The following is a 56,627-nucleotide window of genomic DNA, read 5'->3' on the forward strand; positions in this document are numbered from 1 at the left end:
CGGCGAGAGCAAGCTGCGTATAGCATCGGGACATGCCAAAATCTCCAAAGTGAAGCCGTTGAAATCATTGGCATGTCGCACTTGGAAATAGAATGTACCCCCGCGGTTTCGAAGATGGCATAATGCTGTGCTTGTTGGACCATGGGTCTCGCCTCCCGCGACAGTGGAGCTTGTCAGCCGATAGGATCGGCCTCACCCCAAAAATCGTGCCTGCCGGCCAGGAATTCAACCCGTTTCTCGCGCGTGGCGAATTGCGGTCAGCCGCGCGCCTGGCGAGGCTCGGCGTCTTCCTGCGCCGGCTTTGCCAGATCCGGCCGCAGCTTGGCGAAGACGGCGTCGAAGCCAGCGGCGATCTTTTGCGGCTCGTAACGCCGCGCGGCCTCAAGGGCTGCGCGCGACAACGCGGGAATAGCCTCAGGCCTTGCCGCCATGGATGCTATCTCGGCGGCCAGCGCCTTTTCGTCGCCGGGGTCGAAGAGATAACCGTCCTTGCCCGGATCGATCGATTCCGGAATGCCGCCGGAGCGGGCGCCGATGACGGGAACGCCCTGCGCGAAGGCCTCGATCACCACGCGGCCGAAGGGCTCGCGGAAGAGCGAGGGGACGACGAGGACATCGATCTGAGGGAAGAAATCCTCCGGTTTGATCCAGCCGAGGAACTTCGTATTCTCGCCCGGAAATTTCTGCGGCAGCGACTTCGAATAATCGCTCTTGGCGCTGCCGGCGATGACGAAGCGGACGTTCTGGTCGTTGACCAGCCGGTGGGCGGCGCGGGCCAGCGTATCGAGGCCCTTCACCGGATCATGCACGCCGATGAAGCCGAAGCGCATCGGCCCTTCCGGCGCTTTGCGCGGTTCGCTGCGGGCAATGGGCGGAACGGCGCCGGGCACGCGGTGGGTGCTGGCGTTGGGGAAATAATCATGCTCGGTGTGGCGGCCGATGATGAAATCGGTCTCGCCGATCACGGCATCGACATAGCGCGAGAAGAATTTCTTGCCATAGGAGGAGACCTGGCAGGAGGAACAGGCGCGCACGCAGTTGTCGTCGCCGCGCCGCATGCTGGCCTTCCAGCAGAGCAGAAAGGCGCTGCGCAGGATATGGCAGGCCGGCACGCCTACGCTTTTGGCGGCCGTCCAAGTGGCGACGTTGATGTTTTCGATGCTGTCGGTCAGCACGATATCCGGCTTGAACCGGCGGATTTCGCGGCGCATGACGAGATAGGCGCGCGGATTGAAATTCTCCAGCGCGTGCCAGATCAGCTTCTTCCAGCCCGGTCGCGGCAGGCGGTAATTCCAGTCGATGTTCAGCGTCTTCAGGCGGTGCACGGGCACGCCGTCATAGACCTCGTGCTTGTCCTCGCCCGAGACGTTGACGACTTCGAGATCGTGGCCTGCCGCGATCAAGAGCTTGGCGACCATCATCGCCGAAATCGGGCCGCCGCCATCGATGAAGGGCGGAAAGGCCGCGCAGGCCATCAGGATACGCATGAACAGACTCCTGGCGTCGAAATTGAATGTTCTCCTTTTGTTCTTGCTTTCCTCAATTCACCTGCTACCATACCTGCGTTCCCTGGATAGACAGAGGCGGGGCGGATGCTCCGGTGGTTGGTCATGCACGAACAGAACACGCAATCGTCCTTCGATTTCGCAAGCCGCACGATGCACCCGAAATCGTCAAGATTTGGCAAAGAAACCCTGTTTTTCGCGATCCTGCCGGATCGCGAAGCGCATCAGGCCTGCCTGAAGATACAGACCCGCCTGCAGAGAGAGCACGACGGGCTTCTCTCGCCCATGGCGCCGGAGCGGCTGCACGTTTCGCTCTATGGCGTTGCCAGCGCCGAGAAGATCAAGGACGAGATGATCTTCGCGGCTTGCCAGGCAGCGTCGGCGGTCGATGCCTGCCGCTTCGATCTCAGCTTCGACCATATCGCCACGTTCAGAACCGCGTCGCGCAACGCCATCGTGCTCTCGGGTAATGGCGGTCGGGAACTGCTGCGGCAATTGCATGTCCGGATCGGCATCGAGATGCATGCGATCGGCTGCGACCCGCATGTGAAAGCCGATTTCCAGCCGCATGCGACGTTGTTTTACGCCGACGAGACGGTGGCAAAGACCGTGCTTGCCAAGCCAGTCGTCATGCCCGCGCGGGAGTTCGTGCTCTTACACAAGCGGCCGGGTGAGCAAACCTACGAGCACATCGAGCGCTGGCCGCTCCAGAACCACGGCTGACGGCTTGCCACTACAGCAGGAACACGCTTAAAGCTCCTGCAGCAATGGCAGCAGTGGAGACAGCAATGGATACGTCCGAGATCATCATTTCAGGCGATACGGCAGGGATCGAGTGGCGGCTTCCGGTGCTGCGCTTCAAGGGCAGCGATCCTGACGCGCCGAAGATCCACATCCAGGCTGCCCTGCATGCCAACGAACTGCCGGGCACAGCGCTCGTCCATTTTCTCTGCGAGATGCTGCGCAAGGCCGAGAGTGTCGGCCAGATCCGCAGCGATATCACCATCATCCCGCATGCCAATCCTGTTGGTGCGGCGCAATCGCATTTCGGCGAGCTTCAGGGCCGTTTCGACCTCGGCACCCGGACCAATTTCAACCGCGAGTTCCCGCTGATCTCGGTCAAGGAGCGCGATGGTCTCGTTGCCAATCTCAGCCGCTACGATGCGGTCGACCGCCTGAAGCGACAGCTGATGCACATGGCGCTCGGCTGCGATCTGGTGCTCGACCTGCACTGCGACGATGAATCGCTGCAATATGCCTATATAGACGACGCCTTCTGGCCCGAGGCGTCCGATCTTGCATCGGCGCTCGACATGGAAGCCGTGTTGCTCTCTGACGGCGAGAGTTCGGCCTTCGAAGAGGCGATCGGCTACGCCTGGAAACACGAAATGGCGGGTGAGAAGAGAACGCAGCTGCCGGGCAAGCTCTCGGTCACGGTCGAGCTCCGCGGCGGACGCGACGTCTACCCCGACCTGGCGAAGAAGGATGCCGAAGGGCTGTTCAAGTTCCTCGCCAAACGTGGCGCGATCGACGTGCCGGTGACGCTTTCGCCATTTGCCGGGCCCGCCGTTCCGCTCGACAATGTCGAGATGATCCGGGCGCCCGAAGCCGGCGCCGTGCTCTTCCATCGCAACCTCGGCGATCAGGTCAGCGAAGGCGATCTGCTGGCGACGATCATCACGCGGCCCGGCATGCCCGACGGCACGGTCGAGGTGCGCGCGCCGCAAGCCGGCCTGGTCCTCACGCGCTGCTCGGCGCGGCTGGTTCGCCGCCGCGCCGACCTGATGAAGATTGCCTGCAAGGCCGCCAGCAAGGCTCTGCGCAAGGCCGGAACGCTGGAGAACTGAATGGCTGTCACCATCTATGGCATCAAGAATTGCGACACGATGAAGAAGGCCCGTAGCTGGCTGGAAGAGCACGACGTCGCTTACGACTTCCACGACTACAAAGCCGTCGGGATCGATCGCGCGCATCTGGAAAAATGGATCGCCGAAGCGGGCTGGGAGACGGTGCTGAACCGTGCCGGAACGACATTCCGCAAGCTTCCCGAAGCGGCGCGCCAGGATCTCGACAGGGACAAGGCCATCGCCCTGATGATCGAGCAGCCGTCGATGATCAAGCGGCCGGTCGTGGAAGCCGACGGCAAGCTTCTGATCGGCTTCAAGCCGGACAGCTACGCCGATTTCTTCGAGTCCTGAGCCATGTCGAAAACGACCCGCGCAACCCAGGTTCTCGGCAAGGCGGGCGTGGCCTTTTCCGTTCATACCTATGATTACGACCCGAACGCGGAACGGGTCGGCCTGCAGGCGGCGGAAGCGATCGGCGAGGAGCCGCACCGGGTGCTGAAAACGCTGATGGCGGAGGTCGACGGCAAGCCGGTCTGTGTCGTGGTCCCGTCGGACCGGGAGGTCAGCATGAAGAAGCTTGCCAGCGCCTTCGGCGGCAAGGCTGCGAACATGATGAAGCCGGCGGACGCCGAGCGACTGACGGGCTATCATGTCGGCGGCATCAGCCCCTTCGGCCAGAAGAAGCTCGTTCCTACCGCCATCGAAGAGACGGCACTGACCGAGCCTCTCGTCTACATGAACGGCGGGCAGCGCGGCCTACAGGTTCGCCTTGATCCGAAGGATGCATTGAAGGCGCTGAAAGCGACATCGGCACCGCTCGTCGCTTGAGCGAGAGCGCCTTCATTTTCGCCGCAAAGGCCACTAAGTCTAAGGTTCAGTCCGTATCAGGAGGTGATCGATCATGAATTTCATTCCCCAGAGCCAGAACTCCGTGGATCCCGTCAAGCTCGAGAAGCTGGCAGAGGTGGCCGTCAAGGTCGGCCTGCAGCTGCAGGCGGGCCAGGACCTTGTTGTGACGGCACCTGTCGTCGCCCTTCCCCTCGTGCGGCTGATCACCAAGCATGCCTATATGGCCGGCGCCGGAATCGTGACCGCCTTCTATTCCGACGAGGAATCGACCCTCGCCCGCTATCAGTATGGTTCCGACGAGAGTTTCGACCGCGCGTCGGGCTGGCTCTATGAGGGCATGGCGAAGGCCTATTCCAGCGGCACGGCGCGGCTTGCGATCGCCGGCGACAATCCGATGCTGCTCTCCGAGCAGGACCCGGCCAAGGTCGGCCGCGCCAACCGGGCGAACTCCACCGCCTACAAGCCGGCATTGGAAAAGATCTCCAACTTCGACACCAACTGGAACATCGTCTCTTATCCCAATCCCTCCTGGGCAAAGCTGGTGTTTCCAAACGATCCCGAGCCCATCGCGGTTGCGAAGCTCGCGAAGGCGATCTTTGCTGCATCCCGCGTCGACCTCGACGATCCGATCGCGGCCTGGGCCGAACATAATGCCAACCTCGCCAAGCGCTCCCACTGGCTGAACGGCGAGCGCTTCGAAGCGCTGCATTTCACCGGTCCGGGCACCGATCTCAAGGTTGGCCTTGCCGATGGCCACGAGTGGCACGGCGGCGCTTCCACCGCGAAGAACGGCATTACCTGCAATCCCAATATCCCGACCGAAGAGGTCTTCACGACACCGCATGCCTTGCGCGTCGAAGGGCATGTATCGAGCACCAAGCCGTTGTCGCACCAGGGAACGTTGATCGACAATATCCGCGTTCGCTTCGAAGCTGGCCGGATCGTCGAGGCAAAGGCCTCGCGTGGCGAGGAGGTCCTGAACAAGGTACTGGATACCGATGAGGGCGCGCGCCGGCTTGGCGAGGTCGCCCTGGTGCCGCACTCATCGCCGATCTCGGCAAGCGGCATCCTGTTCTACAACACGCTGTTCGACGAGAACGCCTCCTGCCACATCGCACTTGGCCAGTGCTACTCGAAGTGCTTCCTCGATGGCGCCAAGCTCAGCCAGGAGCAGATCCAGGCACAGGGCGGCAATTCGAGCCTCATCCACATCGACTGGATGATCGGGTCCAACAAGGTCGACATCGACGGCATCAGGCAGGACGGCTCCCGCGTTCCGGTAATGCGCCAGGGTGAGTGGGCCTGACCGGCATCATCGTTCTCTGACTGAGCCAGACGCTCGCGAGCACCATTGCGAAACCGCAAAGCTGCGCGGGCGTCAGGCTCTGGCCCAATGCCAGCCACCCGAGCAGCGTCGCGACAACGGGGCTTAGAAACCCCAGCGACGCCGCCGCCGACGGCTCGATACGAGCCAATCCACGGAACCACAAGAGATAGGTTGCGGCCGCGCCGATCAGGCCGAGATAGGCCATGCCAAGGACATTGCCGAGGGTCGGGACCGGCAATGCCGGCTCCGCGAACAGCGCGATCGGCAACAACAGGATTCCGCCGGCCGTGAGCTGCCATGCGGTGAAGGTGAGGCTCGACACCGGCGGCGTCCAGCGGCGCGTCAGCACCGTTCCAAACGCCATCGAGACCGCACCGGCCAGCCCGGCGGCGATACCGACCGGATCCAAGGCTGCCTTCGGCGTCAAGACCAGCAGCGCTACGCCGAGCATGCCAATGCACCCGGCCACGACCGCAAGCGGCCGAATTGGCCTGCCAAGAAACAGGCGTGACAAGGCAATGACGATCAACGGTTGGATGGCGCCGACTGTCGCGGCGACGCCGCCGGGAAGCCTGTATGCCGAGACGAACAACATCGCCCAGAAGAACGAGAAGTTCAGCGCGCCGAGCAGGAAAGCCCTGAACCACCAAATGCCGTGCGGCAGCTTGCGGACAAGTGCCAGCAGCAGAAGACCCGCCGGCAGTGCGCGGAGCAAGGCCACGGTGAGCGGATAGCCCGCGGGCAGGAAGGTGGTCGTCACAAAATAGGTGCTTCCCCAGATCGCGGGAGCCAGTGCGGTGGCCGCGACGTCGGCAGCATAGGTCGTATTTTTCTTCATATCAAGAATCTCTACGTCAAGATATTTCAAGCTTACGCCCATTTATCTTGACGTCAAGATATTAGTCGTTAAGTGTGACGGAGCAGGAGACATTCATGGACCGCGTTGACCGAATCTTATTGCAGTGGAAGCAGGAGCGTCCCGATCTCGACACCGAAGCCATGGGGATCATGGGCCGCCTGAAGAGGCTGGCGACACACCTGGCGCGCGAGGTCGAGCAGGTGCTCCAGCAGCACAGCCTCTCCTCTTCGTCCTTCGACGTACTGGCGACGCTCCGCCGTTCAGGCGCTCCCTATCGTCTCTCGCCGGGCGATCTGCTTGGCATGACGATGGTCAGTTCCGGCACAATGACGAATCGGATCGACCAACTGGAGAAAGCAGGCTTCGTCGAACGCGTCGTCAATCCCGACGACAGGCGGAGTGTTCTGATTGCGCTAACGCCGAACGGGCTGGCCGTGGTGGAGACTGCCGTCGGCGCGCATGTCGCCAATCAACAACGCCTGACGCAGAGCCTCACCTCGCAGGACAAGGCCGAACTCGACCTGCTGCTGCGCAAGTTCCTGGCATCCTTCGAATAGTCAGAGAGCGGCCAGCGCACCTCTGACGCGCTCGAGGTGTGCGGCGCGTCTTTCTGCAGTCGCCCGGTCCATATCGTGCAGCGTCAGCATGCGGAAATTCACGCGCTTCGAGCAGAAGCTTGCAATCCCGCGCTTCAGTAGCCGGCGAACGGGATTGCCCATGTAGAAATGCACGAGCCACCATGGCGATCCCGTCGTCGTCAAAGCCCACAGCACCTTGATGTTGCCCAGTCGTGGAAGAATGCGGCCACCGGCGACGTCATGCTCGAAGGCGACGCCCGGCGCGAAGACGCGATCGAAGAAACCCTTGAGAACCGCCGGGAAATTGAACCACCATTGCGGGAAAACCAGGACCAGTCCGTCCGCCGCCCGCAGGCGCTCGACGATGCCGGAAACGCCCGAGCAATCATAGGGAACGTCGAAATAGCCGGCTCTTTCGGATTTCGACAGTCGCGGATCGAAATCCTCCCGATAGAGGTCCAGCAGATCAACGCTATGCCCGCGCGCTTCAAGCGCCTGGCGGGCAGTGGCCGCCACGGCGGAGGCGAAACTGTCTTCCAGCGGATGCGCGAGAACCAGCAATATGTGCACTGCTTGCCCCTAGAAAAGAGTGCCCTGCTTGGGTGGCTCGCCCGCCGTCGGCGCCTTCACCACGCGCTTCTTGGTGGCCGGCGCGGGTCCGCCTTCCGTCGTGATCGCGCCGATCTGGCCATCCGCGAATTCGATCGAAATTGGCATGCCGGAAGCCAGAGCCGCCGCCTGCGACACCGGGCGATTTTCATCGTCCCGGACGACCGCGTATCCGCGCTTCAACACGTTCTTGTAGGACAGGGATTGCAGCACGCGGTCCTGGGCGGCCACGTCGCCCCTCGCGCGCGTCATCTTGTGGCGGACGGCCGTATCGGCGTGGCGCGAGAGGTTTGCCAGATGGTCACGCATTCTGGCGGTTTGCGTCTTCAATCTCGCCGGCAGCGAGGCAAAGACGGCGTCGGCGCGGCTGACGCGGGACTTCGAGAAATCGATCAGACGCTCGATCCTGCGTTCCGCCCGCGTCATGCGCTCTACAAGCACTTGTCGACGCTCGGCAATGCGGTTCGACAGAACTTCGGGGCGCAGATGCGTCGCCGTCTTCTCGAAGCTTCGGCGCTTGTTGATCGTATTGAGCTCCAGGCCACGGCCGAGGCCCGCGGCGGTCTCGTCGAACCGGCGACGCGGCAGCGCCAGAAGCTGGTCCAGCGACGGCAAGGCGCGCATCAGGGCCCGAACCGATTGACGACGGTGGTCCATGTGGCGGCTCGTCGCGCCCTGTAGTCGCGCCGACAATCCGGCAATCTGCGCTTCCAATTCGGCTTTGACAGGCACGGCCATTTCGGCAGCGCCCGTCGGCGTCGGCGCGCGCCCGTCGGCGGCGTAGTCGATCAGCGTCCAGTCGGTTTCGTGCCCGACGGCTGAAATCAGCGGTATGCCGCTTTCGGCCGCTGCCCGGACGACGATCTCGTCGTTGAAACTCCAGAGATCCTCAAGGCTGCCACCGCCGCGTGCCACAATGAGCACGTCGGGACGCGGCAGTGCGCCGCCGGGCTCGAAGGCATTGAAGCCCCGGATGGCATTGGCAACCTCCTCACCCGACCCCTCGCCCTGAACCTTGACCGGCCAGACGATAACGTGGACGGCAAAGCGATCGGCGATGCGGTGAAGGATATCGCGGATGACCGCGCCGGTCGGCGACGTCACCACGCCGATTACCCGTGGCATGTAAGGCAGCCGTCGCTTGCGCGCGGGGTCGAACAGCCCCTCGGCGCCAAGCCTGCGCTTGCGCTCCTCTATGAGGGCCATCAGCGCACCGGCGCCGGCTGGCTCGAGGCTCTCGATGACGATCTGGTATTTCGACGAGCCTGGGAATGTCGTCACCTTGCCGGTGGCGATCACTTCCATCCCCTCTTCGGGTCGGAATTTCAGCCTCGAGAACACGCCCTTCCAGATGACGGCATCGATCCGCGACCGATCGTCCTTCAGCGCGAAATAGGCATGACCGGAGGAATGCGGCCCGCGGTAGCCCGATATTTCACCGCGTACCCGGACCTGATCGAATGCAGTCTCCACGGTCCGCTTGATCGAACCGGACAGCTCCGACACCGAATATTCGGTGAGATTGCTTGGCGAATCATTCTCGAAGACATTGCTCATGGCCCCGTTCTATCCGAATAGACGCGGAAGATCAGCCTCCGGAAGGGGACGTTTTTTGGCATCCTCCACGCGACATCGTCGCGAGTCCGACTTTTCGTCCTTGGATTTCAACGAATTATCGCGCCAGGCGTCGCGACCGGCTTCCCCGCGTTTTCCCCGCCCCGTTGCGGGCCGTCATGATCGCGGCATGGATGAAAGGAGTTTCCATGTCCGACCGCTTCGCTTCCCACGCACCATCCCTGACCGGCCCCGCGAGCTCCGGCTTCCCTGTCTCGCCGAGTGACAGCCTTGACCTGCCCGAGATAACTCGGGCTCTCTACATCGGCAGCGGAGGCGAATTGACGGTGGCCATGGCCTCCGGCCAGGTTTTGCGCTTCGAAGCCGTTCCCGACGGCGCGCTGCTGCCGTTGCGGGTCTCGCGGGTCTACGCGACCGACACCTCCGCCGAAGCCATCATCGGGCTGATCTAGCGCGATGGATCGAAGCTTGCGCGAGGCTGGTGTTGGGCATGTGGAAAACGGGGATAGGGACGCGCGTTAATTGTTCGGCAACACAAGCCCATCTATACTTAAGCGAATCGGGAGATAGCGAATGATCGCTTTGATTGGTGCTGGACTGGGCTTTGCGACTGCGCCGCTGCGCTCAATGTTCGCAATGGCGTTTGTCGGTTGCATGATTTGCGTTTCCTATGCTTGCGCCGCCATCTTCTCCTCATCGGTCTCCGTGCTTCACCTGATCGCAGCGATCATCTGCTACAATGTCGGCCTGCTTGTGGCCCTCGTCGGCTTGCACTCGATCGAGCTCGCGCGAAAGCAAACCCGCTTCAGCTAAGCTTCACTTCTCCGTCGGCACGTAGCGGAAGAACTGGACCGGCGCGTCCTGTGGCTTCGCGATGGGCTGGAGATAAGCAGGGACATTGCCCTTTTCCAACTGCGCATAGAGACCATCCGGCTTGATCTTGGCGAGTTCGCGCGTTTGCGGATTGCCGGCGCAAAAGGCCAGCACATTGACGCCAGCGCCGCGAAGAAAGGCTTCCGCCTCCTGCGGCTGCGCAAGCCCGATATGCATCTCGGTCAACATGCCACCCTGATTGCGATGGTACGGCGCTGACAGGATGCGGTGTTCGGTAAACCGCAGGATCGAGACCCCCATATCGGATGGCCCTGCGACGAGGCCCGAAGGAATGTCCGCGAGAGGCGAAAGGCTGCTCTTCGCCGAGCAGGACGACTGGGCCCCGCCTTGCCGTGGATTATACAGGTTGCCGTCGATCTGCGCGCCCACCAATCCGCCGCCAAGCCCCCAGACCGCCGCGACGCTCATCAGGACGGTGGAGATGTAGCAAAAGGCTGCTGCGACGTTCTCGCTGTCTCCGTTGGAGACGCGCCTGATATCGATGATCAGCAGCGCAAGCGGGAAGATGGCGAGAAGGTTCGAGAACTGCGCGCCGCGCACCTGGACGGTGGCAATCCCCCAGCTGACAGCCAGGAGTACAAGCAGGATCAGGTGAATGCGGATCCTGTCGCGGCAGGCAAGACGGGCAACGCAGACGGCGATCGCGAAGACGCCCGTCGCATAGAAAAAGCCAAGGGTAAACGGATCCTGCCGGTTGGCGCCGAAGATGGACTGTGCCTCCTGAATCTGGTTCAGCCAGAGGTTCACCAGCATCGGATCGAGATCCGCAAGGGGATTGTGCAGGCAGTTCGGCGCGATGATCAGCGCCGATAGCAGAACCGCAGCGCCGATGCCACCGAGCGCGGCAAAGCGGACGGTACGGCTGGCGCGGCTTGCCGTTGCGGCAGTCAGCAGCAGCAGCCCTCCTCCGATCGCAGCCAGGCTGTAATAACCGAGAGAGAGGTTGTCGCAGGTGACGGCCGAATAAAGCCGCGGCGGTGTCATGCCAAAGAAGAAAACGGTTATGGACAATACGAGCGAGAAGCCGAAGGACTTCGCGGCAGGAGCGAAGACCTCGCCCTCCCTTGCCCACGACACGGCAACGACGACGCAGACAGCGGCCACGAACGGTGTCGTCTCCGCGCCGATCGCGATGGCGATGGCCGCGGCAATGCCGGCGATCATGAAACTCAGCGGTCGATAGTCCTCGTCCAGAAGCATGGCCGCCATGATCGCCACCAGCGCAAACTGGGCGTTGTGGTGGTCGATCGCGCCGGGGACGAAGCGGTTGCTGGTTACCAGAAGCAAGACACTCAGTCCGAGAACCACATGCATACCCGCGATGCCGCCGATGCGGCGGCCGGCGAGGCCCATCGCCCACAGGCTGGGAACGACAAGCGCAAATGGCCAGACCGTCAGCGATATCGCCTCGGCCCGCTCCTGCGGCAGGAAGAGGCCAAAGAACTTGATCAAAGCCGCGATCGGCAGATCGATGAGGCGCGACCAATGCATCAGCGTCCCGTTGCCAAGCCCCATGCGGTACTGCATGAGATCAAACCAGCCCTGGCCGTTCAGAAAGTCGCGCACCTCGACCAGACGCATGCCGTCGTCGTTGTCGGCACCGACGTAATCCTTTGCGCCTGGCAGCTTGAGAGCGGCAAGAGCGACCAGCAGAATGACGCTGTAGAGAAAGACGGACGGCCAGAGCCGCGCCGCCAATGCGCGCAGCGTCCCGGCGGAGAACTTCGATGCTGGATTGCCGGTCATCGAGGTAACATTCGTCATGGCGGATCTCGTTTTCAGTGCGCGACAGTTTAGCCATCGCGCATCAAGAAAGCGTAAAGCGTCCGAGGCCCGGCGCCTCATAGCTAGTTGTTAACGGCCAGCCGTTAGACTTGCTCGGATTTCTTCGTCACGGACCTGATCATGAGCGGATCAATGAGCGCCAATCTGAGCATCGCCGTCCTGCTTCCCTGCTACAATGAAGCGGCGACGATCGGCGCCGTCGTGCATGGCTTCAAGGCCGCCTTGCCAGGCGCGCAGATCCACGTCTACGACAACAACTCCACCGACGGCACGGCGCTGCACGCGATGCTCGCCGGCGCGACGGTGGTGCGGGAACGCCGGCAGGGCAAAGGCCATGTCGTGCGCCGCATGTTCTCCGACATCGATGCCGATATCTACATCATGGCCGATGGCGACGGGACCTATTCGCCCGATGACGCCGAAGAGCTCATTCGCACGCTGCTTACCGAACGCGCCGACATGGTGGTCGGGACCCGTCGCGGCGTGCATATGGACGCCGGCAGGCAGGGACACGCTTTCGGCAACCGGATCTTCAACGTGCTCTACCGCACGATCTTCGGCTCTGATTTCACCGACATATTTTCCGGCTACCGCGTCTTCTCCCGTCGCTTCGTCAAGAGCTTCCCGGCAGTATCGGGGGGCTTCGAGATCGAAACGGAGATGTCCGTGCATGCCTCGCGGCTGAAATTGCCGGTTAGCGAGCTGGAACTCGACTACGGCCGGAGACCGGAAGGATCACACTCCAAGCTCTCCACCTTCAAGGACGGCGCCAAGATTCTCTGGATGTTCGCGATGCTGATGAAGGAGACGCGGCCGTTTGCGTTCTTCGGGATGATCAGCAGTGCTTTCATGCTGGCAAGTCTCGGCTTCATGGTCCCGGTTCTCGCCGAGTATTTCGAAACGGGCCTTGTCAGCCGGATGCCGACCTGGGTTCTCTCCATGGCGCTGATGATGATTTCGTTCATGATGTTCACCGCCGGCGTCATTCTCGATTCCGTCGCTCGCGCCCGCGCCGAACAACTTCGTATCCATTACATGAACTTGATCGCTCCCAACCTCGGCTATAACGCGGCCGCCAGAGGCGAGATGGAGATGAAATCTCACCGGCAGCGGAAGACGGGGGCGGCATGAAGAAGCTGCTTCGCTTTGCGATCGCGGGGGGGCTCGGATTTGTCGTCGACGCCGGCATTCTGGCGTTGCTGCTGCACGCTACGCCGCTCGGCCCATTTCTTGGTCGCCTGATCGCAATTGCCGCTGCCATGACGGTGACGTGGCTGTTCAACCGAACCTTCACGTTCGATCGGTCGCCCCATTCTCTGGCTGCCGAGGGATTCCGTTACGGTTCAGTTGGCGTCACCTCGGCGCTCGTCAACTACGGATTATACTCGGCGCTGCTCCTCACATTGCCTGCGCTGCAGCCGCTTGCGGCGATGGTTTTTGCCACCGCCGCATCGATGTTTCTCAGTTTCTTTGGATACTCGCGCTTCGTCTTCCGCAGCGAGTAGGCCTCAAACCTTTTCCCATCCGTCCTTTTCGCTGGCGCGGTAGATCGCGTCGATAAACTTCTGGTTCAATTTCGAGCTCTGAAGAGAAACGACCTCCTCGTTCTCTCCCAGGGCAGCACGCGCGAACGCCTCCGCCTGGCGCTTGTACTGGCGGCTGTCCTGGAACCGGAAAATGGTCGATTCATTGTGGCTGCGATTGGACAGTTCGATCTCTTCCGCGCCCCAACGATCGGCATTGAAGGGCGACTTGACCTCGATGAAGCCGTCGGTGCCATGGAACGTCATCGACTGACGGTTGGCGAGCTGCGTCGAGATATAGAAGCTCAATTCGAACGTACCGAAATCCGCCTTCACGCTGGAATAGATATCAGTGCCAAACTCCGGATCGCGCTCGGTGACGGCCTGGACGCGCAGCGGCTCCTTGCCGGTCGAAAAGCGTGTCGTGATCGTCGGGTATACGCCGATATCGGGCAAGCCGCCGCCGCCGAGTGCGGGGATGTTGCGCATATTGCCCGGGTCGCGGTTGAAGTAGGTGAAAACACCCTGCACATGGCGAAGATTGCCGATGGCGCCTTCCGCGATCAGCGAGCGGACCTTCCGCCACACCGGCGCGTAGGTGACCATGTAGGCTTCGGCGATCAGGACCTTGTTGCGATCCGCAGCCGCGATCACGCCATCGATGTCATCCGCCTTCAGCGCAATCGGCTTCTCGCAAAGCACGTGCTTGCCGGCGTCGGCCGCCTTGATGGCCCATTCGATATGCTGGGCCGTCGGCAGCGGAATATAGACCGCGTCGATCTTGTCGGAGGCCAACATCTCCTCGTAGGAGCCGAAAGCATGCGGTACCGAGAAGCGATCGGCCATCTCCCGCGCCCTGGACAGGTCGCGGCTTGCGACAGCCGTGACGACGCAGTTTTCTGCATCCTGAATGGCGGGAACAACGAGGTCCCGGCCGATTTTTGCAGTCGACATAATACCGAAGCGCAACATGGTGTTTCTCCCTTCTGAATTTTTGCGCAACATATTGGCCGGCATCCGGCCATGCAATGGCGCGGCTGCAATTCACGGAAGATTGGTTTCCATCCGAGGCGCCCGTCGCTAAGTTACGGCGTCGGCTCTTTTTGCCGTGCCCCCGATTTCAATTCTTTCAGCCATTTAGGAGAGCGCCATGAATATGCGCCAACTTGGAAAAACCGGGCTTTCGATTTCCCCCATCGTCTTTGGCGGCAACGTCTTCGGCTGGACCGCGGACGAAAAGACGTCGTTCGAAATCCTCGACGCGTTCTTCGACGCCGGCTTCAACACCATTGATACCGCTGACGTCTATTCGGCCTGGGTGCCTGGCAACAAGGGCGGCGATTCCGAAGAGATCATCGGCAAATGGCTGAAGCAGGGCAAGGTATCGCGAGACAAGGCGATCATCATCACCAAGGTCGGGTCCGACATGGGCCAGGGTAAGACCCTCAAGGAAACCTACATCCTCAAAGCCGTCGAAGATTCGCTGCGTCGTCTGCAGACTGACTATATCGACCTCTATCTCTCGCATTGGCCGGATGAAGACACACCGTATGAAGAAACGCTCGGCGCCTTTGCAAAGCTGAAGCAGCAGGGAAAAATCCGGGCGATCGGCTGCTCGAACCTCGACGCTACCCAGCTGAAGGCATCGTTCGACGCCGCGGAAAAGGCAGGTGTGCCGCGCTATGACGTCATTCAGCCGGAATACAACCTCTATGAACGCGCGAGCTTCGAGGGGCCTCTCGCCGAACTCTGCATCAAGGAAGACATCGGCGTCATCACCTATTTCAGCCTTGCGGCGGGCTTCCTTTCCGGAAAATACCGCACCAAGGCCGATACAGAAGGACGAGCACGCGAGGGCCGGGTCGCGCAATATCTCGACGACAAGGGGCTGCGCATTCTCGCCGCGCTCGACAAGGTTGCCGCGGAAACGGGCGCGAAGCCGGCCGAGATCGCGCTGGCATGGCTGCTCCGGAAGAAGGGCGTAACCGCACCGATCGCCAGCGCCACCAGCCTTTCACAGCTCCAGAGCCTGACGAAATCGGCCGCTCTCAATCTGTCGGACGATGCGATGGCGCTGCTCGACGCCGCGGGCGCCTGAGAGGAGCAAGACCATGACCGTGACCATTCGTGACGCGCGACCCGACGACGAGGCCCGCTGGCGGCAACTTTGGGCGGGCTACCTCGCCTTCTACGAGGTCACGGTCGATGCCGATATCACCGACTCCACCTGGAGTCGGGTTTTCGACCCCGCCTCGGAGATCTCGATGCGCGTGGCGGAAGTCGACGGTCGCGTCATGGGATTTGCGCTTTACCTCACCCACGAAGGCACCTGGATCCGGGGCAAGGACTGCTACCTTGAGGACCTTTTCGTCGATGCGGAAGCGCGCGGCCGAGGCGTCGGCAAGGCATTGATGAACGATCTGATCGCGCTTTGCAAAGACAAGGGCTGGTCACGCCTCTACTGGCACACCAGCGAGCACAACAAGACGGCGCGCGCGCTCTACGACAGCTACGTGGAGAGCGATGGCCACATTCGCTACCGGATCAATTTTTGAGCGCTGGAAAACCTTCGTATAGCGCCGAATGCGTCCCCTCCCAGTTCGGCATCCCTTGCCGAGTCAGCGTACCGCGCGGACGCACGTAGCTTTGAATGATCCTTCGTGGCCGTTCGTGCCACTGGATATTGAAGGCCCATAGCTTGGGAAAGAAGCAGAGCGACGCGTAAGGGAGGTGGTCGTGGATCCACCACGCCAGCTTCTGCCAATCCTCTTCGTCGCGGTAGTGATCGACCATCCATGGGACGACGATGCAGGCGGTCGCCCCCATGCATCCGTCGGCGTCCCTGCGGTCCCAAATGTGATCCGCAGCGGTTGCGGCGTTCGAGGAACAGTTCAGCTTGTTCCGGTTGCCGAACTGGTTGACTTCCGCCGAGCGATAACCGGAACGGATATGCAGGCGTCCGAACGTCGCCTGCAGGGGCTCCAGCAGCTGCTCGCAGAGATGCCGGCCGGCTTCGACCGCCAGATCGGGATCGTCGGGTATGTTGGAAATGCGATAGAAATCAGCGATCTCCGAATGCAGGAAATCGCGCAGGAAGAAATTCTGCGACAACCGCACACGCCCGAGATCTTCCAAACCCTTCATCGAACCCGGCTTCTTCACGCTCGAACCCTCCGCCTGCGCCGCGATCTTTTCGCATGCGCGGCAAGCGCGCAACCCGATTTCCGCTCTACTGAAATGTTCTGCGCTCAACTGGCCGAAGTTGGTAGAGCATCCGACAGACGGTCATATTCATCTTTTCTCATTTAGTGATAATAGACTCCTCCTGCCAAACGCGCGGCGGGAGGGGGAGATGCAGATTGACGGAGGGAAACCAACGAATATCGCTGAACTCGAAGGGCGCCTTGTCGTTTTAGAGATCGTTGCCATGACATCGCTCGCACTGGTGATTGGCGTCTGTGACGAGGGAAACGCAAACCTCGGCAGAAATGTGCTCTACCTCATTCGCGATGCGGTCGCGAACAAATGCGAAGAACTCGCTCTTTCCAACACCGCGACGTCAGCCGCCACGACCTATGTGGAAGAGCTTCTGCAGGCTGCGGCCGGATCATTGTTTCCGAACGGCCACGAGTGACGTCTACGCCTTGCGGCTTTGTCGCCCCGCCCTATGCTTTAGAACACAACCTTGCGGGGGACGCGCCACATGTCAGATCAGCAGGCAATAGAAGCAGTCGTTCATCTCTACGTCGAAGGCATGACATTCGCCAACGAGGCCGCCTTGAAAAAGGCGTTTCACCCGCAATGCGCCATCATAGGGCACTATGAGAATGTCGTGGAATGGCTGACGCGCGATGAGTTCATTGCGGCCATCGTCGCCGAAGGCTCAGCGCCGCCCGGCACACAGCCTTACATGGATATCGAACTGGTCGATTTCGTCGGCGACGCCGCCAGCGTGAAAGTCAGCGATGACTTCGCCGGGATGCGCTTCACCGACTACCTGTCGATGTTGAAGATCGACGGCCGCTGGACGATCGTCAACAAACTCTATTACCTCAACACATAGAAAAGCCGGCGAAATCGCCGGCCTCTCTCTTGTCTGATGGGTGATCTCAACCTCTGAGAACGCCGCCGGTGACCTTGGTGACGCTGGCGACGATCTTCTGCGTCAGGGCCTCGAAATCCTCGTCGGTCAGCGTGCGCTCGACCGGCTGGATCTGCACCTCGATGGCAACCGACTTCTTGCCCTCGCCGACCGAGGCGCCCTCGAAGATATCGAAGACGTTGACACCGGCGACCAGCTTGCGGTCGGCACCGGTGGCGGCCTTGATGATGGCGCCGGCTTCGACCGCCTTGTCGACGACGAAGGCGAAGTCGCGCTTGACGGCCTGGAACTGCGAGAGCTCCAGCGCCGGCTTGGTACGGGTCGCCTTCTTCTTCGGCTCGGGCATGGCGTCGAGATAGACCTCGAAGCCCGCGAGCGCGCCAGAGACGTCGAGCGCTTCCAGCGTCGAGGGATGGAACTCGCCGAAATAGCCGAGCACGACCTTCGGGCCCATCTTGATAGTGCCGGAACGGCCGGGATGGTACCATTCCGGACCGCCCTGCTCGACCTGGATGTTGGTCATCGGCAGGCCGCAGGCCTCGATCACGGCAAGCGCATCGGCCTTGGCGTCGAAGACGTCGACCGGCTTGCCGCCGCCCTTGGATGCATTCGACCACATGCGGCCGGCGCCCGCCATCGAGGCGGTGCCGCGACGGATGCCGCCGGCAACGCGGCGCTGGCCTTCCGGCCTGTCGTTCTCATAGGTGCCGGAGACTTCGAAGATCGCGACGTCGCCATAGCCCTTGTCGGCATTGCGCTGGGCAGCGGTCAGGAGACCCGGCAGCAGCGAGGGGCGCATGTCGGACATTTCTGATGCGATCGGGTTGGCAAGCTTCAGAGCCGGCGAACCACCGCCGAAGAGCTTGGCCTGATCTTCCGAAATGAAGGACCAGGTGACGGCTTCCAGCATGCCACGCGAGGCAAGCGCGCGCTTGGCGGTGCGGGTGCGGATCTGCAGCGTCGTCAGGATGCGGCCGTTGACTTCGGTGTGGCTTTCCAGCGGCGCCGGCTTGATGTTGTCGACGCCATGGATGCGCATGACCTCTTCGACGAGATCGGCCTTGCCGTCGACATCGGGACGCCAGGAGGGAACGGCGACGGAAACGCGCTCACCCGAGCCGGTGACCTTGAAGCCGAGGCGCGTCAGGATCTCGACGCTCTCCTCAGTGGAGACTTCCAGGCCCGTCAGGCGCTTCACTTCCGAGAATGGGAAGTCGACGATCTTCGGCTCGTAGCCCTTGTAGCCCACGATCTCGGCCTTGGCTGCCGTGCCGCCGCAGAATTCGAGCACCAGTTCGGTGGTGCGCTCGAGACCGGGGACCATGTATTCGGGATCGACGCCGCGCTCGAAGCGGTAGCGGGCATCGGTGATGATGCCGAGGCCACGGCCTGATTTCGCGATGTTCATCGGGTCCCACAGCGCCGATTCGATCAAGACGTCGGTGGTGTTCTCGTCGCAGCCGGAATGCTCGCCGCCCATGATGCCGCCGATCGACTCGATGCCGTTTTCGTCAGCGATGACGACATTGTTCGGGCCGAGCTTGTATTCGCGCTGGTCGAGCGCGAGCACCGTCTCGCCGTCCTTGGCGCGGCGAACGGTGAGGTTGCCCTTCACCTTGGCGGCGTCGAAGACGTGCATCGGGCGACCCTGGTCGAACGTCATGTAGTTGGTGATGTCGACGAGCGCGTTGATCGGACGCAGACCGATCGCCGTCAGGCGCTGCTGCACCCACTTGGGGCTCGGGCCGTTCTTGACGCCGCGCACCAGGCGCAGGCCGAAGCCCGGGCAGAGCTTGTCGTCGTCGAGATCGAGCGTCAGCTTCACCGGCGTTTCGCCTTCGACGGCGAAGGACGGCGCGGGGCGCGTCTTCAGCGTGCCGAGACCGGAAGCGGCCAGATCGCGGGCGATGCCGTAGATCGAGGTGCAATCCGGACGGTTCGGCGTCAGGTTGATCTCGATCATCGGGTCGTCGAGATGGGCGTAGGCGGCAAACGAGGTGCCGACCGGCGCATCTTCAGGCAGGTCGATGATGCCGTCGTGGCTGTCGGACATGTTGAGCTCTTTTTCTGAGCACATCATGCCGTGGCTTTCGACGCCACGGATTTTGCCGACGCCGAGCGTGACATCGATACCCGGCACATAATCGCCCGGCCGTGCGAGCGCGCCCACCAGACCGGCGCGCGCATTCGGCGCGCCGCAGACGATCTGCAGCGGCTTGCCGCCGTTGATATCGGGGCCGGCATCGACCGACAGCACCTTCAGGCGATCGGCTTCCGGATGCTTCTCGGCCGACAGAACCCGGGCGATGACGAAGGGCTTGTAGGCCGCCTTGTCGTCGACATCCTCGACCTCAAGGCCGATCTCGGTCAGTCGCTTGCAGATTTCATCCAGTGTGGCGTCGGTCTCAAGATGATCCTTGAGCCAGGAAAGCGTGAATTTCATGATGTCTATCCTCCCTTACGCGCTCAGACCGCCGAACAGCGTCGGCATGTCGAGTGGGCGGAAGCCGTAATGGGTCATCCAGCGGACGTCGGCGTTGAAGAAGTCGCGCAGGTCGGGCATGCCGTATTTCAGCATGGCGATGCGGTCGAGGCCCATGCCCCAGGCAAAGCCCTGGTATTCGTCGGGATCGAGACCGCCGGCGCGGAGCACGTTCGGGTGCACCATGCCGCAACCGAGGATCTCCATCCAGTCCGTGCCTTCGCCGAACTTGACGATCGGGCCGGAACGGTCGCACTGGATGTCGACCTCGAAGGACGGCTCGGTGAAGGGGAAGAAGGACGGGCGGAAGCGCATGGTGACGCTGTCGACCTCGAAGAAGGTCTTGCAGAATTCTTCCAGCACCCAGCGGATATTGGCGACATTGGCCTTCTTGTCGACGACGAGGCCTTCGACCTGGTGGAACATCGGCGAATGCGTCGCGTCACTGTCCTGGCGATAGGTCTTGCCGGGGATGATGATGCGGATCGGTGGCTTCCGCGCTTCCATGGTGCGGACCTGCACCGGCGAGGTGTGCGTGCGCAGCACCTTGCGCTCACCGTTCTCGTCCGGATTGAAGAAGAAGGTGTCGTGCATCTCGCGGGCCGGATGGCCCTCGGGGAAGTTCAGCGCCGTGAAATTGTAGTAGTCGGTCTCGACATCCGGACCTTCGGCGATCGAGAAGCCCATGTCGGCAAAGATGGCAGTGATCTCGTCGACGATCTGGCTGATCGGATGGATGCGGCCACGCTCGGCCGGCGAGGAGCGGACGGGCAGCGAGACGTCGACCGTCTCGGCCTTCAGGCGCGCGTCGATCGCCGCCTTCTTGAGATCGGCCTTGCGGGCGTTGATCGCCTCGGTCACGACAGTCTTCAGCGCGTTGATCTGGGCGCCGCGGGTCTGGCGCTCTTCCGGCGACATGGCGCCGAGCGTCTTCAGCAGTTCGGACACCGAGCCCTTCTTGCCCAGCGCGCCAACACGCACCGCTTCGATTGCCGGTTCGTCGGCAGCAGCTGCGACGTCAGACAGAAGTTGCTTTTCCAAAGTATCGAGTTCGGTCATCTTTTCCTGCCTCGCGGGCGTCAGTCTTGTCGACAATTTACGAAAACATGCGTGAGATAGCTGGTTGCCACGATGAAACGTTGCAGATCACTACCCATGTGGACGCGGCCAATCAACCGGGCAGCCCATAAAAAGCCGCCGAGAAAGCCGGTAAGCTTGCGCAGTTCGGCGACCGCGGCAGGCGGTGCCACCTTGAGCCAGGCCTGGTAGGCCCGATCGTAGGTTTTCTTGCCGAAATGCGCGCGTGTGGCCACCTGCAGAAACAGCAGCCAGATGTCGCGTGCTTGCGCGACTTCCAGTGGCATGACGGTATCTGGCTCTTCCTCGAAATCCATGAAGCCGATGCGGCCGTCCTTCAGGAACATATCCCGCGGATAGGGGCGACCATGGCAAAGACCCTTGGCATGCAGCCGACCGAGTTCGCCGGCGCAATGGACGAGCATATCGTCGTGGGCGACGGGGTCAACCTTGCGGATATCGAAGAGATAGGTGTCAACCGTCTTGCCCGCATCGCTGAATACGACAGCGGCGCCCGACGAATAGATGACGCGCGCCGTCGGCACGCCATTTTTCGAGAACTGGGCAATGCGGCGAATTTCGCGCGCCGCCATGCCTTCGTCGGCAAGAACCGGAGACGGTCGGAGGAAGGGAGCGCGAAGAAGAGCGGCCAGCGTGTGCTGAAGCGCAACCCAGCGCGAGGTACGCTCCGTACCGTAGCGCTTGATCCACACGGCGCCTTTCGACAAGGCGACGCGCTCGACCCGTCGACCGGAGCCGTTGATAAGCGCCGCGAGCAGAACGGGAACGTCCTTCTCGCACAAGCCCTCATCGGCCACCAGGGTTTCGAAATCGCCCGCCACGTCTTTCGGCGTCCTTATTCAGATCAAAACGAAAGAACCCGCGCAAGCTTTGCCAGCGCGGGTTCCAAATCATCGAGACGAAGGTTCGAATAGCGCCGGCTTAGTTGACGGCTGCTTCAAACTCGTTCTTCGTACCGGCGTCCTTCAGGTACTCGAGAGCCTTCTTGGAGGCTGCAACGAGTGCACCGAATGCTTCCGGCTCATGGATTGCCATGTCGGAGAGAACCTTACGGTCAACTTCGATGCCAGCCTTGTTCAGGCCGTCGATGAAGCGGCCGTAGGTCAGGCCGAATTCGCGGACAGCGGCGTTGATACGCTGGATCCACAGAGCGCGGAAGTTGCGCTTGTTGATCTTGCGGTCGCGGTAAGCGTACTGCTTCGAACGATCGACAGCAGCCTTCGCAGCGCGGATGGTGTTCTTGCGACGGCCGTAAAAGCCCTTAGCGGCCTTCAGAACCTTCTTGTGCTTGGCGTGGGCGGTAACGCCTCTTTTTACACGTGCCATTTCATGATCTCCTTAATCTATACGTTCGCGGAATAGTCTTAGAGACCGTTCGGCAGGTAGTTCTTCACGACCTTGCGGCCATCCGGTTCTGCGAGAACCATGGTGCCACGTGCATCGCGGATGAACTTGTTAGAACGCTTGATCATGCCATGGCGCTTGCCAGCAGCTGCAGCCTTGACCTTGCCGGTCGCGGTGATCTTGAACCGCTTCTTGGCAGCAGACTTCGTCTTCATCTTGGGCATTTTGCTACTCCGTTTCTGATCCCCCTGCGCGCTTCAAAAGAAGCCTTCTCGCGATGCCCGGTTTCCCTGGGGTCGCAACAAGTGCGGGAGCGTTTGTTGTTGATCTGCGGCCCCGGTGACGAACCGTTCCGCAAGCATTCGAAACTGCCACGGCATGCCCTGCCGGTCAGTTCGGACGCGCGCTTATAACCGCAGCGTCATAAAAGTGCAACCGGGCCAGCGAGGAATCTTCTGCGCCCCGAGATCAGGGCGCAGCTTCCCTGGCGGGCAAGGTCATTTTCACCATCAATCCACCCAGTTTTGATGCCAGGAGATCGAGCTTGCCGCCATAGGCTTCGACGATATCGGCGGAGATTGCAAGCCCGAGCCCGGAACCGGAGGTTTCGTCATCGATGGTGATTCCGCGCTTCAGCATCCGGTCGTAACTCTCGGCGCCTGCGCCGGGGCCATCGTCGGAGACGATCAATACGACATGCCGTTCGTCGTGGCGGGCGCTGAGTTCTATCCGCGAGCGGGCAAAGCGTACGGCATTGTCGAGCACATTGCCCAGCGCCTCCGCGATATCAGCGGGATCAGCCTGAATGGTCAGCGTCGGATCGATATCGACATGCCAATCGATGCCCTTTCCCGACGTGAACGCCTGCAGGACATTGACGAGTTTTCCCGATATCCCAAGCAGCGACGTCGTCGCCATCTGTTCGACACCCATACGGGCGGCCTGCAACTGACGATCGGAGCGCTGGCGCACGAGCTCGATCTGCTGCATGGCAGTGTCGCGCTTTTCCGCCGGCAGGCTCTCCGCGAGATGCGACAGAACCGTCAGCGGTGTCTTCAGCCCATGCGCAAGATCGCTTGCCCGCGCCCGGGCCCGCTCGACGGCTGTTTCCCGTTCGGTCAGCAAGAGGTTGATCTCGCGCACCAGAGGCGTCACCTCGCTTGGTCCGCTCCAGCCAATATGAGCCAGGCGGCCAGCGCGGATATCGGCAACGCTGTCACGAAGCCGCGCAAGCGGACGAAGGCCAATCCAGCCCTGCAGAAAGGCCGCCAGCAACAGGATCCCGCCGATCGACAGCAGCATCAATCGCAACGGACGGTGATAGCTTTCAAGCACCTTCTCCATCTCGGCTTTGGAGAAACCGGCGTAGACCGTGAAATCCTTGCGGGCGGCGCCCTCCCCCAGGCTCATCCGCTTTTCAGAAACAAGAACAGGCAGTCCGTCCGGGCCTTCTGCCTGGCGGAACCCGCAATAGAGGTCCTCGGACAGATCGCCCGCGGCGATCTCCTCATCCCACAGCGATCGCGAACGCAAGGGGCGCCCGCCATCGTTCGGAGAGATCTGCCAGTAGCGGCCGCCTGTCGGCAGGTCGAAGCGGGTGTCGGCCAGTTCACCCGTCAGCACAAGCCGCTCATCTTCCACCGTGAGGCGCGCGGCGAGAGAATCCATTACGCCCGTCATCTCGTAGGAATACTGGTCGGCGAGATAGTCGGTAAACAGATGGCTGAGCACAAACCAGACGATCGTCAATGCAACGCCGATCGCGACAAGCGCGCCGACGGCAAGGCGAAATCGCAGCGACCCCATCATGCGCCACGCCGCTCCGGCAGCACATAGCCGAAGCCGCGACGTGTCTCGATCGCGTCGCTGTCGGTCTTTTTTCTCAGCCGCGCCACCATGGCCTCGACGGCATTCTTGGCGGCATCGTCGTCCCGGCCTTGAACCTGGCTGGCAAGTTCGGCCGCGGTGAGCACTGCGCCCGGCCTTGCGATGAAAAGCGCCAGCATCCGATACTCGAGCGGACTGAGGTCCAACTCCCTGCCGTCGAATGTCACCCGGCGGGCGTTCTCATCCAGCGTGAAGCGATCGGCGGATTTGACGCGCGAGCGACCGGCACCGGAGCGGCGCAACAAGGCGCGCAGACGCGCGATCAATTCCTCGGTGCGAAACGGCTTCGGCAGATAGTCGTCGGCGCCGGCATCGAAGCCATCAACCCGTTCCATCCATGAGCCGCGAGCCGTCAGCACGAGGACAGGCGTATTGATGCCCGCCATGCGCCATCGCTTCAGGATAGACAGGCCATCCATGCCTGGCAGGCCGAGATCGAGAATGATCGCGGCGAAGTCACCGGTCTCTCCTTCCTCCCAGACCTGCGGCCCGGTCGCGAGGACGTCGATGCGGTAGCCCTCCCGCTGGAGCGCCTCGACCACATGACTGGAAATGTTGGCGTCGTCCTCCCCCAGCAAGATCCGCATCGATCATGATCCCCCCAACAAGGTACCGTTGCGAGCGTTGATGCGCAGGGTTCTGATGGTTCCCGCGCCGTCCCGGACTTTCAACTGATAGGTATCGCTGAACATCGACCGCTTCAGCCGAACATCGATGACGCGGCCGTAGCGCCGCATGTCGATGTTTTTCAAGATCGCCTTCAGGGGAAGCACCTTGCCGTCTCGTACTGCATCCCTAGCGCGATCGTAATCCGAACCGCGCCCCTGATTGCCGCTGCTGCCGCTGTTGTTGCTATCATCGCTGCCATTGTCGTCATCGCCGTCGTCGCTGCCATGACCACCCCCGCTATCATCGCCGCCGCCATGGCCACTGTCATCGCTGCCACCATGGCCGCTGTCATCGCTTCCAGAGCCGGAATTCGATCCGGACGAGCCGGAACCAGAGGAGCCGCTGCCCGAGTTGCCCGACCCGCTGTTGCTGCCGCCATCCTTGGCAGACGCATCGCGCACCGCGACGTTGCCGGCGGCCGCGAACCAGCAGGTCAACAACAACAAAGATAGAAGCGAGCGGCGTTTGGGGTCCATGATTGTTCCGGCGATTAAGGGCCAGCGCTAGATTGAACGCTTCGCTGCGGCGAGGCAAGGTCGCCAGACCAAGAGACCCCGCCGCATGGCGACGGAGCCTCTTTCTTCCGAGGCGGTCGGAAGATCTGTCGCACGTTTACTGCGCGGCAGCGGGGAAGATCTGGACGCTGGTGATCGCCCCCGGATTACGGCGAGCATCGGACCTGTGAACCTGGGCCTTGATGACGCGCGCCCCATGTTCGCGCTCGACCTCGATTTCCAACAGGCGGCCAAGCTGATCACGGGCAACCAGCGATCCGTTCAGCAGGCCGCGCAGGCTCGACTCAGAAACCTTCAGGACGGTCTGCGGCCTGTCGGACCGGCCACGGTCTCCCCGCCCGCTATGGTTTCCCGGATTATCGTCGCCGACGTCATGAGAGGGACCATCATCAGAGGCGCGATCGTCGCGCCGACCGCCGTGATCATCGTTGCCGTCGTCGTCATTGCTGTCATCGCCGTGACCACCACTACGTCCGCCGTGGTCGTCACTGCCATGATCGTCGCTGCCGCCGCGACCGGAGCTACCGCCGCCGCTGCTGCCGCCTGAGGAACCGCCATCGTCGTGACCGCCCCGGGCCAATGCAACAGCCGCCGAAGGAGCCGGGCCGAACGATTGAACGATCGGCATCGACGCCGTCAGCGCCAATGCGGCAACCGATGCGAGCGCCATACTGCGAATCTTGATTGTCATGACTTGCCTCCTCTCTCGTTTCGATGAGGAGAGAATGGCAAAGGTTGGCTGACAACGCGTTGAGTGCCGATGTCAGCATCCTGTCAGATTGACGGGACAACCCGGAAATACAAAAGCCGCCCTTTCGGACGGCTTTGATACGAACGGCGGCGATGCGCCCTGTTCCGACATCTTATTTCGGTGCAAGCACCATCATCATCTGGCGGCCTTCGAGCTTCGGCTCGGCTTCGACCTTGGCATATTCCAGGGTATCGGCCTTGACCTGCTGCAAAAGCTTCATGCCCAGTTCCTGGTGAGCCATTTCGCGGCCGCGGAACTTCAGGGTCACCTTGACCTTGTCGCCTTCCTCGAAGAAACGACCCATCGCCTTCATCTTCACCTCATAGTCATGGGTGTCGATGTTCGGGCGCATCTTGATTTCTTTGACTTCGACGATCTTCTGCTTCTTGCGCGCCTCGGCGGCCTTCTTCTGGTTGGCGTATTTCAGCTTGCCCAGATCGAGGATCTTGCACACAGGCGGTTCGGCGTTGGGGGAAATCTCCACCAGGTCGAGGCCGGCTTCTTCAGCCATTCTCAGGGCCTGGTCGGTCGCCACGACGCCTAGATTCTGTCCTTCAGCATCGATGAGCTGAACTTTGGGAATGCGAATTTCCCTGTTCGAGCGCGGCCCTTCCTTTACGGGCGCGTCGTTCTTGAAAGGTCTGCGAATGGTCGTACTCTCCTCGCGTTGTTTCGGATTGCTGCAGCGGATCGCCTCTATATAAGGAAGACGACCGAGTTTCGCCATCGCTGCAACCAAGTCATTAGCACGCTTTAGCGGAAAAATCACCTGCTGTCAGCCTGTCAAGAATCTGTTTTATAGCCACTAAACAAACGGAGTTCCGCCATGTCTGACGCAAATCCCGCCATCGATCATCAGTTCCTGACCGTCGGATCCGCCGACGCTGCTCGCGAGATCGCCTACGTCGTCCGTCCGCAGGCAGCGGGCGCGACCGGCCCGGCGCTGGTCTGGCTGTCGGGATACCGCTCCGACATGAGCGGCACCAAGGCGGTGGAGATCGACAGGCTGGCCGCCGAGAGCGGCCTTGCCTGCGTGCGCTTCGATTATTCCGGCCACGGCCTGTCCGGCGGGAACTTCGTCGATGGGACCATTTCGCGCTGGCTGGAGGAGGCGCTTGCCGTCATCCTGCACGTCAGGCCAGAGCGCATCGTTCTCGTCGGCTCGTCCATGGGCGGCTGGATCGCTTTGCGGCTGGTGCAGGAGCTTGCCAAGCTTGCGAACGCACCGAAACTCGACGGCATCGTGCTGATCGCGCCTGCGCCCGATTTCACGTCGGAGCTGATCGAACCTCATCTCACGCCGGCAGAGCAGTCCTCCCTGGCCGAACGGGGCTATTTCGAGGAGCGCTCCGCCTATAGCCCGGAGCCCAATATCTACACGCGCGCGCTCATCGAGGACGGTCGTGAGAACCGCGTGCTCAAGGGCATCATAGAGACCGGCTGCCCCGTCCATATCCTGCAGGGCATGAAGGATCCCGACGTGCCCTACCAGCACGCGATGACGCTCATCGAGCACCTTCCCGCCGACGATGTCGTGCTGACCTTTATCCGCGATGGCGACCATCGGCTCTCCCGTCCGGAAGATATCGAGCGGATGGTTGCCGCCGTCAAAGCGCTGATCCACTAGGCAAACCACGGACAGGCCGCGCCTTGGGGACGCGGTCCTGTCCCAAATCCTAACGCATTTTAACCATGTCTGCGAGTTGCGCCGACCCTAGCAGAAGTAACGATTGACTCTCCGAGCCTCTCTCCGTTAACTTTTTGTTAAGAATTCAGGGGCGGTGCAAGGAAGAGCGGGCGTGCAGATCAAGGGTTTCCTGGTAGCCATGACGGCTGTGTTTGCGATGTCGACAGCCGCAACACCGGCGCCGGCCAACAATGTTTCGATGGTAACGGGCGCGTCGACCTCGCAGCCGATCGGCCATTACGAATTCTGTCAGACCCATCGCAGCGAGTGCGGCGCCAATCGCAACGCGGCGGTCGCCGAAATGTCGGACGCCAAATGGGCGCTCGTTCGTTCTGTCAACTCGATGGTCAACAACACCATCACGCCGATGACCGACAAGGAAATCTACGGCAAGGACGAGGTCTGGGCCTACCCCACGACGGCAGGCGATTGCGAGGATTTCGCACTACTCAAGCGTCGCATCCTCATTCAGCGCGGCTTTTCGCCGGCTAATCTTCTCATGACCGTCGTTCGCAAGCCCGATGGCGAGGGCCATGCGGTTCTGACACTGCGCACGACGCAGGGCGATTTCATCCTCGACAACCTCGCTTCCACCGTCAAACCATGGTTCGAGACGAGCTATTCCTTCATCAAGCGCCAGTCGAGCTACAATGCCGGCCGCTGGGTCACCATCGAGAATGGCCGCGACGTCCTGGTCGGCGCTCTGAAGTAGTCACAGCGCACAACGCGGAATTGAGAGGCCGGCTTATCGCCGGCCTTTTTCGTTTCCGGATCAGGAATTGCCAATCAGGATGCCGGCGCCAAGCACCAGTCCGCCGCCGACGACAACCTGAAACGCCGCGCGCAGGAACGGCGTTTCCATATAGCGGTTCTGAATGAACGCGATCGCCCACAGCTCGAAGATCGCGATAATCACGGCCATGGTGGTCGCCGTCCAGAAATTCGGGATCAGATACGGCAGGGTGTGCCCGAGGCCGCCCAGCGCCGTCATGAGGCCGCAGGCAAGCCCGCGCTTGATCGGGGAGCCGCGTCCGGAGATCTTTCCGTCGTCATGGGCGGCTTCGGTAAAGCCCATGGAAATACCTGCACCGACCGAGGCCGACATGCCGACGAGGAACGTCTGCCAGGTATCCTGGGTCGCAAACGCGGCGGCGAAGATCGGCGCGAGTGTCGAGACGGAGCCGTCCATGAGACCAGCCAGACCGGGCTGCACATAGGTCAGGACAAACTGCCGGCGAACCGTCTGATCCTCTTCCGCGCGTGCATCCTCGGGCAGGTGCTTTTCGCCTAACATGCGGGTGATGTCCCCATGCCCCTGCTCCGCAAGCGCAAGGTCGCCAAGCAGCTGGCGTGTCCGCGCATCGGAGACGCGACCGGTCGCCTCGACATAGAACCGATAGGCCTGCTGCTCCATGGCCTCGGCCTCGGCCCGGATCGTCTCCAACGACAGATTGCGGGCCAACCAGTCCGGCCGCCGCTCGTAGAAACCGCTGACGTGCTCGCGGCGGATAAGAACGATGCGTTCGCCGAAACGCTCGCGATAAATGGCGATTAGAGACTGGCGGTGGGTGTCCTCGACCTCGGCCATCTCTTCGAACACCTTGGCGGATGCCGGATAGTCGGCCCTCAGGCGATCAGCGTAGGCGAGATAGATGCGCGCATCCTCTTCCTCCGACGCGATTGCCAGCGCAAGGATCTCCTGTTCGGAGAGCGACGTAAAAGGGCGTTTCGACGATCTGAAAAATCTATTGAACATGGCATCCTCATTTTTAGAATTATTCTAATTTATGAGCACGCCTGCCGGCGGTCAAGGCCGCAAGTATCTTCCGACTCGCCTCGCGTCCGGCCGAATAGGCTTACAATAGAAACGCCGACACCCCCCTTAACTGGCATGTATACCTGGGCGCACGCTAAGGTCTACATCCCAGCAAAAAGCGAGAGAATCTTGCCTGAATTCTTGCGAAAATCGGGTTGAATTTTGCAACTGCCGGGTTGAGATATATAAAAACGCGGGCATAGTATTGTCGAAACTAGACGTCTATGGGGGAAACCGACGTGCCAGATCCGGTGGATATGATTGTTGGCCAGAATGTCAGGGCGCTTCGGGCAAAGCGACGCATATCGCAGCTGGAATTGGGCGAGGCGTTGGGCCTCACCTTTCAGCAGATACAGAAATACGAAAAAGGAACCAACCGCGTATCGGCCAGCAAGCTGCACCAGATCGCGGTTTTTCTCGGCGTCGAGATTTCAGCCCTGTTCGAAGGCGCAAACACGACGGACGCATCCGCGCGGCCGGGGCTCAGCGCCGAAGCCTATGAGCTCGCTGTCCACTACGACCGGCTGAGTTCAGCCGCCGGCAAGGAGGCCGTCAAGACGATCCTGACGCTGATGAACGGAGAAGCGTTCGCTTAACGCGCCCAGCGGGCTGCGATATCAGTGCAATTCGCGCTCGTGCAGAGCGACCAAGAGGTCGTCCTGGGTCTGGTGACCGGCGTGGTACAAATCAATTGCGATGCTAGCAATCGAAAGGCCCTGCTGGCTGCGAATCTTGATGTTGCGCTCGGCGCACCAAGCGTAAAGAGCGCCTGCGAGTACATCGTCATCGTCAGACTGGAAGGTGCTTGCTACCGTCATGGAAGTTGCCCTCAGTTAGAATATTCCCCTGCAGCCATCATGAATAGATTCGCCGCCGCTGCAAAGCGCGATCAACGACCTGCGTTAACACAAGACAGAACCGACGAGCGTGCTGTTTCAATATGGAGCAGATTGCAGACGCTTTACTCGGAAGCCACGCGCGTGAGGCTATCGAGAGACAGGGAGCACGCCTCGATCGCATCCAGCATCTTGCGGAAACGAGGATGATTTCGAACTGAATCCAGGTCGGAGTCGTGCTTGAACCAGAGGATTTGGTAGCAGGAGGACTGCGGCAACAGCGACTCGAGAATGTCGAGCGCCGTGTCCCGCTCATCCAGCAGCGCATACACGCAGGCAGCGTTGTACTGCGCGACGATATCGTCGGGATCGATGGCCTGGGCGCGCCTGATCCATTCCTTGGCCCGCTCCTTGTCGCCCATATGCGCCAGCGCGAGCGCGCCGCGGTGGGCGGGGCCGGAGTTTTCCGGATGACGCTCGAGCGCACGTTCAGCGCGCTCCAGAGCGACACGCGCCCAGTTCTCCCGCTCCTTCTTGAAACCAAGGGAGCGGCAGGCGCTGATCAAGTGGATCGGCGAGAGATAGTCGTCCGGATGGATTTCCGAGGCTCTGGTGAAGAAGTTGATGGCGCGCTGGAACTTGCCCTGCATGAACATGAAGCGGCCGTAGTGGAAGTTCACCTCATAGAGATCGGGTTCGAGCGAGAGCGCCTTGTCGAACTCCACCAGCGCCTCGTCGTCCCGCCCGTCCTGATGCAGCGCGAGGCCGCGCGAGGCATGGGCCTCGGCAAGATGCGGATCGAGCGCCAGCGCCTTGGCGGTCAGGTTCAGGATGCCCTGCAACGTGTATTCGCCGGCATGCCAGTCACGCAGAGCGGATTCGCAATCGGCGATGCCGGCATAGGCACGGGCATATTGCGGATCGAGCGCAACCGCGGTCGTGAACATACGCCGTGCCATCAGCAGGTAAGGCCGCGTCCAGGTGTTGGAAAACTGGCGGCCGCGCAAATAGTAGGTGTAGGCTTCGACGCTGTTGGTGGGCTCGCTGGCGATTGCCTGCTTTTCCTCCGGCAGAAGCTTGATCTTAAGCTGAGCGACGATCGCGTGGGTGATCTCGTCCTGGATCGCGAAGATGTCGGTCAACTCGCGGTCGAACCGGTCGGCCCAGACGTGCCCACCGTTCTTAGCATCGATCAGCTGTCCTGTTATGCGCACCCGCTGGCCGACCTTGCGGACGCTGCCTTCCAGAATGAAATTGACGCCCAACTCGGCAGCTACCTGCTTCACCTGCACGGATTTGCCCTTGTAGGTGAAGGCCGTGTTGCGGGCGACGACATAAAGGTTCGAGATCTTTGACAGGTCGGTAATGATGTCCTCAGTGATGCCGTCGGAGAAATATTCCTGTTCGGAATCGCCGCTCATGTTGGTGAAGGGCAGGACGGCGACCAGTTGCTTGTGCTTCTCCTTTGCCGCGCTGAGCGCCGCTTCATGCACCTTCAGCGGCAATGCGCGCCTTGGTGCGACGGCGTATACCCTCACCGGGCGCGCGATGTTCTTCAGGGAATGCTCGCCCTTGTCCTGGAACACGACATCGAGCCTTCCGCCGACATGGTCTCTGGCGGACGCCGAAATCGCGATCCCGCCAGGCTCGGCGATCCCCTCCAGACGCGCGGCGAGATTGACGCCGTCCCCGAAGATATCGCCATCCTCGACCAGAACGTCCCCCAGATGGATACCGATGCGAAACTCTATGCGGCGCGGGTCCTCGACCAAGCCATTGCGCTCCGCCATCGCTCGCTGCACCTCGTCGGCGCAGGCTACCGCATTGACGATGCTGGAGAATTCGACGAGCATCCCGTCGCCTGTCAGCTTGACGATCCGGCCCTTGTGAGCTGCGATCTTCGGGTCGATCAACTCCTCGCGGCAACGCTTGACGGCGGCAAGCGTGCCCGACTCGTCTGAGCCCATCAGACGGCTGTAGCCTACGATATCTGCTGCTAAGATGGCTGCGAGACGGCGTTCCAAGGTGACCTCGGCACTGGCTGACAAAAACACGGACGCAGGTCTAGTCTTCTTTAAGATGCCCGGCCGAACGTAATTAGCAATTAAGTAATAAAGCGAATAAAGACGCAAAAGTCGAGCCTGTTCCCGCAGTGCAACCGCTTAAGAACAGAAAAGCCCGGTTGACGGGCAACCGGGCTTTCGGAAAAAGACCTGAAATCGAAGGATCAGTTCTCGAAGAACTCTTTCATTCGAGCAAAGAAACCGGTCGATTCTGGATTGTTTTCCTTGGAAGACAGTTCCTCGAACTCCTGAAGAAGCTCGCGCTGGCGCTTGGTGAGCTTCTGCGGTGTCTCGATCTGGATCTGGATGTAGAGATCGCCCGTCTGCGGTGAACGCAGCACCGGCATCCCCTTGCCCTTCAGGCGGAACTGCTTGCCGGCCTGCGTGCCTTCCGGCACGGTGACGCGCGACTTCGTACCGTCGAGGGTCGCGACATCGAACGTACCGCCGAGCGCGGCCGTCGTCATCGAGATCGGGATCGAGCAATAGAGATCGGCTCCGTCACGCTGATAGAACTCATGCGGCTTCACCGACAGGAAGATATAGAGGTCGCCCGCCGGTCCACCGCGGGTACCGGCCTCGCCTTCGCCCTGCAGGCGAATGCGGGTGCCGTCCTCGATGCCAGCCGGAATGTTGACCGAGAGCGAACGCTCCTCGGTAACACGGCCCTGGCCGTGGCATTTCGTGCAGGGGTCGGGAATGATCTGGCCGCGGCCATGGCAAGTCGGGCAGGTGCGCTCGATGGAGAAGAAGCCCTGGGCGGCGCGCACGCGGCCGGAGCCCTGGCAGGTGCCGCAGGTCTTCGGCTGGGTGCCGGGCTTGGCGCCCGAACCGGAACAGGCGTCGCAGGTGATCGAGGTCGGAACCCTGATCTGCGCCGTCTTGCCGGAGAAGGATTCCTCCAGCGAGATTTCCATGTTGTAGCGAAGATCGGCGCCGCGCTCGCGACCGCCAGACGAGCGCTGCCGCTGCCGGCCGCCGCCCATCATCTCGCCGAAGATGTCTTCGAAGATGTCGGAGAAACCACCGCCGGCAAAGCCGCCGCCACCGCCGCCCATGCCGCCATGCTCGAAGGCAGCGTGGCCGTAACGGTCGTAGGCAGCCCGCTTCTGCGGGTCCTTCAGCGTCTCGTAGGCTTCGTTGATTTCCTTGAACTTCTGCTCGGCGGTATGATCATCGGGATTCTTGTCCGGATGGTATTTCATCGCCAGCTTGCGGAAAGCGCTCTTCAGCTCTTTTTCATCCGCCGTCTTGGCGACACCCAGCGTTTCGTAAAAATCGGCTTTTGCCATTAAGGATCAGACCCCGGAAATGGATTTCCGGCTGCCATGGTGAGCAGCCGGAATGTCAGTTTCAAACGTGACCGTTTCGCCCAGCTTATGCGGACTTCTTGCGGTCGTCGTCCTTGACTTCTTCGTAGTCGGCATCGACGACATTGTCATCGCCGGCTTCAGCCGATGCGTCTGCCGCACCACCTTCAGCCTGCTGCGCTTCGTAGATCGCCTGACCGAGCTTCATGGAGACTTCCATGAGGGTCTGGGTCTTTGCCTTGATGTCTTCAGCATCAGGCTCAGACGCTTCGGTTGCAGACTTCAGCGCTGCGATCGCATCGGAAATCGCCGTGCGGTCGGCCTCGGTGACCTTGTCGCCGTAATCCTTCAGCGACTTCTCGCTGGAGTGGATCAGGCTTTCAGCCTGGTTCTTGGCTTCGACGCCTTCGCGACGCTTCTTGTCGGCTTCAGCATTGGCTTCGGCGTCCTTGACCATCTTCTCGATGTCGGCGTCGGAGAGACCACCAGATGCCTGGATGCGGATCTGTTGTTCCTTGCCGGTGCCCTTGTCCTTGGCCGAAACCTGTACGATGCCGTTGGCGTCGATATCGAAGGTGACTTCGATCTGCGGAACGCCACGCGGTGCCGGCGGCAGGCCAACGAGGTCGAACTGGCCGAGCAGCTTGTTGTCGGCAGCCATTTCGCGCTCGCCCTGCGAAACGCGGATGGTGACGGCCTGCTGGTTGTCGTCGGCGGTCGAGAAGGTCTGCGACTTCTTCGTCGGGATCGTGGTGTTACGCTCGATCAGACGGGTGAAGACGCCGCCCAGCGTTTCGATGCCGAGAGACAGCGGGGTTACGTCGAGGAGCAGAACGTCCTTGACGTCGCCCTGGAGAACGCCGGCCTGGATGGCTGCGCCGAGGGCTACGACTTCATCCGGGTTGACGCCCTTGTGAGGCTCCTTGCCGAACAGCTGCTTGACGACTTCCTGCACCTTCGGCATGCGGCTCATGCCACCGACCAGAACGACTTCGTCGATCTCAGCAGGGGTGACGCCGGCATCCTTGAGGGCTGCCTTGCACGGCGCGATGGTGCGCTGGATCAGATCGTCGACCAGGCTTTCGAGCTTGGCGCGGGTCAGCTTCAGCGTCAGGTGCTTCGGACCGGTTGCATCGGCCGTGATGAACGGCAGGTTGATTTCGGTCTGCTGCGAAGACGAGAGTTCGATCTTGGCCTTTTCGGCAGCTTCCTTGAGGCGCTGCAGAGCAAGCTTGTCGCCCTTGAGGTCGATGCCGTTGTCCTTCTTGAACTCGGCAACGAGGTATTCGACCAGGCGCATGTCGAAGTCTTCACCACCGAGGAAGGTATCGCCGTTGGTGGACTTCACTTCGAAGACGCCGTCGCCGATCTCGAGGATCGAAATATCGAAGGTACCGCCACCCAAGTCGTAAACGGCGATGGTCTTGCCGTCCTTCTTGTCGAGACCGTAAGCGAGCGCGGCAGCGGTCGGCTCGTTGATAATGCGGAGAACTTCGAGGCCAGCGATCTTGCCGGCATCCTTGGTTGCCTGGCGCTGTGCGTCGTTGAAGTAAGCCGGAACGGTGATGACAGCCTTTTCGACCTTTTCACCGAGGTAGGATTCAGCGGTTTCCTTCATCTTCTGAAGGATCATCGCGGAGATCTGGGCAGGCGAATAGCCGGTGCCGCGGGCCTTGACCCAGGCGTCGCCGTTGTCACCCTTGGTGATCTCGAAAGGCACGAGTGCCTTGTCCTTTTCAACCGTCGGATCGTCGTAGCGGCGGCCGATGAGGCGCTTCACTGCGAACAGCGTATCCGTGGGGTTGGTAACTGCCTGGCGCTTGGCCGGCTGACCGACGAGGCGTTCGCCATCTTCGGAAAATGCTACGATCGAAGGCGTCGTGCGCGCACCTTCGGCGTTCTCAATGACCTTCGCGTCCTTGCCGTCCATGACAGCGACGCAGGAATTTGTCGTTCCGAGGTCGATACCAATTACTTTTGCCATGTCATTCTCTCCTTGAAGCAAGCTGTCGGAACCCCGGTAAGGCATTTCCCTGACAGCCCCTTACGGGATTGGTCTTTAAGATTAACGCAATCGTGATTGCGGTGATGCGGCGTATATAAGGAGCGGTTTTCGTGACTGCAAGGCAGAGAATAGCCTGAAAACCAGCAAAAAGAGCCTAGGCCGATTAATTTTCACAGCCTCAGGAAAGCCGCATTTTTTCTTAGCCGACCACGGCGCTATTGGCCCATGATCAGGTCAAGCAAAGTCGTGCGGCGCGGACGCTCGACGGGGCCCTCCAGCGTATCGCCGACCTCGCCCGGCGGAACGGCGTCGCCATAGCCGTAGCGGCCATCTTCAGCAACGTCCGATGGCGGGACAGGACCTCTGCCGACCGGCGCAAGCTGCTGCCGCGCAGGCCGGCTTGGCGCCTGTGGATAGCGACTTTCCGCCTCGCTGGATCCGCCGAAAACACCCGATATGATGCTGCCGATCGTGCTTGGTTCTTCGACCGGCTGCTGCATGCCGGGTTGCTGCATGCCGGGCTCGGCCGACGCCATCGGCTGATCGGCATTGCCCGGGCTGACCGGATCGGCCATGAACTGGCCGCTGCCGAACAGTGGAGCAGGCGACAGCCCCTTGTGGGCGGCGACCATGAATGTCTGCCAGGCCTTGGCCGGCAAGCCGCCGCCGGTGACCTTCTTCATCGGCTTGCCATCGTCATTGCCGAACCAGACGCCCGTCGTCAGATTGCTGGTGAAGCCGACGAAAAGCGCGTCGCGCGAATTCTGCGTCGTGCCGGTCTTGCCGGCTGCCTGCCAGCCCGGGATCTTGGCGCTCTTACCGGTGCCCTGATCGATCACGCCCATCATCATCGCGTTCATGTTCGCGGCGATCGTCTCGGACAACACGCGGGGCGGATTGTCATAGGTATTTTCGTAGAGAACCTTGCTGCCGTCGGCGGTCGTCACGCGGCGGATGACGTGCGGCGTTGCCTTGTATCCGCCGTTCATGAAGGCCGCATAGGCGCCGGTCAGCTCCATCAGCGATACTTCTGACGTACCAAGCGCAATCGATGCGTTCGGCTGCAGTTCCGATTCGATGCCGAGGCGATGCGCCAGCTTGATCACCTGATCCGGGCCGTCATACATCACCAGCTGCGCCGCAACCGTATTCAGCGACTTCGCAAGCGCCGTCGCGAGCGTCACCTGACCATTGTATTTCTTCTCGTAGTTTTCCGGCGTCCAGTCGCCGATCCGGATCGGCGCGTCGTTGAACACCGAAAATGGCGTCAGACCCTTTTCGAGCGCTGCGGCGTAGACGAATGGCTTGAAGGAGGAGCCCGGCTGGCGCTTGGCCTTGACGGCGCGATTGAACTGGCTGTCGGCGTAGTCACGACCGCCGACCAGAGCGCGGATCGCCCCGGTGCCGTCGATCGAGACAAGGGCTGCCTGCGACGCGTCGAGCTTGGCTCCGTCCTTGTTGAGCACATCCGTCAGGGACTGCTCCGCCCGCTTTTCGAGCGTCTTGTCGATCGTCGTATCGACGACGATGTCTTCCTTCACGTCGCCGATCAGCCCCGGCAGCTCGTCCATCACCATATCGGCGACGTAGTGTCCGGCTCCAGACCAGTAGCGCTTTGCCTTGGCCGGCGTCTGCGACATGGCCGTCTTGACCTCGTCGTCGGTGACATAGCCCTGGTCGCGCATGGCCTGCAGGACCACCTGTGCGCGGGCATTGGCCGCTTCCGGATCACGCGCTGGCGACAGGCGCGACGGAGCCTTGACCAGACCGGCGAGGAGCGCTGCTTCGCCCAGGTTCACATCGCGCGCCGACTTGTTGAAGTAGCGACGGGATGCTGCCTCCACGCCATAGGCGTTCGAGCCGAAGAAGACGCGGTTGAGATACATCGCAAGGATCTGATCCTTGGTGTACTTCTGCTCAAGCCACAGAGCGAGCAGCACTTCCTGCACCTTGCGCTCAAGCGTGCGATCCGGCGACAGGAACAGGTTCTTGGCAAGCTGCTGCGTCAGCGTCGAGCCGCCCTGGACCATGTGACCTGTCGTCAGATTGGTGACGAAGGCGCGCGCAAGGCCGAGCGGATCAACGCCAAAGTGCGAATAGAAACGGCGGTCCTCGATCGCAACGATCGCCTCGGGGATATACGGAGACATGTCTTCCAGCGCGAGCGCCTCGCCACCGGTCGTGCCGCGGTTGGCCATGACGCTGCCGTCCACGGCCGTGATCTTCACGTTCGGCGGACGATCGGGGATGGCCCAGGTGCTGGCACTGGGCATGCGCGAGCCGTAGTAGAAGACGAGGCCCGCCACGCCAATCCCCGCCCAGATGCCGAGCACGATGCACCAATAGACGATCCGGCGAATAAATCCGAAGAGGCCGCCGCTTTCGCGCGGGGACGGACGGCGCTTGCGTCCTGCCGGCTGGCGGGAACGCGAAGGCTTGGAGGAGGCTGACCGCTTTACCGAACGTCCACCTGCGACGCGATCTTCGGCGTCGAGGGCGAAATCGTCATCATCATCCCGGCTGTCACGGCCGTTGAAGGACGGTTCGATTCTGTCGTGTGATCTACCTCTGCCTGCCATTTAGGACCGGTCGCGCTCCATTTTTGCCAAACAAACCCGATGTTTGCAGCATCCGCCCCACTGCGGGCGGTTCTCTACCGGTTGAACTTTAAATGCGGCGATTTAAGGGGGGGTTAAGAACTCGTTAGGCACGCTCCAAACCTTTATTTTCCCGCGTTTCGCGCGCCTGGGAGCTGCCCCAACAATGCCATTTTTGGTTCAGCTCCCATTCACTCCGCGCACTCTCTAATCCGCATGCAAGGGACTTGCAGAACAGAGGTGCAGAGATGCGTATTTCAACAATCGCCATTGCGATTGCCCTAAGCGGAGCAGCCGTTTCCATTGCCGACGCAATGCCGATGGCGCCCATCGAGCCCGGCGCAGCCAAAGCGCCTGTCCTTGTCGACTATGCATGCGGACGCGGCTACCACATCACCCAATGGGGCAATTGCCGTCCGAACTGGAGACCACCGCCACCCCCGAGATATGGCTGGCGCTACGAGCGCACCTACGGATGGGGTGACCGTCCGCCGCCGCGTTACGGCTGGGGTTACGACCGGCCCCGCCGTCCGCCACCGGGCTGGGATCGCTATGACCGGTATGATAATAACTGGCGTTAGATCCATCCGCTCACAGTGAATACAAAGGCCCGGCTTATTGCCCGGGCCTTTTTTGCACTCCCGACAGCCACGCTATTTTAGCATGGCTGCCATTCGTTGCGGTTGTCACAAATCTGACATATAGCCAGCCGAATTGCGCCTAAGAATAGCGCAGCAAGCGCAATATGTAGGCACTGATGAGCATAGACCCAGCAAAAACGAACGAATTCAAGCTGCGCGAAGTATGGAGCGTGCAGGAGTTTGCGCGCCAATACAGGCTCAGCAAGATGGAAGAGAGCCGCCTGAAAATGCTGCACGGGCCTTTTGCCGAGATGCGCGATCTTCTCGCCGGCCGGGAAAGAACAGTTTCGGTCTGGTAGCAGGGAACCATTAGGGCGCTACGCGATTATAGGAGGACGGAACAACCCTCAGTTCCGTCAGGATCGGCCGCCTCCCCTCAGACGTCCGATCAAAATTAGGCCCGGCGACTCATCAAGAGTCCCGGGCTTTTTCGTGGGCGAAGGCGTGAGAAAAGGGCGGCCTCGCGACCGCCCTCGTCCATTATCTCTGATTGTCGCGGCAAGCCTGATCGCCGGGTGCGCAAGCCGGAGGCCTGCGGCGATCCTGGTTGCCGCGATCATGACCCGCGTCGCGCCCGCCCTGCGGAGGCCGCTGGACATTGTCGCGATTGCGGTTGCGATCTTCCGGCGGACGACCGTTGCCGGGGCGTCCCTGCATGTCGGGGCGACGATCGGGTCCGCGATCCGAGTTCGGGCGACGATCTGGCTGCGACCCGAAATCAGGGTTTCCACCGGGACGACCGATCGCATTGCCATTGCCGGGACGCGGCTGAGCATCGGGGCGCCGGTCGGGACCGCGGTCCGAATTCGGACGGCGGTCGGGTTGCGAACCAAAATCGGGACGCCGGTCCGGGCCGCGATCATAACCGGGCCTGGGACCGGGGCCACGGTCATAACCAGGGCCACGGCCGGGAACGACAGGTGGACGATCGTAGACGGGGTTGCGGCGCCAGCGATCCCGCTCATGGTAGAAATTGCGATCGCGGTAGTAGCGATCCCAATAGTTACCGACGCTGAAGACGACGGTCGGAATGCCCAGCGGGCGATAATAGTCCGGCCCGACATATACGCGGCGCTGCTGATAGACCGCCTGCACGTAGGCGCCCGCTACCCAGCCGCGTCCGCCATAGAACTCGACATCGCACCACGGCACGTCGGCGAGACATCCATGGATCTCGACCGATTCACCGGCCGGAATGACCGTAACAGCGGGGTATTGCGTGCTTGGACCGGCGCGCATGTTGACGTTTGCAGTGGCATAGCCCTCTGCGGCTTCGGCAATTGCCGGTGCCAGCACCAGTGCCGCTACGGCGGCTATTTTCATCAGCATCGGTTTCACGCTGCACTCCCTTCAGGACACGCACCAACGGCGGCGCAAAGCGCGCCGTTGCAACAACTATTCATATATCTTTCAATAGGTTATATTCGGCGCCGGATGAACGCAGCTTGAACGGCAATATTTGCTTTCAGGCCTTGAAACCTGCCATCGTAATACCGATCTATGGTTCTACGGATTGCAGCGGGTGGATGTCCGAAGGCGCTTTCATAGTCGCCGATGTCCATTGAAGGCCCGGCCGTACCGTTAACGATTCGTTAACCTTTTCCGGCCACTCTGGCTGCAATATTCGCTTCCTCCTTGACCACGGATGTACTGGCATCGAAGTGAAGCGAATGACGAAAGGCCGGTTTTTGCCGGCCTTTTTGTTCTCTAAGGCGTCCACGGCGAAAGCCGAGACGCCTTTTTTGTTTTCAGGCCGCCAGCGCTTCCAGGATGCGGATCCAGGAGCGGATGCCCTTGTGGTACGAGACCAGCTCGTACTTTTCGTTGGGCGAGTGGATGCGGTCATCACTCAGGCCGAAACCGACGAGCAGCGATTCCATTCCCAGCATTTTCTGGAAGTCGCCCACGATCGGAATGGACCCACCCATGCCGATGACGACGGCGGGCTTCGGCCATTCGTCGGAAAGCGCGGTCTTCGCCTTCGTCAAAACAGGGGAATCGTAGGAAAGATGGATCGCCGGCGAGCCGCCGTGCGGATGAAACTCGACCGAGCAATCGGCCGGAATCTTCGAGCGGACAAAGGCGCGGAAGCTTTCACGAACGGCGTCGGGGTTCTGCGTTCCGACGAGGCGGAACGAGACCTTGGCGGATGCCTTGGCCGCGATGACGGTCTTGAAGCCTTCGCCGGTGTATCCGCCCCAGATGCCGTTGACCTCCGCCGTCGGCCGCGCCCAAGTCAATTCGAGAACGGACCTGCCTTTCTCGCCCGAAGGCACGGAGAGGCCAACTTCGCCAAGGAAACTCTCTGCCGTTTTTCCAAGCGTTTCCCAGGATGCCTTGACGTTCTCAGGCGTCTCCTCGACGCCATCGTAAAAGCCCTCGAGCGTCACGCGCCCGGTTTCGTCGCGCAGGCCCGAAAGCGCTTCGACAAGAATATGGATCGGATTTGCGGCCGCGCCGCCGAAGAGACCGGAATGAAGATCGCGATCCGCGGCGGTCACGACCACCTCTTCACCGACTAGGCCGCGCAGTGCCGCGGCGATGGCCGGCGTATCGCGATCCCACATGCTGGTATCGCAAACCAGCGCGTAATCTGCCTTCAGTTCATCGGCATTGGCCTGCAGGAAAGGCTTCAGCGACGGCGAGCCCGATTCTTCCTCGCCTTCGAACAGGATGGTGATGCGGCAAGGGAGTGCTCCATTGACTTCCTTGTAGGCGCGGCAGGCTTCGACGAAGGTCATCAGCTGGCCCTTGTCGTCCGCGGTGCCGCGTCCGGTCAGGATCTTGCGGCCGTTTCCGACATCCTTGATCGACGGTTCGAAGGGATCGTTTTCCCAAAGTTCGATCGGATCGACCGGCTGGACGTCATAATGGCCATAGAACAGGACATGCGGGGCAGCGGCGTCTGCGCCTTCGTGGTGTGCAACCACCATCGGATGTCCGGGTGTATCGCGCACGGAGGCCTCGAAACCCAACGTGTTCAGATAGCTCACAAGCCATTCAGCCGCCTTGCGGCATTCAGCCTTATAAGCCGGGTCCGTCGAGATGGACTTGATGCGCAGCAGCTCGAAGAGCTTGTCTAGGCTCGATGTCAAATTCTCGTCCGCGCGGGCAAGGACCGTCTGTAATTCCGTCATTATCGACTCCTTTGGAAAATCGCCGGGAAGATAGAACAAAGCGCCGACCCTTTCGAGACGAAAAATCCGGTGCCGGCATGCCAACGCCCTCGATGCGAGTGGCACAAAAATGGAAAATGCAATTTACAGTTATTTAGTATCACCTCATTAAATTAAGGAGTGAGCTGTTGTTCGAGGTGACTGATGTTTTCCGTACTCACCTGTATTCGCGACAACCATGACTGGCGCCTGATCGTTGCGGCGGTCATCGTCTGCCTCGTTGGCAACGTCGCTGCCATGCTCCTCCTTTTCCGCGCCCAGGAATGCGACAGAGCCCAGCAACGCCGCTGGATCATCGCGTCGGCCTTCGCATGCGGCGTCGGCATATGGGCGACGCATTTCATCTCGATGCTGGCCTATGACGGCGGCTTTCCGATCACCTACGGGCTCGGCCTGACGGTGCTCTCCGTCGTCCTGTCGATCGGCATCTCCCTGCTGGCGATGCTTGTCGCATCCGAAGGAACGAGCGGATACTCCTTTGCGTCTGGCGGCGTGCTCATGGCGCTTGGGATAGGCGCGATGCACCTGACGGGAATGCAGGCGATCGAAGCGCCCGTCGACATCATTTACGATCCCTACGCGACACTGGTGGCGATCTGCCTGGGTGCGATCCTTGCAAGCGGCGCGTTTCTTTCGTTCAGCCGCCTCAAGGGCGGCAAGCGGCTCCTGTGCTCGGCCATCGCCATGGTATGCGCCATCGCCGCGATGCATTTCATATCCATGAGCAGCATTACGCTCGTCCCAGTTCCAGGACGCAGCGTCACGGCGACCGTGCTCGAGACGAAGACACTTGCCGCCATCGTCATGGCGGTCTCCACCATCCTCATTCTCATCGCTCTCGGCGCGGCGCTTCTGGCGAGCTACCTGACCGATCTGCGCGGACTTGCAAACGCATCCATGGAAGGATTGCTGATCCTCCACCGCGATGTGATCGTCGATGCCAACGAGCAGATCCTCGCCATGACCGGCTGCCGCCTTACCGACCTGCTTGGAGCCAAGCCGGATACGGTTCTGGTTCTGCCGGGAGAGATTAGCGAGGCCACCCACCACGAAACGCAATTGCTGACGAAGGACGAGACAGAGCTCCCGGTCGAAGTTCTTGTTCGCAGGATGGTGTACCGCGGCCGCAACTGCCGGGTGCTGGTAGTCCGTGACCTGACGGAGCGCAAGCGCGCGCAGCAAATGATCGAGCATCTCGCCCAGCATGACGTGCTGACGGGATTGCCGAACCGGTCACTCTTCGACACGCGGATCCGGCATGCGCTGCAGGCGGCACAACGCAAGCGTGGCCAGGTTGCCGTCTTCTTCATGGATCTCGATCGCTTCAAGGCCGTGAACGACATCTTCGGGCATGCGGAAGGCGACCGTATCCTCTGCAAGGTGGCCGCCCTTCTTCGTCGCGTCGCCGACGACAGCGCCACGATCGCGCGGCTGGGTGGCGATGAATTCGCGATCATTCAGGCAGGCAAGAAACAGCCCGAGGCAGCGCAGCGGCTCGCCGGCGACATCCTCGAAGCGCTGGCTGGCGAAATGGATGTGACGCGTGATCCAACTGCCGTCGGCATCAGCATGGGCATTGCCATCTATCCCGCCGACGGGCGCTCGGTCGAGGAACTCTCCGACAACGCGGACACAGCCCTCTACCGGGCCAAACACGCGGGGCGCGGCAAGGCCTGCTTCTTCGATACCGAGATGGATGCAGCCGTTCGGGCGCGGCGCCAGATCGAAACCGAACTGCGGCACGCGATCAGCCGCAACCAGCTCTATGTGAACTACCAGCCGATCCTCGACAGCACCACGAATGCTGTCAGCGGCTATGAGGCCCTGATGCGCTGGAACCGGCCGGGGCATGGCATCAGCGAGCCGAACGTCTTCATTTCCATCGCGGAGGAGAGCGGGACGATCGTACAGCTAGGCGAATGGGTCATGCGCCAGGCCTGCACGGAAGCTGCCCGCTGGCCGCAACCGCTCTCGATCGCCGTCAACGTCTCGCCTGTCCAGTTCATGCTGCCGAACCTATACGAGCGTTTTGCGACCATCCTGGAAGAAACCGGGCTGGCGCCGCAGCGGCTGGAGCTGGAGATAACCGAAGCGGCTTTCGTGCGGGATCGGGCGAATACAATCTCGACCCTGATGCGGCTGCACGAGCTCGGCGTTCGCATCGTCATGGATGACTTCGGCACCGGCTTTTCCTCGCTTTCAAACCTGCGCGCCCTGCCCTTCGACAAGATCAAGGTCGACAGAAGCTTTACCGGCGTGCTCGAGCACGACGCGGCGGCTCGTTCGATCGTTCGCGCGATCATCGGCCTCGGCCATAGTCTCGGCATCCAGGTGGTCACCGAGGGGGTCGAAACCGAATTGCAGCGCAAGATCGTCATCGACGAGGGATGCGGGCAAATGCAGGGACTGCTTCTCGGAAAGCCGGATATAGAACCCAGCCTCAAGCTGGCGGCACGCGAGAGTTTTCTTTCCGCCCACTCCGACGAACGCACGCCGCCAAAGGCGATCTCCGCATGAAGTGTAAGCTCAGAGCTTCTTGGCGTTCTCGAGGAGACGGCGGATATATTCGAGCGTCAGCTCCCGCTCGAAGGCCTTGAAACCGTCAAACAGCGCCAGATCCGCCTCGCGGGCAGCTTCGACCGCGGCGCCCTGCATTCCTTTCGCCTTTTCCGTGAGAAAGACCAGCTGCGCACGCTTGTCGGAGGGGTGCGGCCGGCGCTCGATGAGACCGTCGCGCTCCATGCGCGCGAGCGTGTTCGCCATTGTCGCCTGTTCGATATCGACCCTTGCGAGCAGCTGCTTCTGTGTCAGCCCGTCCTCGGCCCAGAGTTCCAGCAAAATGGGAAACTGCCCGGGAGAAAAGCCGAGTCGTCCCGCCCGCTGCTGCAGCGAACGAGCAAAACCCTTGGCCAGTTGACTAGCCAGATAGGCTCCCGAGTCCATCCGATCAAATCCCATTTTTTCAATTAGGCGCAAAACTCAGACCGAAACAATGCAACAAATCGCATGCGATGCATCAAAATCGCTTCATATGGTTGTCACGGGAGAGATAGAGCAGAAAAACAAAGCCGCCATAGCCTGGAGGTCGGCTATGGCGGCTTGAAATGGGGACAAAGGCCCGGAGAGGGGATAAGGCCTTTGTCCAAGTCCGACGCGGCGGGGGACAAGCCGGCAATCAGACCCTCGACGCGATCAAAGATCACCGTCGGTAGTCATCATTTGTGATCTCGAATGTGGCTTTTCAAGGGAAGATTAGGAATTGACTATTACATTTTAGTAACAGTTTGGTGAGCCGAGATGTTTTCTCCGCTGGAACTTTATATAGACCTGACAGGGTCGCCGCGCTATCGATGGCAGCATGAAAAAAGGCGATCATCTTTTCCTTGTCGACGGCTCCGGTTTCATCTTCAGAGCTTTCCACGCACTCCCTCCGCTGACGCGCAAATCCGACGGTTTGCCGGTCGGCGCCGTCTCGGGTTTCTGCAACATGCTGTGGAAACTGCTGACGGATGCACGCGACACCTCCGTCGGCGTCACGCCGACGCACCTGGCTGTTATCTTCGACTACTCGTCGAAGACCTTCCGCAAGGATCTCTATGACGCCTACAAGGCCAACCGCTCGGCGCCGCCCGAGGAGCTCATCCCGCAGTTCGGCCTGATCCGACACGCGACGCGCGCCTTCAACCTGCCGTGCATCGAGACCGAAGGCTTCGAAGCGGACGACATCATCGCAACCTATGCCCGCCAGGCGGAAGCGCTCGGCGCCGACGTGACGATCGTCTCCTCCGACAAGGACCTGATGCAGCTCGTCACGCCCAATGTCCACATGTACGACAGCATGAAGGACAAGCAGATCGGCATTGCCGACGTGATCGAAAAGTGGGGCGTGCCACCCGAGAAGATGATCGACCTGCAGGCGATGACCGGCGATTCCGTCGATAACGTGCCTGGCATCCCGGGCATCGGGCCGAAGACGGCGGCGCAGTTGCTCGCCGAATATGGTGATCTCGATACGCTGCTCGAGCGCGCGACCGAGATCAAGCAGGAGAAGCGTCGCCAGACGATCATCGAAAACGCCGACAAGGCGCGCCTGTCGCGCGAACTCGTCAAGCTGCGCACCGATGTCCCGCTTGAACTCGCCGTCGAAGACCTCGTTCTGGAGCAGCAGAACGGCCCGAAGCTGATCGGCTTCCTGAAGGCGATGCAGTTTACCAGTCTGACGCGCCGCGTTGCCGACGCCTGCGCCTGCGATGCCAGCGTCATCGAGGCGGTCGACGTTCCCGTCGAATGGGGCGCCAACGCCCATGGCCCCGATCTTGACGTGGTGCAGCCCGAGCCCGTCGCTGGCGGCATTCCCGAGGTGGAGGGCGAATCCGTGCCTGTGCCGGCCACGGCAAACGGTGCCCAGGGGACCTTCCTGGCCGCCAACCTGGCGGCGGCACGCGCCGAGGCTTTCGCGACCCTGCCCTTCGATCACTCCGGTTACGTGACGATCCGCGATGTCGCGACGCTCGACGCATGGATCGCCGACGCCCGCGACAAGGGCCTCGTTGCCTTCGATACGGAAACGACATCGCTCGACGCGATGCAGGCGGAGCTTGTCGGTTTCTCGCTCGCGATCGCCGACAACGACAAGAACCCCACCGGCACCAGCATTCGCGCCGCCTACATTCCGCTTGGCCACAAGACGGGTATTGGCGATCTGCTCGGCGGCGGGCTGGCGGACAACCAGATTCCGATGCGCGACGCCCTGCCCCGCCTCAAGGCGCTGCTGGAAGACGAAAGCATCCTGAAGGTCGCGCAGAACCTCAAATACGATTACCTGCTGATGAAACGCTACGGCGTCGAGACGAAGAACTTCGACGACACGATGCTGATCTCCTACGTGCTCGACGCCGGAACGGGCGCTCACGGCATGGATCCGCTATCGGAGAAATTCCTCGGCCATACGCCGATCGCCTACAAGGATGTTGCCGGCAGCGGTAAGTCGAGCATTACCTTCGATCTGGTCTCCATCGACCGGGCGACCCACTATGCAGCGGAAGACGCGGAAATCACCCTTCGTCTCTGGATGGTGCTGAAGCCGCGCCTGGCCGCGGAAAAGCTGACGACCATCTACGAGCGACTGGAGCGGCCGCTGCTACCCGTTCTCGCGCATATGGAAGAACGCGGTATTACCGTCGACCGGCAGATTCTGTCGCGCCTGTCCGGCGAACTGGCGCAGGGTGCGGCCGGGCTTGAAGACGAGATCTACAAGCTTGCCGGCGAACGCTTCACGATCGGCTCGCCGAAGCAGCTTGGCGACATCCTGTTCGGCAAGATGGGACTGACGGGCGGCACGAAGACGAAAACCGGCCAGTGGTCCACCTCGGCAAGCGTGCTGGAAGATCTTGCCGCCGCCGGTTTCGAGCTCCCCCGCAAGATCGTCGACTGGCGCCAGCTGACGAAGCTGAAATCGACCTATACCGATGCGCTGCCGGGCTACGTCCATCCGCAGACGAAGCGGGTGCACACCTCCTATTCGCTGGCGTCGACGACAACAGGGCGCCTCTCCTCGTCGGAACCGAACCTGCAGAACATCCCCGTTCGCACCGCCGAGGGTCGCAAGATCCGCACGGCCTTCATCTCGACGCCGGGGCACAAGCTGATTTCGGCCGACTACAGCCAGATCGAACTGCGCGTGCTTGCCCACGTCGCCGAGATCCCGCAGCTGACACAGGCCTTTGCCGACGGGATCGACATTCACGCGATGACGGCATCGGAGATGTTCGGTGTTCCCGTCGAAGGCATGCCGTCGGAGGTGCGCCGCCGCGCCAAGGCGATCAACTTCGGCATCATCTACGGCATCTCCGCCTTCGGCCTTGCCAACCAGCTGTCGATCGAGCGGTCCGAGGCGGGGGACTATATCAAGCGCTACTTCGAGCGCTTCCCCGGTATTCGCGACTACATGGACAGCCGCAAGCAGATGGCCCGCGACAAGGGCTATGTGGAGACGATCTTCGGCCGGCGAATCAACTATCCGGAGATTCGCTCCTCCAATCCCTCGGTGCGCGCCTTCAACGAGCGCGCGGCGATCAACGCGCCGATCCAGGGGTCGGCTGCCGATATCATCCGCCGGGCGATGATCAAGATCGAGCCGGCATTGGCCGAAGCAGGGATTGGCGATCGCGTGCGCATGCTGTTGCAGGTGCATGACGAATTGATCTTCGAGGTCGAGGATGCCGACGTCGAAAAGGCCATGCCGATCATCGTATCGGTAATGGAAAATGCCACCATGCCGGCGCTCGAAATGCGTGTGCCGCTGAAGGTCGACGCCCGTTCGGCGATGAACTGGGACGAAGCGCATTGAGCGCTTCGTCGAAAAATCCCTAAAATTTTCCATATCCAGCAAGGCGCTGAAAACAATAAACTTTCGCCTTATTGTCGAGGTCGCGACAGCCCTCATGGAAGGAACTTATTAACCTTCATTTCCTAAGCCGGAAGAGGATAATAGTTGCTAATCATGAGTGAGTAGCGGTCGTATGCGCTTTCCTAGAACCAATCTGACGGATGCCGGTGAGATTTCCACGGAGATCGACGGCGAACAGCTGCAGGAACAGGCCGGCGAGAAGCCGGTGCCGCCGATCTGGCAGAATCACTTTTCGCTGGCGCCGAATGTCCGCTTTACCCGCACGCCGGAGAGCCAGATCAACCCGCGCAAGCAGCCAGCCGAGCCGGTGCAGCAGCGGGTGATGGAACCTGCCCAGGTGGCAGCAGCCACACCGCAGCGCGCGCCGACACCTGCCCCCCAGCCCACCCAATTGGTGGCACCGGTGGCCCAGCCGATCGTCGTGCCGTCGCAGCCCGCGGCACAGCCGCGCCAGGGCTATGTCGCCCGCCAGGCCGCCATGCAGCCTGCCGTCACGCAGCCGCAGCCCCACGTTCAGCAGCAGGCGTTGCGCAATGCCTATGCGTCGCAGCAGACCGGCCCGCGCGCACCCGTCGTTGCCAACGTGCCGTTCGACGTCTACCAGCCGGCAGCCAATGTCGCCGCCGTCGAAGAAAACGCGATCGTCGTTTCAGAGACCGCTGACGAAGCGCAGTTCCACGCCTCTTCCAACCTCGCCTCGATCTCCGACTTCGCCTTCTGGGAAGTGATGTCCTTCGAAGAGGGCGAGGCGCCGGTCGAGCCGGTGGAAGCGACGCCCCAGGTACAGATCGTAGCGCCACAGGCGGTGCCCACGCCGCATTCGATCATCAGCCAGTTCCGCATCATGGAATGGCGGCCGGGCAAGCAGCCCGTCGTCGCCGCTCCCTATGCCGCGCCGCTGCCGGTTGCCGTCGCCCCCGCTCCTGTAGCGGCCCCGGTTGCCGCTCCCATCACAGCCGCAGCGCCTGGCGTTTCCGTTACGGCGCCTGTTGTCGTGGCGCCGGCACCGACCACCGGTCGCGCGCCGATCCGCCAGCCGCTTGCGGTCAGACTGAAGCAGCAGGCGGCTGCCGCCGAGGCACAGGCGCCCGCGCCTGCCCCGCAGGTCGTGCAGCCCATCGCCATAGAGCCGCAGCCGGCCGCAACGCAGCCGATCGCGCCGATGCCTGTTCGTTCGCAGCCGGCGATCGCGCCGCTGGCACCCGCCGCCCGTATGGTGGCGCACAAGTTCGTTCCCTCCAAGGTCGATGCCTCGGGCTATGAATTCCCCTCCAACTCCCTGCTGCAGGAGCCGCCGGAACGCGTCGGCGAGATCATGTCGCAGGAAGCGCTGGAGCAGAATGCCGGGCTTCTCGAAAGCGTTCTCGAGGATTTCGGCATCAAGGGCGAGATCATCCATGTGCGCCCCGGTCCCGTCGTCACGCTCTATGAATTCGAGCCGGCACCGGGCGTCAAATCCTCACGCGTCATCGGCCTTGCCGACGATATCGCCCGCTCGATGTCGGCGCTGTCGGCGCGCGTCGCCGTGGTTCCCGGCCGCAACGTCATCGGCATCGAACTGCCGAACGTGCTGCGCGAAACCGTCTATTTCCGCGAGATGATCGAGAGCGCAGATTTCGAGAAGAGCAGCTTCAAGCTGGCGCTCGGCCTCGGCAAGACGATCGGTGGCGAACCTGTGATCGCGGAACTGGCGAAGATGCCGCACCTGCTCGTGGCCGGCACCACCGGTTCGGGCAAGTCGGTCGCCGTCAACACGATGATCCTTTCGCTGCTCTACCGGATGACGCCGGAGCAGTGCCGCCTGATCATGATCGATCCGAAGATGCTGGAACTCTCCGTCTATGACGGCATTCCGCACCTGCTCACCCCGGTCGTCACCGACCCGAAGAAGGCCGTGATGGCGCTGAAGTGGGCGGTGCGCGAGATGGAAGAGCGTTATCGCAAGATGTCGCGCCTCGGCGTGCGCAATATCGACGGCTATAACGGCCGCGTGGCGCAGGCCAAGGAAAAGGGCGAGACGATCCATATCATGGTGCAGACCGGCTTCGACCGCAGCACCGGTGCGCCTATCGAGGAACAGCAGGAACTCGACCTGACGCCAATGCCTTACATCGTCGTCATCGTCGACGAGATGGCCGACCTGATGATGGTCGCCGGCAAGGAAATCGAAGGCGCGATCCAGCGTCTTGCGCAGATGGCGCGCGCGGCCGGCATCCACCTGATCATGGCGACGCAGCGTCCCTCGGTCGACGTCATCACCGGCACGATCAAGGCCAACTTCCCGACCCGCATCTCCTTCCAGGTGACGTCGAAGATCGACAGCCGCACGATCCTCGGCGAACAGGGCGCCGAACAGCTGCTCGGCCAGGGCGACATGCTGCACATGCAGGGCGGCGGGCGCATCTCGCGCGTCCACGGCCCGTTCGTCTCCGACGCGGAGGTCGAGAAGGTCGTGGCACATCTGAAGACGCAGGGGCGCCCGGAGTATCTCGACACGGTCACGGCCGACGAAGAGGAAGACGGCGAAGAGGAAGACAGCGCCGTCTTCGACAAGGGCGACATGGCGGCAGAGGACGGCAACGACCTCTACGACAAGGCCGTGAAGGTGGTGCTGCGCGACAAGAAGTGCTCGACCTCCTACATCCAGCGCCGCCTCGGCATCGGCTACAACCGTGCCGCCTCGCTCGTCGAGCGGATGGAAAAGGAAGGCCTCGTCGGCCCGGCCAACCATGTCGGCAAGCGCGAAATCGTCGCTGGTCGTGGCGGTGAGGCGGATTGATTAACCTGGTTGCCGGGTTCGATCACCAAGATCGGACCCGGCTCGGCGACCCCCGTGTTGTGGACCATCGCCGAATGCCGCGCCGGAGGTTCCTCGGCGACGGTGAAAGCTTGCTGGGAATGGGCAGGCAACTATAACGGTTTGTGGGAATGTCAGGCTGTATCGCCTGCCCGATCGCATGAAGGTCCCGGAGCCGAGCGGCCGACAGGAGCGTCCCTCGGCCTTCTTTTCCGGATGGACGTCGGGTCCTGACGACCGCTTGCCCACCTCTTGCAACCATCATCGAACGCCGGACTGCGGCCCGATTTGTCAGATCCGGTTCGCGACCCCGGCTCCCTGTCCAATGACGGGAGCAAGTATCGGATGGGTCGATGCCGCGGGGATGTGGGCGGACGATGTTGCGCGGCAAGCGGCTGGAATCGCTGCGAAGTCTTTTGTCGCGCAAGAAAATTGTCCCCGTCGCCGGGAAACCCGGTCAAACGCCACCACTGCCGTGCGATAATGAAAGGCCTTGCCGCGCACGGCCACCGGGTGTAAGTGGCGCTTATCGCGAAAAGCGATCGCTTTCCTTGAGCCGCTCAGTGGCGGAGTAAACAGGTGGACGAATCGTCGTCCAGGCGGTCGAGTACACGCCGTCCGTGCGCTTCGAGCATGGATGCGCCAGCGTTTTCCAAGAAACGAAACGCCTGACACCTGTCGGGCCCCAATCGCAAGCCATCGGCGCCAGCGGCGCTGGATGCATGCGTCGATCGGAACGCGTCATGAACAATCCACTCATCATCATTTTCACTGCCATCATTCTCGATGCCGTCGGCATCGGTCTCATCTTCCCGATCTTGCCTTCCCTGCTGGAGGACGTCACACATGCGGAAAACGTGGCGTCCTACATCGGCATCATGACCGCCCTTTACGCGGTCATGCAGTTCATCTTCGCGCCGGTTCTCGGTTCGCTCAGCGACCGGCTCGGGCGGCGCCCGGTGCTCCTGATTTCGCTGGCCGGCGCAGCCATCAACTATCTGTTCCTGGCCTTTGCGCCCAATCTCTGGATGTTGATCCTCGGCCGTGCCATTGCCGGCCTGACAAGTGCCAACGTCTCCGTGGCGACGGCCTACATTACCGATATTTCCCCACAGGAAAGTCGCGCTCGCCGCTTTGGCCTGCTGAACGCGATGTTCGGCATCGGCTTCATCGTCGGGCCCATCCTCGGCGGCGCGCTCGGAGACTACTGGCTGCGGCTTCCCTTTATTACCGCGGCGGCCCTGAATGCCTGCAACCTGCTGCTGGCGTTCTTCATCCTGCCGGAATCGCGCACACCGACGCGGGAGAAAATCGATCTGGCAGCGCTCAACCCTCTGCGGCCGCTGCGTTGGGCGTTTTCAATGAAGAGCCTGCTGCCGGTCATCTTCATCTTTTTCGTCTTCAGTGCGACCGGAGAAGCCTATGGTACGTGCTGGGCGCTGTGGGGCAGCGATACCTTCCAGTGGAGCGGGCTCTGGATCGGACTCTCACTCGGCGCCTTCGGTGTTTGCCAGACGCTGGCCCAGGCATTCCTTCCGGGCGTGGCCGTAAAGCTGCTCGGCGAGCGCATGGCCGTTATCACAGGCGTTGTGGCCGCCTGCATTGCGCTGACCGTGATGGCCTTCGCCAACCAGGGCTGGATGATTTTCGCTATCATGCCGGTCTTCGCACTCGGCGGGATCGGCGTGCCGGCCTTGCAGTCGCTGGCGACCCGCCAGGTCGATGAAAGCCAGCAAGGTCAATTCCAGGGCGTGCTGGCATCGGCCGTCAGCCTAGCATCAATCGTCAGTCCGCTCGCGTTCTCGAGCTTCTATTTTGTGGTGAGAGAACAGTGGCCCGGGGCGATCTGGCTATCGGTCGTCGTCGTCTACGCGCTCGGTGTCCCGCTGGTTCTCAGCCTGCACCGGCAAAAGGCGGAAGCGGCGCCAGCGATGTGAGCAGCGCTTCTATCCGAAGTTCACGACGTCCGGCGGCGCAGGAAATCATCCGCGTGAGAGCTGTTCGGCCGCGGCGCGGCGCAGTGTCTCGGCGACGAAATCAGTCTTGCCTCCGGTGTAGATATCCCAGTCGCCATTGGCCTTCTCGGCGAGGTCGCGTTTCAGCGCCTCATACTCGGCGGTTCGTTGCGAATGGCGGCGGAGATGATCGCGGAAAAGGAGGCGGTCGCGGTGGGCGGGATTGTCCGCGGTGCAGAGATAGAGGCGCAGGCCATAGTCTTCGTGTTCGCGTGTAAAGGGCAAGCGGCCGTCATTATGAGGGTCTCCGTGTGCGCGGAAGCCTGAGGTAGCGAGCCTGGCTGATAGCGTGGACACGGCCGCTTCGTCGATGAGCACGGCGTCGAGGTCGATCTTCGGCTTGGCCGCCAGTCCGGGCACCGCGGTGCTGCCGATATGCTCGATGGCGAGGACGAGGCCAGGCGCAAGCGACAGGATTTCGTCTCTCGCCAGTTCGAAGAGAGTGGGCCAGCGAGGATCATAGTCGACAATCCTGATCGGCCGCATCCCTTGCCCCGGCCCTTAGCCGATCTCGGCGAAACAGCCGTCGAGCGCCTCGATCATCCGGCGCTCGCCGTCTTCGAGGGAATCGCTGTTGTCGAGATCGACGACATCGTAGTCGCCGCGCACGGTGAGCGGGCCGCGAGCGAGGCGTGCCATGATGTCTTCATGGGTCTCCCGGCCCCGCGCCTCGAGGCGGGTGGCAAGTACTTCGGCGCGGGCGGTGACGTTGATGACCTTCAGGCGTGGGAAGACGGCCTGAAAGCGATGCAGCGCCGAACGGGAGCCATTGGCGATCACGAGATTGCCTGCAGCGAGCGACACCGATACCTCGGAGGGGATGCCGTATTTCAGGCCGTGCGCTTCCCACCAGACCGAGAAGCTGCCGGCCTGTTCCATCGAGGCGAAGCCCTGCTCAGACACGGCCAGATGGTCCTCACCACCGGCATCGTGATGGCGGGTGATGACACGGCGGACAAAATGCACATCCGGGCGGCCGTGAAAATGCTTGGCGGCCCGCGCCATCAGCGTGTCCTTGCCGGCGCCGCTGGGGCCGACTACGACGACCATGATACCGCGTTCGGTGCCCGGAACGACGTGGGGTTCGTGCGAGGGCATCATGCGACACGGCGTCCTTCACGCCAGACAGAGCGGCTGACCGGAACGCCGTGATCGCGGAAGACGCGGACCAGATCGGCGCGCAGGCCGGTCGCGATACGACCACGGTCGTTGAGGCTGACGGTACGGGCGGGCGTGGAGGTGACCATGGCAATCGCCTTCGGCAGCGAGATGCTCTCGACTTCGTCGGCGATCAGGAAGGGTGCGTAGAGAAGGCTGAGCGGCACGTAATCCGAGGAGAGAACATCGAGGACGCCGCGTTCGGCGAGATCGCGGGCGGCGATGTTGCCGGAGTGCGACTTGCCGCGAACGATGTTCGGCGCGCCCATCAGCACGCTCATACCATTCTCATGCGAGGCCTTGGCGGCGTCGAAGCTGGTCGGGAATTCCGCCAGCCGCACGCCGTTTTCGATCGCCTCGTCAACATGGGCGAGCGTGGCGTCGTCGTGGCTGGCGACTGTGATGCCGCGTTCGGCGCAGACCTTGGCGATGGCGACGCGATGCGGCGTCGAGTTGCGTTCGGATTCCGCGACGCGGCGATCGACGAACTCGGCGAACTCGGCATCGGTGAGACCACGCTTCTTCTGGTAGTAGAAGATGTACTGGTCCATCGTCTGAAACTGGCGTTGGCCCGGCGCGTGGTCCATCAGCGATACGAGACGGACGTAGGGATCGTTCTCGAAATCGGCAAAGTGCTCCAGCACATTGCCGGCGGAGACTTCGCAGCGCAGGTGGATCAGGTGCTCGGCGCGCAGGCGGCCTTCCTGCTCGGCCTTCTGGATGGCATCCGCCATTTCGCGCATCTCGCCATGCTCGAAGCCGCCGTCTTCGTCGGCGCCCATGCGCAGGCAGTCGAATACCGTGGTGATGCCAGAGGTGACGATCTGGGCGTCGTGAGCCTGGATCGCGGCCGTCTTGTGCCAGCGCAGACCCGGACGTGGCGAATAGTGACCTTCCAGATGGTCGGTATGCAGTTCGACAAGACCCGGGATCAAATAATCGCCTTCGAAATCCTCGCCGATGCGGGAGCTGCCCGTCGAGATATCGGCGATCTTGCCATCGCGGACGAGAACCGAACCTTCGACGATCTCATCCTCGAGAACGATGCGGGCATTGGAGAAGACTGTTTCTTTGGTCATCGACTAGGTCTTTCAGTTTTTGGCGCCGGCGAGCGGCCACCAGGAATGGGCTTTGAACGGCGCGCCGCGCGCCTCCTCGACGAAAACGGCCAGGCCTGAGATCGGCAGTGGCCGCCCGGTGAACGCGGCAAAGCGCTCCGCCAGAATGGCCTTCATCGTGCCGGCACGCTCGGTCGGCACCTGGCCGGTCAGCGTCATGTGAAAACCGAAGTCATCCATCACATAGGGATAGCCCCAGCGCAACAGATTGGCTCTCTGGCTCTCGCTCAGTTTCTCCGGATTGCGGCGCGCGATATCGGCATCCGACAGCGCAGCGCGAAACGGTTCGAAGGATTTTACCACCGATGCAGCAAAATCCTGAAGCGGCGGATGCACGAAAGCGGGCACCAGGGCAAAGAATTTGCCAAGTTGCCCGAGCACCAGCTCGGGAATTTCGAAGGCGGCCGTGCGCGACGCGAAATCCTCGACGACCTGGATCAGATCCTTCTCGGTGACGGAGGCCGCTAGATGGAACGGCGCCTTGATCGTCGCGTGGAAGGCGTAGCGGCGAGGCTCAGCGGTCAGCTCGAACTGCTCGGCGGCCGGCAGCTCCGGATGATCGGGAGCCGGATAAGTTTCGCCGGAAAAGGCGTCGCGGCCGAGCCAGAGCGCGGCCGTGCCGTTCAAAGGATCATCCTTCGGCGGCGTGAAATAAAGTGCGTAGCGCAAGGCTGGTATCCTGGAAATCGTTCGGAATGCGGATCGCAGTCTTCAGTGATTTGACGACCCGCCGCAAGCTGGTTTCCGGCTAAAAGATTTCCGTGACAGAATGATGATGGCGGCGCCAGATTCCCACGCTT

Annotated in this window: 53 protein-coding genes; 23 read left to right on the forward strand and 30 right to left on the reverse strand. The window is 61.6% G+C overall.

The window, feature by feature from the left end; all coding sequences use genetic code 11:
• Positions 1–257: 257 nt before the first annotated feature.
• Positions 258–1,487, reverse strand: a complete 1,230-nt coding sequence (locus tag A6U87_RS09180; RefSeq protein WP_065690959.1) for a glycosyltransferase — start codon at positions 1,485–1,487, stop codon at positions 258–260.
• Between the two features lie 105 nt (positions 1,488–1,592).
• Here A6U87_RS09180 and A6U87_RS09185 point away from each other — a divergent pair, with 105 nt between their 5' ends.
• The 5 genes from A6U87_RS09185 to A6U87_RS09205 all read left to right on the forward strand — a co-directional run bounded on the left by A6U87_RS09185 (position 1,593) and on the right by A6U87_RS09205 (position 5,507).
• A complete protein-coding gene (locus tag A6U87_RS09185; RefSeq protein WP_244499456.1) occupies positions 1,593–2,228 on the forward strand; it encodes a 2'-5' RNA ligase family protein in 636 nt (211 codons plus the stop codon).
• A gap of 65 nt (positions 2,229–2,293) precedes the next feature.
• Positions 2,294–3,352, forward strand: coding sequence for a succinylglutamate desuccinylase/aspartoacylase family protein (locus A6U87_RS09190; protein WP_065690961.1), 1,059 nt, complete (start codon positions 2,294–2,296; stop codon positions 3,350–3,352).
• Positions 3,353–3,703: an ArsC family reductase gene (locus A6U87_RS09195; RefSeq protein ID WP_065690962.1), complete on the forward strand. Its 351-nt coding sequence runs from the start codon at positions 3,353–3,355 to the stop codon at positions 3,701–3,703.
• 3 nt (positions 3,704–3,706) lie between these two features.
• On the forward strand, positions 3,707–4,180 hold the full coding sequence (gene ybaK / locus A6U87_RS09200; protein ID WP_065690963.1) for a Cys-tRNA(Pro) deacylase: 474 nt from the start codon (positions 3,707–3,709) through the stop codon (positions 4,178–4,180).
• A gap of 73 nt (positions 4,181–4,253) precedes the next feature.
• Complete coding sequence (locus tag A6U87_RS09205) at positions 4,254–5,507, forward strand: aminopeptidase (protein ID WP_065690964.1); 1,254 nt, start codon at positions 4,254–4,256, stop codon at positions 5,505–5,507.
• Here the strand turns inward: A6U87_RS09205 and A6U87_RS09210 are convergent.
• Positions 5,455–6,366 carry an EamA family transporter gene (locus A6U87_RS09210; RefSeq protein ID WP_065691094.1) on the reverse strand — a complete coding sequence of 304 codons (912 nt, stop codon included), beginning with the start codon at positions 6,364–6,366 and terminating at the stop codon, positions 5,455–5,457. The genes A6U87_RS09205 and A6U87_RS09210 overlap by 53 nt on opposite strands.
• Before the next feature lie 95 nt (positions 6,367–6,461).
• Between A6U87_RS09210 and A6U87_RS09215 the strand changes: the two genes are divergently transcribed.
• Positions 6,462–6,944: a MarR family winged helix-turn-helix transcriptional regulator gene (locus A6U87_RS09215; protein WP_065690965.1), complete on the forward strand. Its 483-nt coding sequence runs from the start codon at positions 6,462–6,464 to the stop codon at positions 6,942–6,944.
• On the opposite strand, the gene A6U87_RS09220 is transcribed toward A6U87_RS09215, so the two are convergent.
• A complete protein-coding gene (locus A6U87_RS09220) occupies positions 6,945–7,535 on the reverse strand; it encodes an NAD(P)H-dependent oxidoreductase (RefSeq protein WP_065690966.1) in 591 nt (196 codons plus the stop codon).
• 9 nt (positions 7,536–7,544) lie between these two features.
• A complete protein-coding gene (gene xseA / locus A6U87_RS09225) occupies positions 7,545–9,131 on the reverse strand; it encodes an exodeoxyribonuclease VII large subunit (RefSeq protein WP_065690967.1) in 1,587 nt (528 codons plus the stop codon).
• 206 nt (positions 9,132–9,337) lie between these two features.
• On the opposite strand from xseA, the gene A6U87_RS09230 reads away from it, so the two are divergent.
• A complete protein-coding gene (locus tag A6U87_RS09230; protein WP_065690968.1) occupies positions 9,338–9,601 on the forward strand; it encodes a hypothetical protein in 264 nt (87 codons plus the stop codon).
• A gap of 121 nt (positions 9,602–9,722) precedes the next feature.
• Complete coding sequence (locus A6U87_RS09235) at positions 9,723–9,962, forward strand: hypothetical protein (protein WP_065690969.1); 240 nt, start codon at positions 9,723–9,725, stop codon at positions 9,960–9,962.
• A gap of 3 nt (positions 9,963–9,965) precedes the next feature.
• Here the strand turns inward: A6U87_RS09235 and A6U87_RS09240 are convergent, their stop codons facing one another.
• Positions 9,966–11,807 (reverse strand): hypothetical protein, encoded by a 1,842-nt coding sequence (locus A6U87_RS09240; protein ID WP_065690970.1) that lies wholly within the window; start codon positions 11,805–11,807, stop codon positions 9,966–9,968.
• A 141-nt stretch (positions 11,808–11,948) separates the two neighbouring features.
• Here A6U87_RS09240 and A6U87_RS09245 point away from each other — a divergent pair, with 141 nt between their 5' ends.
• Together A6U87_RS09245 and A6U87_RS09250 are read left to right on the forward strand one after the other, a co-directional pair.
• The gene (locus A6U87_RS09245; protein ID WP_065690971.1) at positions 11,949–12,959 is read left to right on the forward strand and encodes a glycosyltransferase; all 1,011 of its coding nucleotides are present in this window, start codon (positions 11,949–11,951) and stop codon (positions 12,957–12,959) included.
• Positions 12,956–13,333 (forward strand): GtrA family protein, encoded by a 378-nt coding sequence (locus A6U87_RS09250; RefSeq protein WP_065690972.1) that lies wholly within the window; start codon positions 12,956–12,958, stop codon positions 13,331–13,333. Before A6U87_RS09245 ends, A6U87_RS09250 begins: the two co-directional genes overlap by 4 nt.
• A 3-nt stretch (positions 13,334–13,336) precedes the next feature.
• Here the strand turns inward: A6U87_RS09250 and A6U87_RS09255 are convergent, their stop codons facing one another.
• Entirely contained in the window at positions 13,337–14,323 is a 987-nt protein-coding gene (locus A6U87_RS09255) for a Gfo/Idh/MocA family protein (protein ID WP_065690973.1), read from the reverse strand.
• A gap of 178 nt (positions 14,324–14,501) precedes the next feature.
• Between A6U87_RS09255 and A6U87_RS09260 the strand changes: the two genes are divergently transcribed.
• Together A6U87_RS09260 and A6U87_RS09265 are read left to right on the forward strand one after the other, a co-directional pair.
• The gene (locus tag A6U87_RS09260) at positions 14,502–15,449 is read left to right on the forward strand and encodes an aldo/keto reductase (protein ID WP_065690974.1); all 948 of its coding nucleotides are present in this window, start codon (positions 14,502–14,504) and stop codon (positions 15,447–15,449) included.
• 13 nt (positions 15,450–15,462) lie between these two features.
• Complete coding sequence (locus tag A6U87_RS09265; RefSeq protein WP_065690975.1) at positions 15,463–15,906, forward strand: GNAT family N-acetyltransferase; 444 nt, start codon at positions 15,463–15,465, stop codon at positions 15,904–15,906.
• Here the strand turns inward: A6U87_RS09265 and A6U87_RS09270 are convergent.
• Positions 15,896–16,513: a hypothetical protein gene (locus tag A6U87_RS09270; RefSeq protein WP_065691095.1), complete on the reverse strand. Its 618-nt coding sequence runs from the start codon at positions 16,511–16,513 to the stop codon at positions 15,896–15,898. The genes A6U87_RS09265 and A6U87_RS09270 overlap by 11 nt on opposite strands.
• Before the next feature lie 190 nt (positions 16,514–16,703).
• On the opposite strand from A6U87_RS09270, the gene A6U87_RS09275 reads away from it, so the two are divergent.
• Both A6U87_RS09275 and A6U87_RS09280 read left to right on the forward strand, forming a co-directional pair.
• Positions 16,704–16,985, forward strand: coding sequence for a hypothetical protein (locus A6U87_RS09275; protein WP_065690976.1), 282 nt, complete (start codon positions 16,704–16,706; stop codon positions 16,983–16,985).
• A gap of 69 nt (positions 16,986–17,054) precedes the next feature.
• Positions 17,055–17,414: a nuclear transport factor 2 family protein gene (locus tag A6U87_RS09280; protein ID WP_065690977.1), complete on the forward strand. Its 360-nt coding sequence runs from the start codon at positions 17,055–17,057 to the stop codon at positions 17,412–17,414.
• A 46-nt stretch (positions 17,415–17,460) separates the two neighbouring features.
• Here the strand turns inward: A6U87_RS09280 and pheT are convergent, their stop codons facing one another.
• The 10 genes from pheT to infC form a co-directional block, all read right to left on the reverse strand.
• Complete coding sequence (pheT, locus tag A6U87_RS09285) at positions 17,461–19,896, reverse strand: phenylalanine--tRNA ligase subunit beta (protein WP_065690978.1); 2,436 nt, start codon at positions 19,894–19,896, stop codon at positions 17,461–17,463.
• 15 nt (positions 19,897–19,911) lie between these two features.
• Positions 19,912–20,994: a phenylalanine--tRNA ligase subunit alpha gene (gene pheS / locus A6U87_RS09290; protein ID WP_065690979.1), complete on the reverse strand. Its 1,083-nt coding sequence runs from the start codon at positions 20,992–20,994 to the stop codon at positions 19,912–19,914.
• 20 nt (positions 20,995–21,014) lie between these two features.
• Positions 21,015–21,854: a serine/threonine protein phosphatase gene (locus tag A6U87_RS09295; protein WP_198928690.1), complete on the reverse strand. Its 840-nt coding sequence runs from the start codon at positions 21,852–21,854 to the stop codon at positions 21,015–21,017.
• A gap of 100 nt (positions 21,855–21,954) precedes the next feature.
• The gene (gene rplT / locus A6U87_RS09300) at positions 21,955–22,359 is read right to left on the reverse strand and encodes a 50S ribosomal protein L20 (protein WP_007798644.1); all 405 of its coding nucleotides are present in this window, start codon (positions 22,357–22,359) and stop codon (positions 21,955–21,957) included.
• A gap of 38 nt (positions 22,360–22,397) precedes the next feature.
• Positions 22,398–22,601 carry a 50S ribosomal protein L35 gene (gene rpmI / locus A6U87_RS09305; protein ID WP_056816455.1) on the reverse strand — a complete coding sequence of 68 codons (204 nt, stop codon included), beginning with the start codon at positions 22,599–22,601 and terminating at the stop codon, positions 22,398–22,400.
• A gap of 244 nt (positions 22,602–22,845) precedes the next feature.
• Positions 22,846–24,186: a HAMP domain-containing sensor histidine kinase gene (locus A6U87_RS09310; RefSeq protein WP_065690980.1), complete on the reverse strand. Its 1,341-nt coding sequence runs from the start codon at positions 24,184–24,186 to the stop codon at positions 22,846–22,848.
• Positions 24,183–24,851 (reverse strand): response regulator transcription factor, encoded by a 669-nt coding sequence (locus tag A6U87_RS09315; RefSeq protein WP_065690981.1) that lies wholly within the window; start codon positions 24,849–24,851, stop codon positions 24,183–24,185. The genes A6U87_RS09310 and A6U87_RS09315 overlap by 4 nt, the downstream gene beginning before the upstream one ends.
• A gap of 3 nt (positions 24,852–24,854) precedes the next feature.
• Positions 24,855–25,409, reverse strand: a complete 555-nt coding sequence (locus tag A6U87_RS09320; protein WP_065690982.1) for a PepSY domain-containing protein — start codon at positions 25,407–25,409, stop codon at positions 24,855–24,857.
• A gap of 136 nt (positions 25,410–25,545) precedes the next feature.
• Entirely contained in the window at positions 25,546–26,139 is a 594-nt protein-coding gene (locus A6U87_RS09325; RefSeq protein ID WP_065690983.1) for a hypothetical protein, read from the reverse strand.
• Positions 26,140–26,311: 172 nt separating this feature from the next.
• Positions 26,312–26,848: a translation initiation factor IF-3 gene (gene infC, locus A6U87_RS09330; protein WP_065691097.1), complete on the reverse strand. Its 537-nt coding sequence runs from the start codon at positions 26,846–26,848 to the stop codon at positions 26,312–26,314.
• 177 nt (positions 26,849–27,025) lie between these two features.
• Here infC and A6U87_RS09335 point away from each other — a divergent pair, with 177 nt between their 5' ends.
• Both A6U87_RS09335 and A6U87_RS09340 read left to right on the forward strand, forming a co-directional pair.
• Positions 27,026–27,826 (forward strand): carboxylesterase, encoded by an 801-nt coding sequence (locus A6U87_RS09335; protein WP_065690984.1) that lies wholly within the window; start codon positions 27,026–27,028, stop codon positions 27,824–27,826.
• A gap of 172 nt (positions 27,827–27,998) precedes the next feature.
• Positions 27,999–28,598 (forward strand): transglutaminase-like cysteine peptidase, encoded by a 600-nt coding sequence (locus tag A6U87_RS09340; protein ID WP_065690985.1) that lies wholly within the window; start codon positions 27,999–28,001, stop codon positions 28,596–28,598.
• A 60-nt stretch (positions 28,599–28,658) separates the two neighbouring features.
• Here A6U87_RS09340 and mbfA read toward each other — a convergent pair whose 3' ends face one another.
• Positions 28,659–29,642: an iron exporter MbfA gene (gene mbfA / locus A6U87_RS09345; RefSeq protein WP_065690986.1), complete on the reverse strand. Its 984-nt coding sequence runs from the start codon at positions 29,640–29,642 to the stop codon at positions 28,659–28,661.
• 299 nt (positions 29,643–29,941) lie between these two features.
• Between mbfA and A6U87_RS09350 the strand changes: the two genes are divergently transcribed.
• Positions 29,942–30,298 (forward strand): helix-turn-helix domain-containing protein, encoded by a 357-nt coding sequence (locus A6U87_RS09350; RefSeq protein ID WP_065691098.1) that lies wholly within the window; start codon positions 29,942–29,944, stop codon positions 30,296–30,298.
• Between the two features lie 21 nt (positions 30,299–30,319).
• On the opposite strand, the gene A6U87_RS09355 is transcribed toward A6U87_RS09350, so the two are convergent.
• The 5 genes from A6U87_RS09355 to A6U87_RS09375 all read right to left on the reverse strand — a co-directional run bounded on the left by A6U87_RS09355 (position 30,320) and on the right by A6U87_RS09375 (position 38,495).
• Positions 30,320–30,520, reverse strand: coding sequence for a hypothetical protein (locus A6U87_RS09355; RefSeq protein WP_065690987.1), 201 nt, complete (start codon positions 30,518–30,520; stop codon positions 30,320–30,322).
• Between the two features lie 143 nt (positions 30,521–30,663).
• Positions 30,664–32,562 (reverse strand): tetratricopeptide repeat protein, encoded by a 1,899-nt coding sequence (locus A6U87_RS09360; protein ID WP_065690988.1) that lies wholly within the window; start codon positions 32,560–32,562, stop codon positions 30,664–30,666.
• Positions 32,563–32,765: 203 nt separating this feature from the next.
• Positions 32,766–33,893 (reverse strand): molecular chaperone DnaJ, encoded by a 1,128-nt coding sequence (gene dnaJ, locus A6U87_RS09365; protein ID WP_065690989.1) that lies wholly within the window; start codon positions 33,891–33,893, stop codon positions 32,766–32,768.
• A gap of 85 nt (positions 33,894–33,978) precedes the next feature.
• Positions 33,979–35,895 (reverse strand): molecular chaperone DnaK, encoded by a 1,917-nt coding sequence (gene dnaK, locus A6U87_RS09370; protein WP_065690990.1) that lies wholly within the window; start codon positions 35,893–35,895, stop codon positions 33,979–33,981.
• Positions 35,896–36,131: 236 nt separating this feature from the next.
• On the reverse strand, positions 36,132–38,495 hold the full coding sequence (locus tag A6U87_RS09375; RefSeq protein ID WP_065690991.1) for a transglycosylase domain-containing protein: 2,364 nt from the start codon (positions 38,493–38,495) through the stop codon (positions 36,132–36,134).
• A gap of 266 nt (positions 38,496–38,761) precedes the next feature.
• Here A6U87_RS09375 and A6U87_RS29225 point away from each other — a divergent pair, with 266 nt between their 5' ends.
• Positions 38,762–39,094: a GCG_CRPN prefix-to-repeats domain-containing protein gene (locus A6U87_RS29225; protein WP_083199333.1), complete on the forward strand. Its 333-nt coding sequence runs from the start codon at positions 38,762–38,764 to the stop codon at positions 39,092–39,094.
• 176 nt (positions 39,095–39,270) lie between these two features.
• Complete coding sequence (locus A6U87_RS09380; protein WP_065690992.1) at positions 39,271–39,453, forward strand: hypothetical protein; 183 nt, start codon at positions 39,271–39,273, stop codon at positions 39,451–39,453.
• Between the two features lie 181 nt (positions 39,454–39,634).
• Here the strand turns inward: A6U87_RS09380 and A6U87_RS09385 are convergent, their stop codons facing one another.
• Both A6U87_RS09385 and A6U87_RS09390 read right to left on the reverse strand, forming a co-directional pair.
• The gene (locus A6U87_RS09385; protein ID WP_244499460.1) at positions 39,635–40,483 is read right to left on the reverse strand and encodes an SH3 domain-containing protein; all 849 of its coding nucleotides are present in this window, start codon (positions 40,481–40,483) and stop codon (positions 39,635–39,637) included.
• Positions 40,484–40,902: 419 nt separating this feature from the next.
• The gene (locus tag A6U87_RS09390) at positions 40,903–42,291 is read right to left on the reverse strand and encodes a dipeptidase (RefSeq protein WP_065691099.1); all 1,389 of its coding nucleotides are present in this window, start codon (positions 42,289–42,291) and stop codon (positions 40,903–40,905) included.
• Between the two features lie 183 nt (positions 42,292–42,474).
• Between A6U87_RS09390 and A6U87_RS09395 the strand changes: the two genes are divergently transcribed.
• The gene (locus tag A6U87_RS09395) at positions 42,475–44,847 is read left to right on the forward strand and encodes an EAL domain-containing protein (protein ID WP_065690994.1); all 2,373 of its coding nucleotides are present in this window, start codon (positions 42,475–42,477) and stop codon (positions 44,845–44,847) included.
• Positions 44,848–44,856: 9 nt separating this feature from the next.
• Here the strand turns inward: A6U87_RS09395 and A6U87_RS09400 are convergent, their stop codons facing one another.
• Complete coding sequence (locus A6U87_RS09400) at positions 44,857–45,273, reverse strand: MarR family winged helix-turn-helix transcriptional regulator (protein ID WP_065690995.1); 417 nt, start codon at positions 45,271–45,273, stop codon at positions 44,857–44,859.
• A gap of 415 nt (positions 45,274–45,688) precedes the next feature.
• On the opposite strand from A6U87_RS09400, the gene polA reads away from it, so the two are divergent.
• From polA to A6U87_RS09420, 3 genes are all read left to right on the forward strand, one after another.
• Positions 45,689–48,679: a DNA polymerase I gene (gene polA, locus A6U87_RS09405; RefSeq protein ID WP_065690996.1), complete on the forward strand. Its 2,991-nt coding sequence runs from the start codon at positions 45,689–45,691 to the stop codon at positions 48,677–48,679.
• A 172-nt stretch (positions 48,680–48,851) separates the two neighbouring features.
• Positions 48,852–51,518: a DNA translocase FtsK gene (locus A6U87_RS09410; protein ID WP_065690997.1), complete on the forward strand. Its 2,667-nt coding sequence runs from the start codon at positions 48,852–48,854 to the stop codon at positions 51,516–51,518.
• A 761-nt stretch (positions 51,519–52,279) separates the two neighbouring features.
• The gene (locus A6U87_RS09420; protein WP_065690999.1) at positions 52,280–53,473 is read left to right on the forward strand and encodes a TCR/Tet family MFS transporter; all 1,194 of its coding nucleotides are present in this window, start codon (positions 52,280–52,282) and stop codon (positions 53,471–53,473) included.
• A 45-nt stretch (positions 53,474–53,518) separates the two neighbouring features.
• Here A6U87_RS09420 and A6U87_RS09425 read toward each other — a convergent pair whose 3' ends face one another.
• From A6U87_RS09425 to A6U87_RS09440, 4 genes are read right to left on the reverse strand one after another with little or no spacing between them, the layout of a single operon-like run.
• Entirely contained in the window at positions 53,519–54,037 is a 519-nt protein-coding gene (locus A6U87_RS09425; protein ID WP_065691000.1) for a GrpB family protein, read from the reverse strand.
• A gap of 15 nt (positions 54,038–54,052) precedes the next feature.
• Positions 54,053–54,652, reverse strand: coding sequence for a phosphonate metabolism protein/1,5-bisphosphokinase (PRPP-forming) PhnN (gene phnN, locus A6U87_RS09430; protein WP_065691001.1), 600 nt, complete (start codon positions 54,650–54,652; stop codon positions 54,053–54,055).
• A complete protein-coding gene (locus A6U87_RS09435) occupies positions 54,649–55,788 on the reverse strand; it encodes an alpha-D-ribose 1-methylphosphonate 5-triphosphate diphosphatase (protein ID WP_065691002.1) in 1,140 nt (379 codons plus the stop codon). The genes phnN and A6U87_RS09435 overlap by 4 nt, the downstream gene beginning before the upstream one ends.
• 12 nt (positions 55,789–55,800) lie before the next feature.
• Positions 55,801–56,496, reverse strand: a complete 696-nt coding sequence (locus A6U87_RS09440) for a DUF1045 domain-containing protein (protein WP_065691003.1) — start codon at positions 56,494–56,496, stop codon at positions 55,801–55,803.
• Between the last annotated feature and the right edge of the window lie 131 nt (positions 56,497–56,627).

It is taken from the genome of Rhizobium sp. AC44/96 (genome assembly GCF_001692185.1).
GTDB lineage: Bacteria > Pseudomonadota > Alphaproteobacteria > Rhizobiales > Rhizobiaceae > Rhizobium.

Coding starts and splice junctions, on each gene's coding strand:
- A6U87_RS09245 (WP_065690971.1), top strand. CDS start 11,949: ATGAGCGGATCAATGAGCGCCAATCTGAGCATCGCCGTCCTGCTTCCC.
- phnN (WP_065691001.1), bottom strand. CDS start 54,652: ATGATGCCCTCGCACGAACCCCACGTCGTTCCGGGCACCGAACGCGGT.
- mbfA (WP_065690986.1), bottom strand. CDS start 29,642: ATGTTCAATAGATTTTTCAGATCGTCGAAACGCCCTTTTACGTCGCTC.
- A6U87_RS09375 (WP_065690991.1), bottom strand. CDS start 38,495: ATGGCAGGCAGAGGTAGATCACACGACAGAATCGAACCGTCCTTCAAC.
- polA (WP_065690996.1), top strand. CDS start 45,689: ATGAAAAAAGGCGATCATCTTTTCCTTGTCGACGGCTCCGGTTTCATC.
- A6U87_RS09205 (WP_065690964.1), top strand. CDS start 4,254: ATGAATTTCATTCCCCAGAGCCAGAACTCCGTGGATCCCGTCAAGCTC.
- A6U87_RS09400 (WP_065690995.1), bottom strand. CDS start 45,273: ATGGACTCGGGAGCCTATCTGGCTAGTCAACTGGCCAAGGGTTTTGCT.
- A6U87_RS09185 (WP_244499456.1), top strand. CDS start 1,593: ATGCTCCGGTGGTTGGTCATGCACGAACAGAACACGCAATCGTCCTTC.
- A6U87_RS09275 (WP_065690976.1), top strand. CDS start 16,704: ATGCAGATTGACGGAGGGAAACCAACGAATATCGCTGAACTCGAAGGG.
- A6U87_RS09410 (WP_065690997.1), top strand. CDS start 48,852: ATGCGCTTTCCTAGAACCAATCTGACGGATGCCGGTGAGATTTCCACG.
- A6U87_RS09425 (WP_065691000.1), bottom strand. CDS start 54,037: ATGCGGCCGATCAGGATTGTCGACTATGATCCTCGCTGGCCCACTCTC.
- A6U87_RS09215 (WP_065690965.1), top strand. CDS start 6,462: ATGGACCGCGTTGACCGAATCTTATTGCAGTGGAAGCAGGAGCGTCCC.
- A6U87_RS29225 (WP_083199333.1), top strand. CDS start 38,762: ATGCGTATTTCAACAATCGCCATTGCGATTGCCCTAAGCGGAGCAGCC.
- A6U87_RS09280 (WP_065690977.1), top strand. CDS start 17,055: ATGTCAGATCAGCAGGCAATAGAAGCAGTCGTTCATCTCTACGTCGAA.
- A6U87_RS09190 (WP_065690961.1), top strand. CDS start 2,294: ATGGATACGTCCGAGATCATCATTTCAGGCGATACGGCAGGGATCGAG.
- A6U87_RS09325 (WP_065690983.1), bottom strand. CDS start 26,139: ATGACAATCAAGATTCGCAGTATGGCGCTCGCATCGGTTGCCGCATTG.
- A6U87_RS09320 (WP_065690982.1), bottom strand. CDS start 25,409: ATGGACCCCAAACGCCGCTCGCTTCTATCTTTGTTGTTGTTGACCTGC.
- A6U87_RS09260 (WP_065690974.1), top strand. CDS start 14,502: ATGAATATGCGCCAACTTGGAAAAACCGGGCTTTCGATTTCCCCCATC.
- A6U87_RS09335 (WP_065690984.1), top strand. CDS start 27,026: ATGTCTGACGCAAATCCCGCCATCGATCATCAGTTCCTGACCGTCGGA.
- pheS (WP_065690979.1), bottom strand. CDS start 20,994: ATGACCGAACTCGATACTTTGGAAAAGCAACTTCTGTCTGACGTCGCA.
- A6U87_RS09395 (WP_065690994.1), top strand. CDS start 42,475: ATGTTTTCCGTACTCACCTGTATTCGCGACAACCATGACTGGCGCCTG.
- dnaK (WP_065690990.1), bottom strand. CDS start 35,895: ATGGCAAAAGTAATTGGTATCGACCTCGGAACGACAAATTCCTGCGTC.
- ybaK (WP_065690963.1), top strand. CDS start 3,707: ATGTCGAAAACGACCCGCGCAACCCAGGTTCTCGGCAAGGCGGGCGTG.
- dnaJ (WP_065690989.1), bottom strand. CDS start 33,893: ATGGCAAAAGCCGATTTTTACGAAACGCTGGGTGTCGCCAAGACGGCG.
- A6U87_RS09265 (WP_065690975.1), top strand. CDS start 15,463: ATGACCGTGACCATTCGTGACGCGCGACCCGACGACGAGGCCCGCTGG.
- A6U87_RS09315 (WP_065690981.1), bottom strand. CDS start 24,851: ATGCGGATCTTGCTGGGGGAGGACGACGCCAACATTTCCAGTCATGTG.
- A6U87_RS09230 (WP_065690968.1), top strand. CDS start 9,338: ATGTCCGACCGCTTCGCTTCCCACGCACCATCCCTGACCGGCCCCGCG.
- A6U87_RS09180 (WP_065690959.1), bottom strand. CDS start 1,487: ATGCGTATCCTGATGGCCTGCGCGGCCTTTCCGCCCTTCATCGATGGC.
- A6U87_RS09310 (WP_065690980.1), bottom strand. CDS start 24,186: ATGATGGGGTCGCTGCGATTTCGCCTTGCCGTCGGCGCGCTTGTCGCG.
- A6U87_RS09380 (WP_065690992.1), top strand. CDS start 39,271: ATGAGCATAGACCCAGCAAAAACGAACGAATTCAAGCTGCGCGAAGTA.
- A6U87_RS09195 (WP_065690962.1), top strand. CDS start 3,353: ATGGCTGTCACCATCTATGGCATCAAGAATTGCGACACGATGAAGAAG.
- A6U87_RS09255 (WP_065690973.1), bottom strand. CDS start 14,323: ATGTTGCGCTTCGGTATTATGTCGACTGCAAAAATCGGCCGGGACCTC.
- A6U87_RS09420 (WP_065690999.1), top strand. CDS start 52,280: ATGAACAATCCACTCATCATCATTTTCACTGCCATCATTCTCGATGCC.
- rplT (WP_007798644.1), bottom strand. CDS start 22,359: ATGGCACGTGTAAAAAGAGGCGTTACCGCCCACGCCAAGCACAAGAAG.
- A6U87_RS09240 (WP_065690970.1), bottom strand. CDS start 11,807: ATGACGAATGTTACCTCGATGACCGGCAATCCAGCATCGAAGTTCTCC.
- A6U87_RS09210 (WP_065691094.1), bottom strand. CDS start 6,366: ATGAAGAAAAATACGACCTATGCTGCCGACGTCGCGGCCACCGCACTG.
- A6U87_RS09235 (WP_065690969.1), top strand. CDS start 9,723: ATGATCGCTTTGATTGGTGCTGGACTGGGCTTTGCGACTGCGCCGCTG.
- A6U87_RS09250 (WP_065690972.1), top strand. CDS start 12,956: ATGAAGAAGCTGCTTCGCTTTGCGATCGCGGGGGGGCTCGGATTTGTC.
- pheT (WP_065690978.1), bottom strand. CDS start 19,896: ATGAAATTCACGCTTTCCTGGCTCAAGGATCATCTTGAGACCGACGCC.
- xseA (WP_065690967.1), bottom strand. CDS start 9,131: ATGAGCAATGTCTTCGAGAATGATTCGCCAAGCAATCTCACCGAATAT.
- A6U87_RS09390 (WP_065691099.1), bottom strand. CDS start 42,291: ATGACGGAATTACAGACGGTCCTTGCCCGCGCGGACGAGAATTTGACA.
- A6U87_RS09385 (WP_244499460.1), bottom strand. CDS start 40,483: ATGCTGATGAAAATAGCCGCCGTAGCGGCACTGGTGCTGGCACCGGCA.
- A6U87_RS09435 (WP_065691002.1), bottom strand. CDS start 55,788: ATGACCAAAGAAACAGTCTTCTCCAATGCCCGCATCGTTCTCGAGGAT.
- rpmI (WP_056816455.1), bottom strand. CDS start 22,601: ATGCCCAAGATGAAGACGAAGTCTGCTGCCAAGAAGCGGTTCAAGATC.
- A6U87_RS09355 (WP_065690987.1), bottom strand. CDS start 30,520: ATGACGGTAGCAAGCACCTTCCAGTCTGACGATGACGATGTACTCGCA.